Origin of the sequence: Cloacibacterium sp. Arc13 (assembly GCF_041431305.1) — a bacterium.
GTDB lineage: Bacteria > Bacteroidota > Bacteroidia > Flavobacteriales > Weeksellaceae > Cloacibacterium > Cloacibacterium caeni_B.
The window spans coordinates 1-53,917 of the sequence record NZ_JASMRM010000016.1 but is presented as its reverse complement, the minus strand read 5'-3'; the positions used below and the strand labels follow the sequence as shown (position 1 = coordinate 53,917).

Here is a 53,917-nt window from a genome sequence, read left to right as displayed (position 1 = left end):
GGTGTATTTAACTACGAAGGTGGTTGCTACGCAAAAGTAATTGACCTTACTGAAGAAAAAGAACCAGACATTTTCAGAGCGATTAAGAGAGATGCTTTATTAGAAAACGTAGTGGTAAATGAATATGGCGAAATAGACTATAAAGATAATTCTATCACAGAAAACACTAGAGTTTCTTACCCAATCTACCATATTAATAAAATTGTACTTCCTTCTAAAGCTGGTCACGCTAAAAAAATCGTTTATTTATCAGCAGATGCTTTCGGTGTATTGCCTCCAGTATCAATTTTAAATGAAGATCAAGCGCAATATCACTTCTTATGTGGATATACCTCTAAATTAGCAGGAACAGAGAGAGGAATTACTTCTCCAGAGCCTTCATTCTCTCCAGCTTTCGGTGAAGCTTTCCTTACATTACACCCAACAATGTATTCTAAAACATTAATTGGTAAAATGAAAGAACACGGAGCGAAAGCTTATTTAGTAAATACAGGTTGGAATGGTACTGGAAAGAGAATTTCTCTTAAAGATACTAGAGCAATTATTGACTCAATCATTGATGGTTCAATAGAATCTGCACCTAAAACTGTAGTTCCAATTATGAATTTAGAAATTCCTACTTCTTTACCAAATGTAACTGAAGGAATTCTAGATCCAAGAAACACTTATGCTGATGCTAGCGAATGGGAAGCAAAAGCTAGAGATTTAGGAGCTAGATATATTAAAAACTTCGAACAATATTGTGATACAGAAGAAGGTAAAAGATTAGTTGCGGCAGGTCCTCAATTATAAAAATAAGAGAAATACCTAAATTTAAAATCCTCAGTTTACGCTGAGGATTTTTTTATTGTATTGTAGAAATTAAATGAATAATTGCTAATCTGTAACCTTCTGTACCAAAGCCAGAGAGAACAGCATCTGTATAAGCTGCGGTAACTGATTTCTGCCTGAATTCTTCACGTTGATAAATATTGCTAATGTGAACCTCTATTTTGGGTTTCCTAAGGTTTTTAAGCGCATCTGCGATGGCATAGGAATAATGAGTGAAAGCACCAGGATTAATGATAAGCGCATCAAAATCATTTTCTTGAATTTTCCCGATGATTTCCCCTTCAAAATTAGACTGGAAATATTCAATTGTATGTTGAGAATACTCAGATTGTAAATGCGTTAAAACATCATCCATTGAAGTACTTCCGTAGATGTCTGGCTCACGAGTTCCTAGAAGATTGAGATTGGCTCCGTTTAATATTAGAATTTTCATATTCTCAAAGGTATGAAATTTTTAAAACAAAAAAATCCTCAGAAATTTTCTGAGGATTTTGGTAGCCCGTAGGGGAATCGAACCCCTCTTGCAAGAATGAAAATCTTGAGTCCTAACCGATAGACGAACGGGCCAGAAATTTATTCTTAAGCTAACTTGTTAACGTGTTTAGTTAACTTGCTTTTTAAGTTAGCAGCTTTGTTTTTGTGAATAATATTCTTCTTTACTAATTTGTCTAATAAAGAGATTACTTTCGGCAATTGCTCTGAAGCAGCTGCTTTGTTTTCTTCATTTCTTAATACTTTCACAGCTGTTCTAGCAGTTTTGTGATAGTATCTGTTTCTCAATCTTCTTTTCTCAGATTGTCTGATTCTCTTAAGTGCTGATTTATGATTTGCCATAATTGTTTCTGAAATGTGGGTGCAAAGATAAAAACTATTTTTTAATTTGCAAATTATTTTTTAATTTTTTTTAAAATTTGTAGCCTATAGGGGAATCGAACCCCTGTTGCAAGAATGAAAATCTTGAGTCCTAACCACTAGACGAATAGGCCATTCTTTTTTTGTGCGTGCAAAAATAAGAACTTTTTTAGAACTCGCAAAATTTTCTTGATTATTTATAAACTTTTTCTATTGTAGTATTGGTAATACCCTTTTCTTCAAGGTCTTTTTGAAGTTTAGTGGCCGCTTCTAGAGATTTTACATTGCCATAAGTGTAGTAAAATATGCCATTAGCTTTTACTCTTTCTACGTCTTTTAATAGTCTTAATATTGGGGAAGAGCTAGGTAATTTATCTTTTCCGGTGTAGACTTCTAATCTATAGTAGCCAGTGTTCATGTCTTGGTTAGGAATAAAACTTACAGCAGTAGCATTTCTAAATCCAGCATCTTTAGCGGTTTTAAGGTTGTTCTCTTTAATAGAAGCAAAATTAGTTACGCTGTAGTAATATTTGTACAAACCATTTTCTTTGATGGTTAAGATGTAATTAAGTCCTTTGAGAGCAGGATCTCCCACAGCATATTTGTTTGGAGTGCTCATCAAAAGAATTCTGAAATCATTTTTCAGAGGAAGTTCTTTCGGTTCTTCTACTATTTTTTTCTGATTTCTATCGATGCGTTTTTTATAGCTGGTAATGGCGTCGTAAATAGATTCTGCAATTTCATCTTGACCTTTGTCAGAAGCTAAATATGCCGCTTCTTCAGCATTACTGATGAATCCCGTTTCTATTAAAACAGAGGGCATCGCATTTAGACGTAGTACGTGAAGGTTTTTTTGCATCACTCCTCTGGAATATCTTTTATCTTTTTTCACGAAATTTTCTTCTACATAACCTCCGAAAATCAAACTGCTTTCCAGATATTTACTTTGCTGAATTCTTAATGCAATTAAAGATTCTGGGGAAGTTGGATCGTAAGAAGCGAATCTTTCGCGGTCTTTATCATCTAAGAAAATTACGTCATTTTCTCTTTTGGCAACTTCTAAATTGGTTTTGTTTTGGTCTGGACCCTGTACATAAGTTTCGGTTCCGTAAGGTGTAGATTTGGTGCTTGCATTACAATGTACAGAGATAAATAAATCGGCATGACTTCTATTGGCAAGGTCTGTTCTATCTGCTAGAGAAGGATATTCGTCTATTTTTCTGGTGTAGATGATTTTATAATCTTTATTTTTTTCGAGCATTCTGCCTAGCTTCAATACGATGCCTAGTGTAACGTCTTTTTCTTGTACTAATCCTATGTTTTCGTATTTTCTAGTTGCTCCCACATCAGAACCGCCGTGACCGGCATCTAATACAATAACAAACTTCTTTTGTGCGCCTAATTGAGCGAAAATTAAAAATAATACTGTTAAAATTATATTAAATGCGTGTTTATGCGTCTTCATTTTTTAAAAATTATTAATTTTGGAGCCTGAAATTATACACTCCATTGATTAAAAACGGTCTCAAAAATACCTTACAAATTTTAATTATCCTAATTTTTAACAATTTTTTAGCACAAAATAAGCTAGAAAATGCGCCTAAAAATAGTGATAAGGTAACTGCTGTTTCTAAAACAGATACCGTAAAAATAGAAAAAGAACAAATAGATGATATTGTACGTTCTAAAGCGGATAATATTAGAAACGAAGTTCCGAAAAAAATGTCTTATCTCAATCAAAATGCAGAAGTTTCATATCAAGATATGAAGATTAATGCAGATTATATCCAAATAGATTGGGACAAAGGACTGATTTACGCAAGAGGAAAAATAGATTCTACCGGCAAAATGCTAGAACCAGCAATTGCAACTCAAGGTGGTAAAAAATATGAATACGAAAGTTTTAACTACAATTATAAAACCAAACAAGCCATTGCTTACAATGCTAGAACAGAAGAAAGTGAAGGTGTAATAGTAGCGGAAAAAACCAAAAAAGTAAACGATTCTGTTTTTTATCTCAAGAGAGGAAAATATACTACAGACGAATATTTCCTTAAGAAAAAAGATACCATAGCAGATTATTATTTACTCGCGCCAGATATTAAATTGGTAAAGGGAAAAGAGAATTCTAAATTAATTACGGGGCCTATACAGATGTATATAGAGCAAGTTCCTACACCGCTTATTTTACCATTTGCGATTCTTCCGTTTTCTGAAAAAAGAATGGCAGGGATTCTTATTCCGAGTTTTGGGGAAAGACAAGATGTAGGATTTTTCTTGAATAGTTTGGGGTATTATTTGCCAATTGGTGAACATTTTGATGTGAAGACCTACTTTGATTATTATACCAAGGGAAGTTGGAACTTCAGACCAGAAGTTAGTTATCGAAAAAATTATAAGTACAATGGTTCTTTCCGAGGAGAAATAGGAACTACCATCAGAGGAATAAAAGGTCTAGAAAATTATACCAAAAGTAGTGTTTATAATATTGCATGGACACATACTCAAGATACTAAAGCCAATCCGTTTTTTAATTTTTCGGCATCTGTAAATATTACGAGTAACAAATTCTACAATAACACGGTTAATAACTCCCATATTTTTAACCAAAGCGCTCTAAATGCACAACAAAACTCTACGGTGAGCTTTACCAAAAGATTTTTGAATTTACCGATAACTATCACGGGAACAGGTAGTTATTCGCAAAACTTTACTACGGGACTTACCGATATTAGATTGCCACAGTTGAATGTTTCTACCAATCAGTTTTATTTATTTAAACCAAAAACAGGAATTAGAACGGGGATGTTAGAAAACATTACCGTGAATACAGGATTGCAATTCAGTAATTATGTTTCTGGAGTGAAAAGTGGTGATTTATTTACCAAAACTATGTGGGATAATATGCAAACTGGTGCTAAAAATAACATTGCGCTCGCTACGAACACGACTGTTGCTAAGTTTTTTACGTTTTCATTAGGCGCTAATATTGATAACGTAGCAACTACTAAAACGATTAGTAAAAACTACAATCCAGTTACCAATACTTTAGAAAGGAATTTGAATAAAAATTTGACGGGTTATTCTACGTTTTCTACATCTGCAAGTTTGCAAACCGTTTTGTATGGAATGTTGAAATTTGGCGAAAAATCTAAAATTCAAGCCATCAGACACATGGTAACTCCGAGTATTGGGTTTACGTATTCTCCAGATTTTGGAGATCCAAAGTTTGGATATTTCAAAAGTTATTATGACGAAAGAGGCGTTTTAACCACTTATTCTATTTTCGAAGGAGGGATGTTTGGCTCACCTAATCAAGGTTTAACACAGTCTATTGGTTTCAATATCAATAACAACTTAGAGATGAAGGTGAGAAGTAAAACCGATTCTACAGGAACCAAAAAAGTTAAAATTTTTGAAAGTTTAAATATTTCTGGAGGTTATAATTTTGCTGCGGATAAATACAAATGGTCATTGATTTCGATTAGTACACAGACTTCTTTCTTCCAAAATAAATTAAGTGTAAATTCTAATGTTTCGATAGATCCTTATCAAATTGTATTTATTCCAGGTCAAGAAAACGGTATTAGAACTGAGAATTTTGGACATTTTAATATCCAGAGTTTCAGCATGAATTTTTCTTTCCCTCTGAACAATGAAACTTTTGGAAAAAAAGAAGATTTAGCGACTAAGTATAAAACCAAAGGAGAAATACGAAACGAAGTCTATTATTTTGACCAAGATAATTACTCCCGATTTAATCAACCTTGGACTTTGAATCTTAATGCCAATTATGGTTATTCTAAAAACAATACCAGATTTGGGAAAAGTGTAGCTTCACTAGGTTTAGATGGTAGCGTGAAACTTACACCTTATTGGAGTTTAAGCGGGAACACGCATTATGATTTTGTTTCAAAAAGTTTAGCGTACACCAGATTAGGGTTTTCTAGAGACCAAAGAAGTTTCTCTTTTACCTTTAATTGGGTGCCTTTTGGTCAATATAAAGTATATGATTTCTTTATCAGCATAAAAGCAAATATTTTAAAAGACGCCGTAAAATACAAGGAAAGAAGTTTCCAACAAAGTGGCAGTACTTTCTAAAAAACGAAGGAATCTCTGAACACTATTTTTTATTTGTTCAGAAATTTTATCTTTGCATGATAATTTTACAAAAATATGAAGAAGATAGTTTCTACTAACAATGCACCCGCTGCAATTGGTCCGTATTCACAAGCTAACCTTGTTAATGGCGTTCTCTATATTTCTGGTCAAATTCCTATTGATCCGTCTACTGGGAATTTATTGGATGGAATAGAAATAGAAACACACCAAGTGATGAAAAATCTAAAAGCCATTTTAGAAGAAGCAGGAATGGGATTCGGGAATGTAGTAAAATCTACTATTTTCTTAAAAAGTATGGATGATTTCGCAGTGATGAATGAAATCTATGCATCTTATTTCGAAGGAGGGGATTATCCAGCAAGAGAAACAGTAGAGGTTTCTTGTTTGCCAAAAAATGTGAGTGTAGAAATCTCTATGATTGCACATCAGTTCTAAGACATGAATTTTTTAAGAAATACATTGGGCGTTTTATGTGGCTTGGCGATGGCAGGAGTCATTATTTCGCTGGGTGTAAAAATTAATTCATCATGGGTGAATTATGAAGGTTTTTTTCCGTTTGAACATTGGTGGGAATTGTTGAAAAGTGTAGAAAATAAGCCAGGTTTTTTCTGGACTTTACTTCTTTCTTCAGGTTTTGGAGCAACAATTGGCGGAGTTATTACGGCAATTATTGTAAAGTATGCTAAAGTAGCTTATGCGATTCTTATTGGCTTCATTTTGCTATTTATAGCCATGTTAGACATTATTGTTTTCCCTTATCATCCTACATTTTATAAAATTTTAATCTTCATTGTATATTTTCCTTTTGCATGGTTAGGAGGAAAAATAGTAGAAGTAATTTACGAACGAAATAAAAGGAAAGAATTTCCTAAATCTAAATAAAAAAAGCCTTTCAAAATTTTTTGAAAGGCTTTTTCTTTGGAATTTATAAAACTTGATTAAGGCATTTTAAATCCTTTTTGGTAAATTCTTCCGTACTCATCCATAAATTTTATAGAGACTGCACCTTTGTAAGTATTAAGAATTTTTTCTACATCTTTCTGTGAATTTACAGGTTTTCCATTGACTTCTATAATAATGTAATTGTCATAAATCCCTATTTTTTCTAATTCACCACCTTCTACAATATTTCTTGCAATCACCCCACTATCTATTCCAAAACTTACTTTATAGCGATCGCTCAATTCATCAAATTCACCACCAATTTTTTCCGTAACAGATAAATCTGCTTTGCTTCGGAATGAAGTTCCTCCTTTTTGGTCTTTAAGCGTTACAGTTTCAGTATAAGATTTACCATTTCTAATATAAGTTACCATAACTTTATCTCCAGGTCTTTTGCTACCAATTGCTGCCGATAAATCCGCGAAAGTTTCTATGGTAGAATTATCTATTTTTTTGATAATATCTCCTTTTCTTAATCCAGCATCTTCAGCACCGCTATTTTCGGTGATTTCAGTAATCATAATTCCGCTACTTGCTTTGATGTTGGCTTTTTGACTTTGATTATAAGCGGCAACTTGTCTGTCGTCAGAAAGATCTAAACTTACAACTCCTAAGAATCCTCTTTGTACCAAGCCGAATTTTTTAATGTCTTCAACTACTTTTTTAGCTAAGTTAGCAGGAACAGCAAAGCCATAGCCTTCATAATAACCTGTATTAGAAGAAATGGCAGAGTTGATGCCGATTAAGTCTCCGTTTACATTAACCAAAGCACCACCAGAATTTCCTGGATTAATCGCCGCATCAGTTTGAATGAAACTTTCAATAGGAGTTCTAGATTGTTGACTTAGCAAGTCTATGCTTCTTCCTTTAGCTGAAACGATACCTGCTGTAACGGTAGAATTTAAACCCAGAGGATTTCCTACTGCTAAAACCCATTGTCCTACTTCTACTAAATCTGAATTGGCAAAATTAAGATAAGGCAAACCTTTTTCTTCAATTTTTAGAAGAGCGATGTCTGTACTTGGGTCTGTTCCAATAAGATTAGCTACATAACTTTTTTTGTTGCTTAGAATAACTTCTAATTTATTGGCACCTGCAACTACGTGGTTATTAGAAATAATGTAACCGTCTGGTGAAATAATCACACCACTTCCTAATCCAGAAGGGACATCTTTAGGAGGCTGCTGTTGTTTTTGGTTTTGTCTTTGATTTCCAAAAGGATTTCCGAAAAATTGTTCAAATAAGTCTTGTTCTGACATTCTGTTTGAACTTGAACTTCTGGATTGATAATTTTTAATGGTGACCACTGCAGGAACTGTCGTTTTTGCAGCTTTTACAAAGTCATCGCCCACGTTTGCGGAATTTATTCCTGCGAATTTTACATTATCATTTGCAGTATGGAAATAAGAAAAATCGCTGTTATTTTCATTCGTTTTGAAATATTCTATTGCACCAAAAGTTGTGGCACCAGATAATATACCTACAACAGCAAAAGGTAATAATTGTTTTAAACTGTTCTTCATTGTTAATTCTTCTTTTATAGTTTATGTATAACAAATTTAATGCAAAATTAGTGTTCACTAAATTATTAGTGTTACACTTTTAACAAAGTTTAACGAGTTTAAGAAAATTTTAGAATTGTTATTGAATATCATACAATTTACGTATTGAATCCAAAGATAGGTTGAAGTAAATTTGATTATTAGCAAAATCATTAATTTTAGTAATCATGTGGACTACTTTATTTTTTATAGTTCTATTTTTTATAGTCTTATTTTATGTTTTGAGTAAGAAAAAAATAAGATATTAGTATAAATCGAATCTATCTATTATAAGCTTTTTAGAATAATTCTAAAAAACATATCTTTGCAAAAATTTTACATTTTAGAATGACAAAAAGCGGAAGAATAGAATTAATGGCTCCAGCAGGAGATTTTACTTCTTTACAAGCAGCATTAGATAATGGTGCAGATTCAATATATTTCGGTGTAGAGCAGCTCAACATGAGAGCTAGAGCTTCTATGAACTTTACGATTTTAGATTTACCAGAAATTTCTAGAAGATGTAAAGAAAAAGGAGTGAGAACTTATCTTACTCTTAATACCATTATTTACGACCACGATTTATCCATCATCAAAACTTTACTTGACAAAGCAAAAGAAGCAGATCTTACTGCGGTAATTGCAATGGATCAGGCTGTAATTGCTTATGCAAGACAAATAGGCATGGAAGTTCATATTTCTACTCAAATTAATATCACCAATATTGAAACGGTTAAGTTTTATGCACTTTTTGCAGATACGATGGTGATGAGTAGAGAACTTTCTATTACTCAAATCAAAAAAATCTGTTATCAAATTGAAAAAGAGCAAATCAAAGGACCTTCTGGAAATTTAGTAGAAATAGAAATTTTCGGTCATGGTGCACTTTGTATGGCTGTTTCTGGGAAATGTTATTTGAGTCTTCATTCTAATAATTCTTCAGCAAACAGAGGAGCTTGTAAGCAAAATTGTAGAAAAAAATATACAGTTATTGACCAAGAATCTGGCTTCGAAATAGAATTAGATAATGAATACATGATGTCTCCTAAAGATCTTTGTACGATAGGATTTTTAGACCAAATTGTAGATGCTGGTGTAAAAGTTTTAAAAATCGAAGGAAGAGGAAGAGCGCCAGAATATGTAGCAACGGTGACTAAATGTTACAGAGAAGCCATTGATAGCATTGCTGATGGAACTTTTTCTGCAGAGAAAGTAGAAGGTTGGATGAAGCAGCTAGAAACGGTTTACAACAGAGGTTTCTGGAGTGGTTATTATCTTGGTCAAGAATTAGGAGAATGGTCACCAAACTCTGGAAGTAGCGCTACGCAAAAGAAAATTTACATTGGTAAAGGAAGGCATTTCTATCCAAAATCAAATATTGCAGAATTTTTAATTGAAGCCTATGATTTAAATATAGGAGATAGAGTTCTGATTCAAGGTCCTACTACTGGTTCTCAAGAAATGGTAATTGAACATATGATGGTAGATGGTAAAGAAGGGGCTACTAAAGCTTCGAAATTTGATGTGGTTACTTTTAAAACAGAATTTAGAGTTCGCCCATCTGATAAATTATACAAAATTGTAAAAGTAGAAGAGCCTGGTACACAACAGAATAATGTAGATGAAGGAGCTTACTCACACTAATTAAGTTATAATGGTAATTATTACACTACAAAGAGATAAATGCATTGGCTGTAATTACTGTGCGGAGTTTGCGCCAGAATATTTTCGTATGTCTAAGAAAGACGGGAAATCTGTTTTATTGAAATCTGCTGATAAGAAAGGTTTCTTTACGCTTAAAACACCGATTCCTGATGCGTATGAACCATGTGAAAAAGCAGCAAAAGCTTGTCCAGTGAAAATTATATCGGTAAAGGAAATCTAAAATGTTTAAAAAAGATTTACGTAAAAAATATATGGATTTGAGAAAGACCTTGTCGAAAGATGAGGTCTTGTCATTATCTCAGAAAATATTTGAAAATTTCGTTTTACAATTTAATGTAATTGAAAATCAGAGAGTTCATATTTTTTTTCCAATTGAAAAATTGAACGAAATCAATACTAAAATCTTTATCAATTATTTTTTTGAAAGAAATATTCAGGTTTTTGTTCCAAAAATGGTTGGGAATAAGATTATTTCTATTCAGATTAAGCCAGACACTGTTTTTTTGCAAAATTCTTGGGGGATTCTAGAGCCAGAATCTAATGAAAATGAATCTGATGCTTTTCATTATGTAATTACACCATTACTGTATTGTGATGCATTAGGAAATAGAATAGGCTATGGAAAAGGCTTTTACGACCAATTTTTTGCAGGAATTAATCTTGATGCAAAAAAAATCGGCGTGAATTACTTCTCGCCGACTAATTCTATTGATGATGTTTCTTTACACGATGTAAAATTGGATTATTTGGTTACGCCTACAGAAGTGCTGTCTTTTGGTTGTACATCTATTTCTACAAAATAAAATTTGAATTCTTTTTTGAAATTCACAGGTGATTTCAAGAGTTTATATTGAGATTTTTTATTGAATTCGCCAATCATTCTTTGGTCTCTATCTTTATATTCTACTGTGTAATTAGCATAATCTAAGGTGTCTTTTCCATTGATTTCAGTATTGATGCTAAGGTTTTTTACTTTAACCAGTTTTACTTTTAGACTATCCAGTTCTTTTAATAACCCCATTACATTCGCCGAATCTTTTTTTACAAAATAGCCTTGAATTTGCTCATAATTAAGTGAGTCAATTGCTGTATTTTTATTTCCAGAAGAATACAGCGCAGAAATATCGTATAATTCTTGTAGTTTTTGCTGAGTGATACTTGCTATAGCTTGTGCACTGTCTAGTTTTGTGGTAGAATATACATCTTCATTATTACCGTTTCTTAATACATCTATATCACTTATTGTTTGCTCTTTTTTACAAGCAATAATTGTCATTAATGCTAGAAATAAAGTAAAGATTACATTTTTATTTAGTGATTTCATCAGGTTGTATTTTAAATTTAATAAGGATTATTTTTTTAGTTTCTGGACTCACTTTAGTCTCTATCATTTTAAAATTTTTCAATGAAGTAGTTGGTGTCGTGACAAGTCCTATATATTTTTGTTTGTCTAAGGTTTCTACACCATACGTTTCATTATCGAAAACTTGATAAATTAATGCATTGTTGCTGATAATTTTATCTAATTCTTCTCTTTTTTTGCTGATATCATTGGTAGAATAATAGTACAAAGCTTGTGCATAAACATCTGGCTCTAGTTCTATCGTCTCATTAGTTCTTGCAGGATCTAGATTTCTATAAATAGTGTCTTTTCTGTAAAAAGGTGAATTCACTTCCATAGCCAAAGTCTTACTTTGAGTTGGAAATCTAAAAACACCTAATTCATCATCTTCAATATCTTTGCCAGAATTGATAATATATCTTATTGGAGTTTCATTTTCTTTTAAAACTCTTATTTCTATGATGTCCTTTATTTTTGTATTTCTATCAGCATCTATAAATGTGAATTTATAATCTGTTGCAAAAATTCTTTGCCAAAAAACTAAAATCAAGACCATAGTCATTAATACTACAGAAGAAATGAGCCAAAAATATTGTTTGATAAGGCTTATCAAAGGATTTTTGAAAATCCTTTGTGATGATGAAGATGTTGGAACGCTTGTTTTTGTTTCCTCAAGAGATGGTTGAATTTCTGTTGTGGTAGTTTTTTCAATAGTTGGAATAACTTTTTCAGGTGTTGAAAAAACTGTTTCTGCTTGTTTTTCAGTAGAAATTTCTAATTTTTCTTCATCTGCAATAAGAATTTCTGATGGTTTTTCATGTTCGGAAATAATTTCATTAGCAAAAAGATGATTTTTCTTAAAATCATACCAAGATTGATATCCTGCATAGATGGCCAATAAATTAAGCATGTCTATTCTGGGTAATTTGCTAGAAGGAACCGTCTTGAAATAAGTATAGAAAGACTTTTCGCTAATATTTCCCTTTGCTTTTTTTCGTAAATCTTCTTGAAAATAAATAATATCAATTCCTTTCCACTTCGAAATTTCATCGTAGGAAGGATGGTGATTTTTAAGATATTCCGCCTGAACTTCTGCTTTTAATTGCTCGAAATGCAATAAATCTAAATCTGCCAAAATCTTATAAGATTATTTAAGTGTTTGATTATCAGTATTAGTTTTTTGTAAAACTATTTTACAAATATATTACAATTAATTTTCTAAAACAAATTTTTTCTATGACCCTATCTTTGCTGTGTTAAAAGTGAACAAAACAATTTTTAAACAATTTAATTAAATTAATTTATTATGAAAAAATCATTATTCGTAGCTGCTATCGCTGCATTAGCTGTTGTTGCTTGTAAAAAATCTGAAACTACTGAAGCTACTGAGAATGTAGATTCTGCTGCTGCTGTTGTTGACTCTGCTGCTGCTACTGTTGACTCTGCTGCTGCTACTGTAGATTCTGCTGCTGCTGTTGTTGATTCAGCTGCTGCTAAAGTAGAAGAAGTTAAAAAATAATTTTTTCTCAACAGAAAAACTAAAACGTTCCTCTTAGAGGAGCGTTTTTTTTATTATTGCAAATGTAAAATTAAATAGTTAGTCATCTAATTTTTTTTAGATGATTTTTTTGTATTTATAAGTTAGTGAAGTTGAATAGAAATAGGCTTAAAAATATTTAATTTTCTGATTATCAATTTTATTTTTTTTGTAAAATCTCTTTACAAAGATATTTACAATGAATTTTCAAATTTAATTTTCGAAGTAGTTTTACATTTGTATCAACAAAATGAAACAAACAAATTTTTTAAACCCTTAAATTAAATTTATTATTATGAAAAAATCATTATTCGTAGCAGCTGTAGCTGCTTTAGCATTAGTTGCTTGTAACAAAAAAGAAACAACTGAAACAGTAGATTCAGCTGCAAATGCAATGGTAGATTCAGCTGCGGTAACTGTAGACTCTGCTGCTGCTGTAGTAGATTCAGCTGCTGAAAAAGTAGAAGACGTTGCTAAAGATGCAGCTAAAGAAGTGAAAGAAGGAGCAGCTAAAGTAGAAGAAGCTGTGAAAAAATAATTAAGAAATTAATTACAAACAGAACCGCCTCGTGAAAACGAGGCGGTTTTTTTTATTTGGTGAGTTTTTGTCTCAGTATTTCGTAGCAGGAAATAGCCACTGCATTACTTAGATTAAGTGAGTCTATAGTTCCAGACATCGGGATGAGAATGTTTTCACCTTTATGAAGCCAAAAATCACTTAAACCAGAATGTTCCGTTCCGAAAAATAATGCAGATTTTTCATTGAAGTTTTTCTTGTATAAATCTTCGGCGGTTTCATCCATAAAAGTAGTGTATATTTTGAAACGATTTTTTTGTAAAAACGCCAAAGTTTCTTCATTGGTTGCAGAAAATACATTCATCCCAAAAAAACAACCTACGCTGCTTCGTAAAACATTTGGGTTGTAAAAATCTACTCTAGAATCGGTAACAATTAATGCATCTATTCCAAAAGCTTCACAACTTCTCAAAATTGCGCCTAGATTTCCTGGTTTTTCTACAGATTCTACTACAATAACTGAAGCATTGTCTTTTGGTTGATAATTTTTTAAATCAAATTCTTTGGTTTTGTAAATGCCGATAATTCCTTCCGAAGTTCCTCTGTAAGCTAGTTTTTCATATACTTGACTGGAAACAAAATGTATTTTACCATCGGGATGATTGATTCCAAAAATAGATTCGCAAATAAAAAATTCCAAATTTTCGAACCCGAATTGCAATGCGCGTTCGTTTTCTTGTTTCCCTTCTACCACAAAAACTCCAGATTTCTTACGAAACCTATTGTCTGTAATTAATCTGTTGAGATTTTTTATTTTTTCGTTTTGTAAGCTTTCGATAATCATATTTTTGAAACGCAAAGTGCGCAAAGTAAATTTTTATAAATTGAATTTTATTCTTCAGAGAAATCAATTTGGTTTCCCATTTCTTCAGTTAAACTATTCGGTAAATGTTTTTTATTTTTAATCCCTAAAGTTCTTAATTTTTGGGTTTGAATAATCAAATTGTCATTTCCTGTAGAAAGTTGTTTGTAAGCATCTGTATAAGAGTTTTTGGCATTGTCTATATTTTTGCCAATTTTCTCTAGATTTTCTACGAATCCTACAAATTTGTCATACAGTTTTGCTCCACGTTCTGCAATTTCCATAGCATTTCTACTTTGGTATTCGCGTTTCCAAAGGTCTGCAATGAGTTTGAGTGATGTAATTAAATTACTTGGATTTAGTAATAAAATTCTTCTTTCATAAGCAAAATTCCAAAGGTTTTGGTCAGCTTGCATAGCTGCGATGTATGCAGGCTCGCTTGGAATGAACATCATTACAAAATCCAGAGATTTTCCGTAATCGTCGTACGCTTTTTGTGATAACTGATTAATGTGATTTTTAATTGAACTCAAATGTTGGTTGAGTTTCATTGCATAAACTTCTGCATCTGTTTCGTCTACCAATTCTGTGAAAGCGGTGAGCGAAACTTTAGAATCGATGATGACGTTTCTTTCGTCTGGATATTTTACAACAGCATCTGGACGCATTTTTTTACCTGAAAATTCAGAGTAAAGCGCTTTGTTGTTTTCATCCGTTAATTGATGTTCTAAGAAATATTCTCTACCTTTTACCAAGCCAGATTTTTCTAAAATACTCTCCAAAATCATTTCGCCCCAGTTCCCTTGTGTCTTTGCTTCACCTTTTAAAGCTCTGGTTAATTTTTTGGCATCTTCAGAGATTTGCTGGTTCAGTTCTGCCAATTCTTTTACTTTTTCGGCAAGAGAGAAACGCTCTTTATTTTCTTTTTCGTAAGCTTCGTTTACACGATTTTTCAGTTCCGAAATTTTTTCTTGGAACGGCTCCAGAATTGTTTTTAGGTTCTTTTGATTTTGTTCGGTGAACTTTGTGGTCTTCTCTTCTAAAATTTTATTCGCTAAATTCTCAAATTGCAGTTTTGCTTCTTCCTGAATTTTTACAATTTCTTCTTTTTGAGTATCCAGAAGTTTCTGCAAATTCTCATTTTGTGCCGAAAGTTCAGATTTTATAGCGATTAGATTATTTTTTTCTAATTGTAAATCTTTGATTTCTGCGTTTTGCTTTTGATTGAGTTCAGCTTGTTCAGCTATTTTTTGATTTTGAGCTTTGTTTTCAGCAGAAATTTTTGCCAATTCATTTTGAAGTTGATTCAATATTTCAGCTTGAGAAGCATTTGTATTTTTCTCTTCTTTTAATTGCTCAAGGATTTCTAAAATTTTAGATTCAGCATTAGAAAAGTCTGCATCTTTTTTGATGAAGTTTTGTTGCAATTCTTCATAACTTTTTCTAGAAACCGAAGAAGACTTCAATATAAAATACGCTAAGATAGCACCGAAAATAAATGCGAGAATAATGTATAAGATTTCCATTTTTCAAAATTACAAAAAGAAAAAGTTATAATGATTATCTTGTGGAAAACTAAAATTTCTCTTTTCTAAATTCTACAATTTCTTGAATTAAGTCAAAAGGCAAATCTTCTTGCAAAGGAAACTGAACGGTACCTTTAGACGTTTTGTATTTCTTTAATTTTTCAGCGAAGATTTCTATGGCTTCTGAACCAGGATACAAACCAATATGATTTTTGAAACCACCAAAATGAATCGCGTTTTTACCTTTCATTTTAAAAGTTGGAATTCCGTAATTTATACAGAGTTCACTTTCTGGAAGAAGATTTTGAATGAAATTTTTCAGATTTTCTAAAATTTCTTGAGTTTCTTCAGGGTAATCTAAGCAATATTCTTCGTAGGTTTTGGGAGTTTTCATGATTATTCTTTAGAAATCATTTTATGATATTTCAGATGCATTGGTATTGCTGCAGAACCGTACCAAGGAAGAATTTCTACATCGAAAATTCCGTTTTTAATAGTTGGATCTCCTTGAAGCAAAGTTTTTACCTCTTCTTCGGTTTTAGCATCGATTAAGAAAATCCCACGATATTGAAGGTCGTTTTTCGTAGCAAAAGGACCTGCTAATTTCAGTTTTCCTGCTTTTTCCATGGCTTCCATATTAGAAAAATGTCCTTTGAAAAGTTCGGAGCGCTGTATTTTATCTGTAATTTCAGCATCTTTTGGGCCGGTTTTCAGAATCACGAGCATATAAGTTTTCATGCCACGTTCATCTGCGCCGAGAGAATCTGCTAATTTTTTATTTTTTTCCTGAGTGGTTACTATTTCATCAGCATTTTTACCTGATGCTCCCGGTTTTCCATCTTGACCTTTTTGATAAGAGATACAAGAGCTCACTACAATTGAGGCAATGAATAAATAAAGTAAATTTTTCATTTGTGACAAGGTTTTCAACAAATGTAAAAATTTTGAAATTATTTTTTATGATTTATAATAAAATGAGTATTCTCATATAATATTTCTTCATAGGTATTTGAAAAGTAATAATTCACCTAAATAATAATGAGTACCTATATTTATTTCTCTTGTTGGGTAATGTAGCCACTCTTTTGTGCATTGGTTTATTCGTCTCTTGCTTTATCTGTGATTTCTGAAAGATCTCTCTGGATATCAATAATTGTTTAAATAAATAATGTAGAATCTTTTAATAATTTAAAAGAAAAAAAATCAAAATGATAATGCATGTGTATAATGTGATGCAATAGATAAAGAAGTCAGATGTGATTTTTTTGAAAAATATTACAAATAATTCATAATCAATGCTTGTCAGTTTAAAAATAATTCATAATTTTGCACCCTAAAATAAAAAATAATATAAAGCAATCAAATGCCTACTATTCAACAATTAGTTAGAAAAGGAAGAGCCACACTTGCTAAGAAGAGCAAATCGGCTGCTTTGGATTCATGTCCACAAAGAAGAGGCGTATGTACGAGAGTATATACAACTACTCCTAAGAAACCTAACTCAGCACTTAGAAAAGTTGCGAGAGTGAGACTTTCAAACGGAAAAGAAGTTAACGCCTACATCCCGGGAGAAGGACACAACCTCCAAGAGCACTCGATAGTATTAGTACGTGGCGGAAGAGTAAAAGATTTACCGGGAGTTAGATATCACATTGTTCGTGGTGCTTTAGACACTGCCGGAGTAAACGGAAGAACGCAAAGACGTTCTAAATACGGTGCCAAGAGACCAAAACCAGGACAGGCTGCTGCTCCTGCAAAAGGTAAGAAAAAGTAATCATTAAATAAGGAACAAGAACAATGAGAAAAACAAAAGCAAAAAAGAGACCGTTGTTACCAGATCCAAAGTTTAATGATCAATTGGTAACAAGATTTGTAAATAATCTAATGGTAGATGGTAAAAAATCTATCGCTTTCAGAATTTTCTATGATGCATTAGATATCGTAGAAGCTAAAAAAGGAGATAACGAAAAATCTTCTCTTGAAATCTGGAAAGATGCATTAACTAACGTAATGCCTCACGTAGAAGTAAGATCAAGAAGAATTGGTGGTGCAAACTTCCAAATTCCTATGCCAATCAGAGCTGATAGAAAAATTTCTATGGCGATGAAATGGTTAATTAAGTATGCTACTGCTAGAAATGATAAGTCTATGGCTCAGAAATTAGCTGCAGAAGTTATCGCTGCTTCTAGAGAAGAAGGTGCTGCTTTCAAGAAGAAAACTGATACTCACAAAATGGCAGAAGCTAACAAAGCTTTCTCTCACTTTAAATTTTAATTAAGAAATGAGTAGAGATCTTAAATACACAAGAAATATTGGGATTGCTGCGCACATTGATGCCGGTAAAACTACCACTACAGAGCGTATTCTTTTCTATACAGGTAAAACTCACAAAATTGGAGAAGTACACGAAGGTGCTGCTACAATGGACTGGATGGAACAAGAAGCAGAAAGAGGTATTACCATTACTTCTGCTGCTACTACATGTAGCTGGAATTTCCCAACAGATCAAGGGAAAACACTTCCTGAAACTAAACCTTACCACTTCAATATCATTGATACCCCAGGACACGTAGACTTCACGGTAGAAGTAAACAGATCTCTTAGAGTATTAGATGGTCTTGTGTTCTTATTCTCAGCAGTAGACGGAGTAGAGCCTCAGTCAGAAACCAACTGGAGATTGGCTGATAACTACAAAGTTGCGAGAATGGGATTTGTAAACAAAATGGACAGACAAGGAGCTGATTTCTTAAACGTTGTAAAACAAGTTAAAGAAATGTTAGGTTCTAATGCAGTTCCAATCGTTTTACCAATCGGTGCTGAAGAAGATTTCAAAGGTGTAGTAGACTTAATTAAGAACAGAGCTATCATCTGGGATGAAGCAGGACAAGGAGCAACTTTTGATGTAGTTCCAATTCCTGAAGATATGAAAGATGAGGTAATGGAATATAGAGAAAAATTAGTAGAAGCAGTAGCTGATTACGATGAAACTCTAATGGAAAAATTCTTTGAAGATCCAGATTCTATTACTGAAGAAGAAATCAATGCTGCACTTAGAGCTGCAACTATTGATTTATCTATCATTCCTATGACTTGTGGTTCTTCATTCAAAAATAAAGGAGTTCAGTTCATGCTAGATGCAGTTTGTAAATATCTTCCTTCTCCACTAGATAAGGATGATATCAAAGGAACTGACCCTAAAACTGATGCTGAAATCATTAGAAAACCAGACGTAAAAGAGCCTTTCGCTGCATTAGCTTTCAAAATTGCTACAGACCCATTCGTAGGTAGATTAGCATTCTTTAGAGCTTATTCAGGAAGACTAGATGCTGGTTCTTATGTTCTAAATACAAGATCTGGAAATAAGGAAAGAATTTCTAGAATCTACCAAATGCACGCTAACAAGCAAAACCCAGTAGAATATATTGAAGCTGGAGATATCGGTGCAGCAGTAGGTTTCAAAGATATCAAAACGGGAGATACTCTTTCTGATGAAAAAGCACCAATCGTTCTTGAATCTATGATTTTCCCAGATCCAGTAATCGGTATCGCTGTAGAACCTAAAACTAAAGCAGACCAAGATAAAATGGGTAACGCTCTTGCTAAATTAGCAGAAGAAGATCCTACATTTACTGTGAAAACTGATGAAGCTTCAGGTCAAACTATTATTTCAGGGATGGGAGAACTTCACCTTGATATCATCGTTGACCGTATGAGAAGAGAATTTAAAGTAGAGGTTAACCAAGGTCAACCACAAGTAGAATACAAAGAAGCTCTTACACAAGTTGCTAACCATAGAGAAGTTTACAAAAAACAATCAGGTGGTAGAGGTAAGTTCGCAGATATCGTATTCGAAATTGGTCCTGCAGACGAAGGTAAAACTGGTTTAGAATTCATCAACGAAATTAAGGGTGGTAACATTCCTAGAGAATTTATCCCTTCAGTTGAAAAAGGTTTCAAAGAATCTATGAAAAACGGTCCATTAGCTGGTTTCGAAGTAGAATCTATGAAAGTAACCCTTAAAGATGGATCTTTCCACGCAGTAGACTCTGACCAATTATCTTTCGAATTAGCTGCTAAAATGGGTTTCAAAGCTTCTGGTAAAGCTGCTAAAGCGGTAATTATGGAGCCTATTATGAAACTTGAGGTAGTTACACCTGAAGAATATATGGGAGATATCGTAGGAGACCTTAACAGAAGAAGAGGTACTGTAAACGGTATGGATGATAGAAATAACGCTAAAGTGATTAAAGCTTTCGTTCCACTATCTGAAATGTTTGGTTATGTTACTTCGCTTAGAACTTTATCTTCTGGTAGAGCTACTTCTTCTATGGAGTTCGAGAGATACGAACCAGCTCCAACAAATATTGCAGAAGAAGTAATTGCTAAAGCAAGAGGTTAATCTTTAAAAAATTAGAAAATGTCACAAAGAATCAGAATAAAACTTAAGTCTTACGATTACAATTTAGTAGATAAGTCTGCTGAGAAAATCGTGAAAACTGTAAAAGCTACTGGTGCTGTGGTAAACGGACCTATTCCATTGCCAACTCACAAAAGAATCTTTACAGTTCTTAGATCACCACACGTAAACAAGAAAGCAAGAGAACAGTTCCAACTTTCTGCTCACAAGAGATTGATGGATATTTACTCTTCTTCTTCTAAAACTGTAGATGCTCTAATGAAATTAGAGTTACCTTCAGGTGTAGACGTAGAAATCAAAGTGTGATAATTAAGTTAGAAGATGGAAGTCTGAAGACAGAAGTTTTCTCTTAAAAATATCAAAATTTGTTTCCGTGCGCTGAGCGAAGTCGAAGCGTGCTATGATAATAACCTCCCAAACAATTTTGTTTGGGAGTTTTTTTTATATAATAATTTTATAAATTAAAAATTTAATATTTAAAAAGTCATATCCTTATTTTTTGTAAAATTTGTAAAAAAAATATTATGAATAATAATAAAAATCTTTTTGATCAGTTTGCAGATTGGGCAACTGCTTTTACTGGTAGTGCTGGAGCTTTTATAGGTGCCTCTTTATTGGTTTTAATTTGGGCTTTTACTGGACCAATCTTTAAATTTTCAGAAACTTGGCAAATGGTAATCAATACTGGAACTACCATTGTGACTTTTTTGATGGTTTTTTTGATTCAAAAAGCTCAGAATAAAGATTCAAAAGCCATTCAGATAAAACTAAATGAACTTATAGCAGCACACGAAAAAGCCAGTAACAGAATAGTTGATATAGAAGATTTAACAGAAAAAGAATTAGATAAACTTCATAAATATTACGAAAAATTATCAGAATTGGCAGAGCAAGATAACAATATTCATCTATCACATTCCATAGATGCCGCAGAAGATAATCATGAACATAAATTAAGAAATGAAAAAATTCATAAAGAAATTGATAATGAAATGTAATATTAAAAAAAAAATCAGACATTATAGTCTGATTTTTTATATTCACTTTTTTGCCTATTTTACTTTATCAATTCATACGTTTGTTGAGCGATTTCCAGTTCTTCATTGGTAGGAATAATCAGAATTTTCACCTTGCTTTCTGGAGCTTGAATTTCTACAGGAACTTTGGTGTGATTAAATTTCACATTCGCTTCTTCGTCTAGTTTTATTCCAAGCGCTTCTAAATTTTTACAAGACCAACTTCTTACCACCGCATCATTTTCTCCTAAACCAGCCGTGAAAATAATGGTGTCAATTCCATTGAGTGAAGCAAAATAAGAACCGATGTATTTTTTAATTCTATGCGTGTAAAGTTCTAAGGTTAATTTAGCATCAGCATCGCCTTGTTCACATTTTTCGTTGATGTCTCTTGCATCGCTGCTTCCACCTAAACCAAGCATTCCACTTTCTTTATTCAAAATGTTTTTCACCTCTTGTAAAGAAAAGCCTAATTCTTCTACCATGTAAAAAATCACAGAAGGATCTATATCGCCACTTCTGGTTCCCATCACCAATCCACAAAGTGGCCCGAAACCTAAAGTCGTATCTATACTTTCTCCGTTTTCATTTACTGCAGCCATACTTGCGCCGTTTCCTAAGTGAATGGTAATGGCTTTTAAATGGTCATTTTTCAGAATTTTTTTGGCTTCATTGTATACAAATTTGTGGCTTGTTCCATGGAAACCATAAACTCTAATGCTATTATCTGTATAGAATTTTTTAGGAATAGCATATCGGTAAGCGTGTTCAGGAAGTGTAGCGAAAAACGCTGTATCAAAAACTGCTACCTGAACTGCATTTGGAAAGAATTTTTCAGAAGCTTCTATCCCAATTAAGTTTGCCGGATTATGAAGTGGAGCCAATGGAATTAATGTTTTTATCGCTTCTTTCACTTCTGGAGTGATGATTTGCGTTTTTGTGAATTTTTCACCACCGTGAACTACTCTGTGACCAATCGCTTTGATGCTTTCAGGATTTTCGATAACTCCAAAATCTGGATGAGTTAATAAACCCGTAATCGCCTCGAAAGCTGTAGCATGTTCTGGTAGATTTTCTTCTAAAATATATTCGCCAAAACCTTCATTCGTTGCATATTGATGTTTGATTCTACCCCCTTCAATTCCGATTCGTTCTGCTAAACCTTTAGCCAAAACTTTTTGAGAAAGAATATTGATGATTTGATATTTCAGAGATGAGCTTCCTGCATTAATAACTAATATATTCATGTAATAATTTTTTAAAATTTTTAATTTGGGCAGCTTTTCCGCCTTCCGTTCCCGCTTTTTTATTTTTGCCAAAGCTTTTTCCATTCAAAAAAATAAAAAGAGCTCCACTCAAGTCGGGCTGCTAAGACGAGCTGTCTAAATATGAGGTTTAATTGTTAGTAGATTGTATCGCTGTAATAATTACGGTGTTGTAAATATCTTCAATGGTAGCACCACGACTTAAATCGTTAATTGGTTTGTTTAAACCTTGTAACATTGGGCCAACTGCTAATGCGCCAGTTTCTCTTTGAACCGCTTTATAAGTATTGTTCCCAGTATTTAAATCTGGGAAAATAAGAACATTGGCTTGTCCAGCAACTGGTGAGTTTGGCAATTTGCTTTTACCAACGATTGGGTCTACCGCAGCGTCATATTGAATAGGTCCTTCTACTAAAATATCAGGGCGTAGAGATTTTACAATTTCTGTAGCTTTTCTCACTTTTTCTACTTCTTCACCGCTTCCAGATGTTCCAGAAGAATAAGAAAGCATCGCTACTTTAGGTGTTTCTATACCAAATGTTTTGGCAGAATCGGCAGAAGAAATCGCGATTTCCGCTAATTGTTCAGGATTCGGATTGGGTACAATGGCACAATCTCCGTAAACCAAAACTCTGTCATCTAACAGCATGAAAAATACTGAAGAAACGGTTTTGAAACCAGGTTTTGTTTTTACGAATTGTAAAGCTGGTTTAATGGTGTGAGCTGTTGTATTTACCGCGCCAGAAACCATTCCGTCTGCATGACCTTTGTGTACCATCATGGTGCCAAAGTAAGAAGCATCTAGCATTAAATCTTGTGCCGACGTCAATTCTAAACCTTTTGATTTTCTTAATTCATATAAAGTATTGGCGTAGTCTTCGTAAAATTCACTATTGTGAGGGTCTACGATAGAAATTCTACTTTCGTCCCAGTTTAATCCGAGTTGCGCTACTCTAGATTTTACTTTTTCTGGGTCGCCTAAAATGGTAATTTTTGCCACTTTGTCTTCTGCAATTTGAGATGCAGCGGTTAGAATTCTATCGTCATTGCCCTCTGGTAAAACAATGTGCTTTTGAATTTTTTTAGCATTGCTCAAGAGATTGTATTGGAACATTCTCGGGGTGAGACTTTCTGTTTTTACAGAGTTTATTTTGGTATTGAGTTCTTCTACGTCTACAGAACTTTCAAACAAGTCAATACTTAATTTTATTTTTGATTTATTTACGGCGTAAATTTTCGGTTTAATTCTAGAAATTACAGATGCAGCTTCAAAGGTTCCGAGATTAGTGGTGATAATCGGAATAGGTTTTTGATTGTCGAGCATTAATTTGATAATAGATCTTTCTGGCGTGAAACCACCTGTTAATACAATACCTGAAATATTAGGGTATTTCGGTGAAATATTCGCCAAAGAAGTTCCTACAATCAGGTCACTTCTGTCTCCTGGCATAATACAAAGGCTGTCTGGTGTAATTCTAGGCAAGAAATTCGCTAATTGCATTGCTCCAATAACTGTAGTTTTCGCAATGTTGTCTAGTTTTTCTTTCCCGAATAAAACATGACCTCTAATATGATTGATGATTTCGTGGATAGATGGTTTTCCTAATTCTGGATTGTTTGGAATTACGGCTACGAAAATCCCTTTTTTAATTTCTTTTTTGATGAGTTTTTGTACTTCGCTTTGTTCCTTTTCGCAACGATTAACAATTACTCCTATTATATTAACGTCTTTTTCTAAAAATGAATTGACTTCTGCAATCACATTGTTTACCAATTCAGGAACGGTTTCGAAACTGTCTTTTACTACTAATAAAACTGGGATTCCTAAATTCTTGGCAATAGAACCATTAAAATCTATTTCGAAAACAGAACCTTCTTCTGTAAAATCACTTCCTTCTACCAATACAAAATCAAATTCATTTTCTAAATTTTTATATTTCTCGATGATGGTATCATAAACCTCATTGATTTTTCCTTGATTTTGATGTTCGGTAAACTCACTTCTAGAATATGAGTAAGCATCCTCATAATTCATGTTAACATTAAAGTGAGATAAAATAGTATCTATATGATTGTCTACTACATTTTTGTTTTCGATAAGAGGCTTAAAAAACGCCACATTAGGAGTGGTGCGTTTCAGCATTTGCATTAATCCGAGACTTACAATAGATTTTCCGCTTTGTGCAGAAGAGGTAATTACGTATACTGAATGATTCATTTTTAGAAAGGATTAAATTTATTTTGCAAAAATACGGCTTTCAAGACGGTTATGAAAGGGTTTTAATCAATGAAAAACATGCGATTTGACAGCTATTTTAAATTTATAGCAAAAATATAAGCATTAAAAGGACTTCCGTTTCCTAATTACAAACATCATATTTTAGTTAATTTTTATAATAGAATAAATATCAGTTTATGGTTTCACGAGTGGCTGAACATGAATGGATTAAAAAAGAAAATAATTTTAACTTACTGTTTGTCAGTTCAAAAAATATTCTTACATTTGCACACTCATTTTAGGGAAGAAGTATGCCTATTTCAGACGTAGATATTACTAAATTCCTCTAGAATAGGGAGTTATAATAAACAATTTAAGTATAATATATTAATAATGTCAGGTATTATTGGTAAAAAAATCGGTATGACATCTTTGTTTAACGAAGAAGGGAAAAACATCCCTTGTACAGTTATTCAAGCTGGTCCATGCGCGGTTTTACAGGTCAGAACCGAAGAAGTTGACGGTTACAAAGCGGTGCAACTAGGTTTCGATGACAAGAGTGAGAAGAACGTATCTAAAGCGTTAGCTGGTCATTTCAAAAAGGCTGGTTCTACGCCAAAGGCGAAAATCGTGGAATTCAGAAATGAATTCGAGCACGAAGTGAAAGTAGGAGATCAAATAATCGTGGACATGTTCAACGAAGGTGAATATGTAGACGTAACAGGTACTTCTAAAGGTAAAGGTTTCCAAGGGGTTGTTAAAAGACATAACTTTGGTGGTGTAATGCAAGCTACCCACGGTCAGCACAACAGATTAAGAGCTCCGGGTTCAATCGGTGCGGGTTCTGACCCTTCTAGAGTTTTCAAAGGACTTAGAATGGCTGGTAGAATGGGAGGAAAACAGGTGACTGTTCAAAACCTTCAAGTGTTAAAAGTAGATACAGAACAAAATCTTTTAGTAGTAAAAGGTGCTGTTCCGGGAGCTAAAAATTCTTATGTAATTATCAAGAAATGGAACTAGTAGTATTAAATACATCAGGAAAAGAAACCGGAAGAAAAGTGCAACTAGACGAAGCTATCTTCGGAATTGAGCCAAATCAGCACGCGGTTTACTTAGAAGTGAAACAATACCTTGCTGCTCAAAGACAAGGAACTCATAAGTCTAAAGAAAGAAGCGAAATTACTGCTTCTACTAGAAAACTTAAAAAACAAAAAGGATCTGGTTCGGCTAGATATGGTGATATTAAATCTCCAACTTTCAAAGGTGGGGGTAGAGTATTCGGTCCTAAGCCAAGAGATTACAGATTCAAATTAAATAAAGCATTAAAAAGATTAGCTAAGAAATCTGTTCTTTCTCAAAAAATGAGAGAAAACTCTATTAAAGTATTAGAAGAAGTAACATTTGCTGCTCCTAAAACTAAAGATTTCATCAATGTATTTAATGCATTAGGTTTGGAAGGCAAAAAAGCATTATTCGTGCTTGCTGAAACAAACAAGAACGTATATTTATCTTCAAGAAACTTACCGAAAGTAAAAGTTTTAACTTATAATGAGATTTCTTCTTATGACTTAGTTAATGCTGGTGAAGTAGTATTCTTCGAAGGTGCTGTAGAAAAATTTCAAGAAAATTTAAGAAAATAAGTCATGTCAGTTATCATTAAACCAATCATTTCAGAAAAAGCAAACAGCCAATCAGAATTGAGCGGAGTTTATACGTTTTTAGTAGATACTAAAGCTAATAAAATCCAAATCAAACAAGCTGTAGAAGCTGCTTATAGTGTAAAGGTAGAAGACGTAAGAACTATGATTTATGCTCCGAAAGTTTCTGCGAAATACACTAAAAAAGGACTTCAAGTTGGTAAAACCAATAAATTGAAGAAAGCTTTGGTTCAACTTGTAGAAGGCGAAACCATTGATATTTTTGCAACAAATTAATAATTTTATATAATTAATAGTAATGTCTGTTAGAAAATTAAAACCTATCACCCCAGGACAGAGATTCAGAATTGTAAACAATTTTGAAGAAATTACTACCAACAAACCTGAGAAGTCTCTAACTGTAGGACTTTCTAAAAAAGGAGGTAGAAATAACACTGGTAAAATGACCATGCGTTATACCGGAGGTGGACACAAGAAAAAGTACAGAATCATCGATTTCAAAAGAAATAAGTTTGATGTAGCTGCTACTGTTTTATCTGTGGAGTACGATCCAAACAGAACTGCGTTTATCGCTTTAGTAGAATACACTGATGGAGAAAAGAGGTACATCGTTGCTCCAAACGGTATTAAAGTAGGTCAAACTGTAGTTTCTGGAGATAATGTAGAACCTGAAGTAGGAAATGCAATGAAATTGAAAAACATACCATTAGGTACTGTGATCTCTTGCATCGAACTAAGACCAGGACAAGGTGCAATCCTTGCTAGAAGTGCAGGTTCTTCTGCGCAATTAACTTCTAGAGATGGTAAATATGCAATCATTAAATTGCCTTCAGGAGAATCTAGAATGATTTTAGTAGAATGTATGGCTATGATTGGCTCAGTATCTAACTCAGATCACCAACTTACCGTTTCTGGTAAAGCAGGTAGAAGCAGATGGTTAGGTAAGAGACCAAGAACAAGAGCTGTAGCTATGAACCCTGTAGATCACCCAATGGGAGGTGGTGAAGGTAGATCTTCTGGCGGTCACCCAAGATCTAGAAACGGTAAACCAGCTAAAGGTTACAAGACTAGGAAGAAAAACAAAGTGTCTAACCGTTACATCGTATCTAAAAGAAAATAATTATGGCAAGATCACTTAAGAAAGGACCTTTCATCGCACATCATTTAGAAAAGAAGGTTCAGGCAAACATAGAACAAAATAAGAAGACAGTTATCAAAACATGGTCTAGAGCATCAATGATTTCTCCAGACATGGTAGGTCAAACTATCGCAGTACACAACGGGAAATCTTTTATCCCAGTTTATGTAACTGAAAACATGGTAGGACATAAGTTAGGCGAATTTTCTCCAACGAGATCTTTCAGAGGACACTCTGGTAACAAAAATAAAGGTAGCAGATAATCATGGGATCAAGAAAACAAGATAGCGCAATCGCAAGAAAAGAAGCTAACAAAGACGTTGTAAAAGCTTCATTAAACAATTGTCCGTCTTCTCCAAGAAAAATGAGACTCGTTGCTGATATCATCCGTGGAGAAAACGTAGATAAAGCCCTATATATCCTTAAATATTCTAAAAAAGATGCTTCTAACAAGTTAGAAAAACTTTTACTTTCGGCTATTGCTAACTGGCAAACTAAAAACGAAGGTGCTGACATAGAAGCTGCTAATCTTTTTGTAAAAGAAATTTATGTGGATAGTGCAAGACAACTTAAGAGATTAAGACCTGCACCACAAGGTAGAGGTTACAGAATTAGAAAAAGATCTAATCACGTAACATTAGTATTAGGTAACAAACAAGATAATCAATAATCAAAGGTATGGGACAGAAGACAAATCCAATTGGTAATAGATTAGGAATCATCAGAGGATGGGATTCTAACTGGTTTGGTGGAAACGATTATGGAGACAGAATCGCAGAAGACTACAAAATCAGAAGATACCTTGAAGCTAGATTATCTAAAGGTGGTATCTCTAGAATCTACATCGAGAGAACCCTAAAATTAGTAACAGTAACAATCACTACTGCAAGACCAGGTCTTATCATCGGTAAAGGTGGTCAAGAAGTTGATAAACTAAAAGAAGAATTGAAAAAGATTACTGATAAAGACATCCAAATCAATATCTTCGAAATCAAAAGACCAGAACTAGACGCAATTCTAGTTGCAGAAAGTATTGCAAAACAGATTGAAAACAGAATCTCTTACAGAAGAGCTGTTAAAATGGCTATGACCAGCACTATGAGAATGGGTGCAGAAGGTATCAAAGTTCAAATCTCTGGTAGATTAAACGGAGCTGAAATGGCAAGAAGCGAATCTTTCAAAGAAGGAAGAATCCCATTGTCTACTTTCAGAGCAGATATCGATTATCACATTGGTGAAGCACTTACTCAGTACGGTAAGCTAGGAGTGAAAGTTTGGATCATGAAAGGTGAAGTGTACGGCAAGAGAGAATTATCTCCACTTGTTGGTCAACAGAAAAAAGCACCAGCTGGTAAAAAAAGAGACAGAAAATAATTAAAATTTTAGATTGAAATTTTAAGTTTTAAATTACCGTTACTTTTTTAAAATCTAAAATCTAAAATCTGAAATCTAAAATCTAAATTAGAAAACATGTTACAACCAAAAAGAACGAAATTCCGTCGTGTTCATAAAATGAAAATGAAGGGAAATGCGCAAAGAGGATCTCAATTAGCGTATGGAACTTTCGGAATTAAAGCTATAGACGGTGCTTGGATCACTGCAAGACAAATTGAAGCTGCGCGTATCGCTGCTACAAGATATATGAAAAGAGAAGGTCAACTATGGATTAAAATATTCCCAGATAAGCCTATTACTAAAAAACCAGCCGAAGTAAGGATGGGTAAAGGTAAAGGTGCTGTAGAATATTGGGTAGCTGTAGTAAAACCTGGTAAAATTATGTTTGAAGTAGGTGGAGTTCCTTATGAAATAGCTAAAGAGGCGTTAAGACTTGCAGCTCAGAAACTTCCAATAGTTACCAAATTTGTAGTAGCTAACGATTTTGTTCAACCTCAATAATCTTTGAAAAATGAAAAAAGCTGACATCAAAAATCTAAGCGCAGGAGATATTAAAAATCAATTAGCTGCTCTTAAAGCTGATTACACTAAAATGAAATTAGCGCACAGAATTAGCCCGATTGAAAATCCTATTCAAATCAGAGATTTAAGAAGAACAATCGCAAGACTTGAAACTGAGTTAACTAACAAACAATAATTTCATTTTATCATGGAAAGAAATTTAAGAAAAGAAAGAATCGGAATCGTTTCTAGCAATAAAATGGAAAAAACCATTGTAGTTAGTGAAACGATGAGAATGAAACATCCAATGTACGGTAAATTCGTATTAAAAACGAAAAAATATACCGCTCACGATGAAAACAATGAGTGCAACGAAGGGGATAAAGTTTTAATCCAAGAAACTAGACCTTTGAGTAAAAATAAAAGATGGAGATTAGTAAGTATAATTGAAAGAGCTAAGTAATGTTACAAACCGAATCAAGATTAAAAGTTGCTGATAACACTGGTGCAAAAGAAGTACTAGTAATCAGAGTTCTAGGTGGAACTAGAAGAAGATATGCTTCTGTAGGTGATAAAATCGTAGTTACTATCAAAGATTCTACTCCATCAGGAAATGCAAAAAAAGGACAAGTATCTAAAGCAGTTATCGTAAGAACTAAAAAAGCAGTTAGAAGAAAAGATGGTTCATACATCAAATTTGATGACAACGCTTGCGTTCTTCTAAACGCTGCTGGAGAAATGAGAGGAACTCGTGTTTTCGGACCAGTTGCTCGTGAATTGAGAGACAAAGAATATATGAAAATCATTTCATTAGCTCCTGAAGTATTATAATTTTAAAAATTTTAAAAAAAATGGCAAAAGTTAAAATAAAAAGAGGAGATAACGTAATCGTTACTACTGGTAAAAACAAAGGTAGTAAAGGTGAAGTTCTAGAAGTGATTAAGAAAGAAAACGCTGATGCTAGAGTTATCGTAGCAGGTGTAAACGTTGTTAAAAAACACGTAAAACCATCTGCATCTAATCCTCAAGGCGGAATCGTAGAAAAAGAAGCATCTATCAATATTTCTAACGTATCTCTAGTAGATGCAAACGGAAAAGCTACAAAAGTAGCGTATAAAGTAGAAGGTGATAAAAAAGTAAGAATTGCTAAAACAACAGGTAAAGAAATCTAATTATGGAATACGTAGCAAGACCCAAAAAATTATATACAGAAAAAATTGTTCCAGCAATGATGGAAGAATTTGGGTACAAATCTATCATGCAAGTACCTAAATTAGAAAAAATTGTTGTGTCTCAAGGTTTAGGTGCTGCAACTGCAGACAAAAAAATCGTAGACTATGCAGTAGAAGAACTTACAGCTATCACTGGTCAAAAAGCAGTAGGAACTTTATCTAAAAAAGACGAGGCAGCTTTCAAATTAAGAAAAGGTATGCCAGTTGGTGCAAGAGTAACGCTTAGAGCAGAAAAAATGTACGAATTTTTAGATAGACTTACGTCATCTGCTTTACCAAGAATTAGAGATTTTAACGGTATCAAAGCCGATGGTTTCGATGGTAGAGGTAATTACAACTTAGGGATTACTGAGCAAATTATCTTCCCAGAAATCGTGATCGACAAAGTGAAAAAAATCCAAGGGATGGACATCACTTTCGTTACTACTGCTAAAACTGACAAAGAAGCAAAAGCATTATTAACTCATTTCGGTTTACCGTTTAAAAAGAACTAAGAAATGGCAAAAGAATCAATGAAAGCGCGTGAGCGCAAAAGAGAAGCACTAGTTGCTAAATATGCTGCTAAAAGAGCTGCCCTAAAAGAAGCAGGTGATTATGAAGCACTTCAGAAATTACCTAAAAACGCTTCACCTGTAAGATTACACAACAGATGTAAATTAACAGGAAGACCAAGAGGTTACATGAGAACTTTCGGTATTTCGAGAGTTACTTTCAGAGAAATGGCTAACAATGGTCTTATCCCGGGAGTTAAAAAAGCAAGTTGGTAACAATTAGTTTTTAATCAAGATATTTAAGTTGCTTATGGCTTTTAGCCTCAAAATTAAAAGCCATCTGCAATACTGAATATCATTCACCAATAATAATTTAAAATAAAAAAATGGTAACAGATCCAATTTCAGATTTCCTAACTAGAGTAAGGAACGCACAAAGCGCAGGCCACAAAGTGGTGGAAATTCCTGCATCAAAAATCAAAAAGGAGATTACGAAAATCTTATTTGATCAAGGTTACATCTTAAACTACAAGTTTGAAGATAACGCTGTTCAAGGGACTATCAAAATCGCTTTGAAATATGATAAGCAAACTAACAAACCGGCTATTAAGTCTATCCAAAGAGCTTCTAGACCAGGTTTGAGAAAATACGCTGGTACAGAAGAATTACCAAGAGTATTAAACGGTTTAGGTGTAGCTATCATCTCTACTTCTAAGGGAGTAATGACTGATAAGAAAGCCAGAGAAGAAAAAGTAGGTGGCGAAGTAATCTGCTATGTTTATTAATTGTAAAAATTAGGAAGAAATGTCAAGAATTGGTAAATCAATTATAGAAATTCCTGCAGGTGTTACAGTTACTGTAAACGATAATGTAGTAACTGTGAAAGGTCCTAAAGGAGAACTTTCTCAAGAAATTACAGGCGGAATTACTCTTGAGCAAGAAGATGGTAAAATCACTGTAAGCAGACCATCTGAAGCTAAAAATCATAAAGCATTACACGGTCTTTATAGAGCGTTAATCAATAATATGGTGGTGGGAACCTCTGAAGGTTTCACAAAAAAATTAGAATTAGTAGGGGTAGGTTATAGAGCATCTCACTCTGGTCAAAAACTAGAATTAGCTCTAGGTTTCTCTCACGGTATCGTATTAGAACTTCCAAGTGAAATTACAATCGATACTTTAACAGAAAAAGGTAAAAACCCAATCATCACTTTGTCATCTTATGACAAACAATTATTGGGAATGGTGGCTGCTAAAATTCGCTCATTTAGAAAACCAGAACCATACAAAGGTAAAGGTGTGAAATTCGTTGGTGAAATAATTAGACGTAAAGCTGGTAAATCTGCTTAAAAATTAAGACAATGGCATTAACAAAAGTACAAAAAAGAGATAGAATTAAAAGAAGAGTAAGAGGCAAAATCTCTGGAACTTCTTCAGCGCCAAGACTTTCTGTTTACAAGAGTAACAAAGAAATCTACGCTCAATTAATTGACGATAAAGAAGGTAAAACTTTAGTAGCTGCTTCTTCTAGAGAGAAAGGAGTAGATGCTTATGGAACTAAAACTGAAGTTGCAACTGCAGTAGGTAAGAAAATTGCTGAAAAAGCTTTAGCTGCTGGATTTGAAAAAGTAGTTTTTGATAGAAACGGTTTCGTATATCACGGTAGAGTAAAAGCTCTTGCAGACGGTGCTAGAGAAGGTGGTTTGAAATTTTAAAAATTAAAAAATTATGTTAGGATTAGATAATATAGAAAGAGTAAAACCAGGTGGTCTAGAGCTTAAAGATCGTCTAGTTGCCGTAAACAGAGTAACTAAAGTAACCAAAGGAGGTAGAGCTTTCGGATTTTCTGCAATCGTAGTAGTAGGTAATGAAGACGGTGTAATCGGTTTCGGTTTAGGTAAATCTAAAGAAGTTGCTTCTGCTATTGCTAAAGCAGTAGAAGATGCTAAGAAAAATTTAGTGAAAGTTCCTGTAATGAATCATACAATCCCTCACCAAACTTCTGCTAGATACGGTGGTGCTGATATCTTCTTAAGACCAGCTTCTCACGGTACAGGATTAATCGCAGGTGGTGCGGTAAGAGCGGTACTAGAATCTGCAGGAGTACATGATGTACTTTCAAAATCTAAAGGTTCTTCTAACCCTCACAATGTGGTAAAGGCAACTTTCAAAGCATTGTTAGATATCAGAAGACCAGAAGAAATTGCAAGAATGAGAGGAATTTCTTTAACTAAAGTGTTTAACGGTTAATTTTTTATATCATGGCAACAATTAAAATCAAACAAGTAAGAAGTGCTATCAAAAGACCTAAAGTACAAAAAGATACTTTAGTAGCTCTTGGTCTTAAAAAATTAAACCAAGTTGTAGAACACGAAGCTACTCCATCTATCTTAGGTATGGTAGCAGCAGTGAGACATTTAGTAGAAGTACAGGAAAACTAATTAAATTTTAACAAAATGAATTTAAATAATATTCAACCAGCATCTGGAGCTACTCATAATTCAAAAAGAGTAGGTAGAGGACAAGGTAGTGGCAAAGGTGGTACATCTACAAAAGGTCACAAAGGTCAAAAATCAAGAGCTGGTTACTCACAGAAAATAGGTTTTGAAGGTGGTCAGATGCCTTTACAAAGAAGATTACCAAAATTCGGATTTAATAACATTAACAGAAAAGAATACAGAGCTATTAATCTTGATACTATTCAAGCATTAGTAGACGCTAAAAATCTTTCTGAAGTTACTAAAGAAGTATTGGTGGAAAATGGTTTATCTTCTAAAAATGAATTAGTGAAAATTATGGGTAGAGGAGAACTTAAATCTTCTGTTTCTATTTCTGCTAACAAATTCACTAAATCTGCTGAAGAGGCAATCTCTAAAGCAGGAGGTAAAGCGATCACTCTTTAATAAAAACAAATGAAAGGTTTTATTCAAACACTTAAAAACATCTGGAGTTTACAAGAATTGAGGGACAAGATTATTGTCACTCTTTCTTTGATTCTAGTATATAGATTTGCTTCTTATATTTCTCTACCAGCTATTAACATGGCAGAAGTAGGAAATTTATTAGATCATTTTCAGAAACAAGGTGGCGGTAAACAAGCTGCAGGTCTATTAGGTCTATTATCATCATTTACTGGAGGAGCTTTCAGTCATGCTTCAATCATGGCTTTAGGAATCATGCCGTACATTTCTGCATCTATTATTGTGCAGCTTATGGGAATGGCAATTCCTTATTTACAGAAACTTCAGAAAGATGGTGAAAGTGGTAGAAAAACCTTAAATCAAATTACAAGATGGTTAACAATAGGTGTTTGTCTCGTACAAGCACCATTTTACCTAGGTACTATTACACAGGTTTTTTTACCTTACGAACAGTTTAGATCTGCGTATTATATTGATCCGCAATCTATTGCATTTTATGTTCCAAGTGTAGTGATATTAGTTGCAGGTTCTATCTTTGCAATGTGGTTAGGAGAAAAAATTACAGATAAAGGCATTGGTAACGGGATTTCTATCTTAATCATGGTAGGGATTCTAGCTGGTTTACCAACTGCATTTTTACAAGAATTTACTACTCAAACAGGAAACGGAGGTTTAGGAAGCATTATGATCCTAATCGAAGTTTTATTCTGGTTGGTAGTAATCTTATTAGCAATTGTACTTTCAGTTGCGGTAAGAAAAATTCCTATTCAGTATGTAAGTAGAGCTCACGCAACAGGTGGTGCAAACAGAAATTTATTACAAGGAGCAAGACAATGGATTCCTCTAAAAGTAAATGCATCTGGAGTTATGCCACTAATTTTCGCACAAGCATTAATGTTTGTTCCTGGTTTGTTAACTAAATTCGATGATACCAATACTTTCTTAGCAGGATTCAAAAATCCATTCAGCTGGCAGTATAATGTATTATTAGTAATTTTAATTATCATCTTCTCTTATTTCTACACAGCCATCACTATTCCAGTGAATCAAATGGCAGATGACTTAAAGAGAAATGGAGGTTTAATACCGAAAGTAAGACCAGGACAAGAGACTGCAAATTACTTAGATGATATTTTATCTAAAATAACCTTGCCAGGTGCGTTTTTTTTATCTATCTTTGCAATCCTTCCAGCTTTAGTGCATGGAGGCTTTGTTCAGACTGAAGGATTCTCCCATTTTTTCGGAGGAACTTCTTTATTGATCATGGTAGGAGTAATTTTAGATACAGTTCAGCAAATCAATACGTATTTGTTGAACCATCACTATGATGGATTGATGCAATCTAAATTATCTAGAACATCAAACTTATAAAAAACATCTATGGCAAAACAAAAACATATAGAACAAGATGGCGTTATAGTGGAAGCACTATCTAACGCCATGTTCCGTGTGGAACTGGAAAATGGGCATGTTCTCATCGCTCATATTTCAGGGAAAATGAGAATGCATTACATAAAACTTTTACCAGGAGATAAGGTAAAATTAGAACTCTCTCCTTATGATTTATCAAAAGGAAGAATAACATTTAGATATTAAATTAAATACTAATGAAAGTTAGAGCATCAATTAAAAAAAGAAGTGCAGATTGCAAAATCGTAAGAAGAAAAGGCAGATTGTACATTATTAACAAGAAGAACCCAAAATTTAAACAAAGACAAGGCTAAAATTAAATTATGGCGAGAATTTCAGGTATTGATTTACCAAAAAACAAAAGAGGCGTTATCGGTTTAACTTACATTTACGGAATTGGTAGAAGCACAGCTTCTGAAATCCTTAAAAATGCCGGTATCAGCGAAGACAAGAAAGTCAACGAATGGAATGACGATGAATTGGCTGCAATCAGAAATTACATCACTGAAAACATTAAAGTAGAAGGTGAATTACGTTCTGAAGTGCAATTGAACATCAAGAGATTGATGGACATAGGTTGCCAACGAGGAATACGTCACAGACTGGGATTACCTTTAAGAGGCCAAAGAACGAAAAACAATTCTAGAACCCGTAAAGGAAAGAGAAAAACAGTTGCTAACAAGAAAAAAGCAAGTAAATAATCTTTAGATTAGAATTATGGCAAAACAAACTAAAGTAGTTAAAAAAAGAAAAGTAAAAGTAGAAGCTATTGGTGAAGCACATATCCAAGCTTCTTTCAATAATATTATTATTTCTTTGACAAACAAAAACGGAGAAGTAATTTCTTGGTCTTCTGCCGGTAAAATGGGATTCAGAGGTTCTAAAAAGAATACTCCATTCGCAGCTCAAATGGCTGCAGAAAATTGCTCTTCAGTAGCTTATGAAGCTGGTTTAAGAAGAGTAAAGGTGTTTGTGAAAGGTCCAGGTGCAGGTAGAGAATCTGCAATCAGATCTATTCACAATTCAGGAATTGAAGTTTCAGAAATCATTGACGTGACTCCTATGCCACACAATGGATGTAGACCACCTAAAAGAAGAAGAGTTTAATTTTTAGAAATTTAACCTATGGCAAGATATATTGGACCAAAAACTAAAATTGCACGTAAATTTGGTGCTGCAATTTACGGAGACGATAAAAGTTTCGAAAAAAGAAAAAATCAACCACCAGGACAACACGGACCTAACAAAAGAAGAGGTGCTAAAAAATCTGAATATGCTGTACAGTTAGCTGAAAAACAAAAAGCTAAATATACTTACGGTATCTTAGAAAGACAATTTGCTAACCTTTTCGATAAAGCGCACAGAAGCAAAGGCGTTACAGGTGAGGTTCTTTTACAATTATGTGAATCTAGATTAGATAACGTAGTATACAGATTAGGTTTTTCTAAAACCAGAGCTGGTGCTAGACAGTTAGTTTCTCACAGACACGTAACAGTAAACGGAGAAATTGTAAACATCCCTTCATATTTATTAAAAGCAGGTGACGTAATCGCTATTAGAGAAAAATCTAAATCTCTAGAAGTAATTGCTGATTCATTAGCTTCTAAATCATCTTATGAATGGTTACAATTTAACGACGAAAAGAAAGAAGGTACTTTTATCTCAGCTCCTGAAAGAATTCAGATCCCTGAAGATATCAAAGAACAGCTAATCGTCGAATTATACTCTAAATAATTTTAATCAAATTTTTGCTCAACCCAATATTATGGCAATTTTACAATTCATAAAACCCGACAAAGTAATTCTACTTAATTCTACGGATTTCAAAGGTCAATTCGAATTTAGACCATTAGAGCCAGGATTCGGACTTACTATCGGTAATGCTTTGAGAAGAGTTTTACTTTCTTCTCTAGAAGGATATGCTATCACATCTATCAAAATAGAAGGAGTAGAGCACGAATTTTCAACAATTCCAGGTGTAATAGAAGATGTTACGGAAATCATCCTTAACCTTAAGCAATTAAGACTTAAAGCAAAAGTAGAAAACGCATCAGCAGAACAAGTAAGTGTGAAAATTTCTGGTAAAGAAGTAATCACTGCAGGTGATTTTGCTAGCTCGATGAATAACTTCGAGGTACTTAATCCAGACTTAGTAATCTGCAACTTGACAAAAGAGGTGTCTTTCGAAATGAATTTCAACATCGACAAAGGAAGAGGTTATGTTCCTTCAGAACAAAACAAATCTAACAATGCACCTATAGGAACGATTGCAATTGACTCTATCTTTACTCCTATTAAGAAAGTTCAATATAGCATTGAAAACTATCGTGTAGAGCAAAAAACAGACTACGAAAAACTAGTATTAGACATTGAGACGGATGGTTCTATCACCCCTCAAAATGCTTTAACTGAAGCTTCTAAGATATTAATTTATCATTTCATGTTATTCTCTGATGAGAGAATTACTCTAGAAACTGAAGCTGTAAAAGCATCAATCCAATACGATGAAGAAACCCTTCACACAAGACAATTACTTAAGTCTAAATTAGCAGATATGGATCTTTCTGTGAGAGCTCTTAACTGTCTAAAAGCAGCTGAAGTAGAAACTCTAGGTGAATTAGTTTCTTATAGTAAGTCTGATTTGATGAAATTCAGAAATTTCGGTAAGAAATCATTGACAGAACTTGAAGAACTTGTTCACTCAAAAGGACTAAACTTCGGGTTTGATGTTGCAAAATATAAGTTAGACGCTGATAAATAATCCTTAACAATGAGACACGGAAAAAAATTCAATCACTTAGGTAGAACAGCCTCTCACAGAAGCGCTTTGCTTTCTAACATGGCATGCTCACTAATTGAACATAAAAGAATAAATACTACTGTTGCTAAAGCTAAAGCTTTAAGAGTATACGTAGAACCTATCTTAACTAAAGCTAAAGAAGATACTACGCACAACAGAAGAATTGCTTTCTCTTACTTACAAAGTAAAGAAGCAGTTGCAGAACTTTTCAGAACTGTAGCTCCTAAAATTGCTACCAGAAATGGTGGTTATACTAGAATCATCAAGACTGGTTTCAGACCTGGTGATGCTGCAGACACTGCATTAATAGAGCTTGTAGATTTCAATGAACTTTACAATCCTAATGCAGAAGAGAAAAAAGCAACTAGAAGAAGCAGAAGATCTACTAAGAAAGAAGCTGCTGTAGTAGCTGCTCCAGTGGTAGAAGAAACTGCTGTAGTAGAAGAGCCAAAAGCTGAAGCTACAGAAGAAAAAACTGAAGAATAATTCTCAGAATTTCTATAAATAAAAAACCATTCAGATTTCTGAATGGTTTTTTTATGCTTATTTTTTACGACTTAACTCGAAAATTTGTCCGTTTTGGGTAATGGTTAGTAAATCGCCTTTAGATATTGCCTTTATACCATCTTTTTCATAAATATCACTTTCGATCTCGGGTAATTCTATCTTGAGTTTGTTTCTTTCGATAAGGATGAAGTTACCTTCCTTAATTCCCGTAGTAAAAGTTACACTCGCTTCCGTACCGTCAAAAGCATGATAAACGTACTCCTTTTTTTCAATTTTATTTTCGGTTTTGGTAATCTTGCCCTCTAAATTGGTATTTTCTAAAATTATAGAATCTGTTTTGCTTACTCCATTAGCATCTATTATTTTGATTACTTTTACTTCCTTTTCTATTACTGTTTTGTTTTTATTATCACAGCTGATAACGCCGATGATGCCTAATATTAAGATATAGTTAAAAGATTTTTTCATTGCAATTTTTTAAAAATTAATAAGTATCTTTAAATAAAATTTGAAGGATTTTATGTTTTAAAAATACAAAAAATACCCTACAAAAATCATAAACTTACATTGCTAAATTATGCGTAAATTTGCAATGCAAAAAATAAGAAAAGAGCTGGTCTTCATTTTTTTTGAAAGATTAGCCCTACAATAGAAACTTTAAAATAGAATAATATGAGTTACATTTCATTTATTGAAGCAAGACAAATTTTGGATTCTAGAGGAAATCCAACTGTAGAAGTTGATGTATTTACCGAAAGCGGTGCAATGGGACGTGCAGCTGTTCCTTCTGGTGCTTCTACCGGAGAACACGAAGCAGTAGAATTGCGCGATGGAGGTTCAGAATATATGGGGAAAGGCGTATTGAAGGCCGTAGAAAATGTAAAAGAAGTAATCGCTCCAGAATTAGTAGGACTTCCAGTTTTTGACCAAAATCTTATCGATCAAATTATGATTGACTTAGATGGTACAAACAACAAAGGAAACTTAGGTGCTAATGCTATTTTAGGAGTTTCTTTAGCTGCTGCTAAAGCTGCTGCTGCTGAATTAAGACAGCCTCTTTACAAATATATTGGTGGTGTAAATTCTAATACACTTCCCGTTCCGATGATGAATGTAATCAATGGTGGTTCTCACTCAGATGCGCCAATTGCATTCCAAGAATTTATGATTATGCCAGTAAAAGCAGATTCTTTCTCTCACGCTTTGAGAAAAGGGACTGAAATTTTCCATAATCTTAAATCTATTCTTCATGACAGAGGTTTATCTACTGCTGTAGGGGACGAAGGTGGTTTTGCGCCAACTTTCAAAGGAACTGAAGACGCTTTAGATACATTACTTAAAGCAATCGAAAAAGCAGGTTACAAACCAGGTGATGATGTAATGATTGCCTTAGACTGTGCTTCTTCAGAATTCTACAAAGATGGAATCTACGATTATAGAAAATTCCAAACTCCAGATTCTGCACAATTTACAAGCAGCGAACAAGTTTCTTACTTAGCAGAATTGGTAAACAAATATCCAATTATCTCTATTGAAGATGGTATGCAAGAAAATGACTGGGAAGGTTGGAAAATGTTAACTGATAAAATCGGTGATAGAGTACAATTAGTAGGAGACGATTTATTTGTAACAAACGTAGAAAGACTTTCTAGAGGTGTTAAAGAAAATATTGCTAATTCTATCTTGGTTAAAGTAAACCAAATCGGTTCATTATCTGAAACTTTAGCAGCGGTACAAATGGCTCAGCATAATAAGTATACTTCTGTAATGTCTCACAGATCTGGTGAAACTGAAGATGCTACAATTGCAGATTTAGCGGTAGCTTGCAACTGTGGTCAGATTAAAACAGGTTCTGCTTCTCGTTCTGATAGAATGGCGAAGTATAACCAATTATTAAGAATCGAGGAAGCTCTAGGAGAAAATGCAATTTTCCCAGGATTAGATGCTTTTAAAATTAAAAGATAATTTATTTACATAAATCTGAAAAACCTCCTACTTCAGGAGGTTTTTTTGTGGATTCTTCATAGTAATTTTATTTTTAAAAACAGCAACTATATCAATTTAGCAAGTTTATTACAGATATAGTAAAAATAAATAGGTTTGCATAATAGAAAGTTTTCGGTAAAATTCTTTTTTTTGTATTTTTACTGAAAATATATTCTAAAACATGTCAGATAATAAAGTTATACTCAATTACGACGGAAATTCTTATGAGTATCCTATCGTAGAAAGCACAATTGGTGATAGAGGTATTGATATTTCTAAATTGAGAGATCAAACCGGACTTATTACTTTAGACCTAGGCTATAAAAATACAGGAGCCACTTTAAGTGATATTACTTACTTAGATGGTGATTTGGGAGAACTTTTCTACAGAGGTTATCCTATTGAGCAAATTGCTGAGAAATCTAATTTTTCTGAAGTAATGTACTTATTGCTTCACGGTGAATTACCAAACGCTTCTCAGTTTACTCAATTCGAGAATAACATTAAGAATTACAACTTCGTAGCCGAAGAAATGAAAAAAATTCTTGATGCTTTCCCTCGTTCTGCGCATCCAATGGGTGTACTTTCTGCTCTTACTTCTGCTCTTACAGCATTTAACCCAAAAGCTGTAGACGTAAAATCTAAAGAAGAAATGGACCATGCTGCAGAATTATTATTGGCTAAATTCGCTCATCTTTGTGCTTGGACTTACAGAAAAACCAATGGTTTCCCGCTTAACCACGGAGATAACAGTCTAAATTATGTAGAGAATTTCTACAAAATGACTTTCAGAAAACCATACGAAGAGTTCGAAATTGATCCAGTAGTGGTAGCTGCGCTAGATAAATTATTAATTCTACACGCAGACCACGAACAAAACTGTTCTACTTCTACAGTAAGAATGGTAGGTTCTGCTCACACAGGTTTATTTGCATCTATTTCTGCGGGAGTTTCTGCATTATGGGGACCACTTCATGGTGGTGCAAACCAAGCAGTAATCGAAATGTTAGAAATGATTGAAAAAGACGGTGGAGATGTTGCTAAATATGTAGAAAAGGCAAAAGATAAAGAAGACAGCTTCAGATTAATGGGATTCGGGCATAGAGTTTATAAAAACTTTGACCCAAGAGCTAAAATCATCAAAAAAGCTGCAGACGATATCTTAAACAAACTAGGAGTTCACGACAAAGCTCTAGACATTGCAATGCAACTAGAAAGAGTAGCACTAGAAGATGATTACTTCGTAGAAAGAAAACTATATCCAAACGTAGATTTCTACTCTGGTATTATCTACAGAGCATTAGGAATTCCTACAGAAATGTTTACAGTAATGTTCGCATTAGGACGTTTACCAGGATGGATTTCTCAATGGAAAGAAATGCGTCTTCACGGTGACCCAATTGGTAGACCAAGACAAGTGTATCAAGGTGCTCCAAAACGTGATTACGTTCCTATGGAAAACAGATAATTTTAACAAATTTATAAAATGGAAACCTCTCAAATTTTGAGAGGTTTTTGTTTTTTATAGAGAAGTGAATTTGAAAATGGTTCTATGCATGATTTATTGCCGTTTTTTGGAAACCGATGTGCATGTTGCACAACTCAAATATATAAAAATTAGTATTTCAATAGGATATTTTATAAATTTATTCATGCAAGGAAAGAAGAATAAAACCAAGTGTTTTAGCCCAAGTTATTGCCTTAAAACAAGGGAAGAACTTTGCTTTTGTAAATCAGTCTTCCCAAGCATCAATAACTCAATTTTAAGCACCCCAATTTTAAGCATTTTGACCGTTAACTAAAAAATAAACCTCGCTTAAAAGTACTTAAACGAGGTCAAAATTTTATGTTTTTGAAAACTATTTTCTAAAAAAAGGAGTTGTGCAACAGTTACCCGTGTTAGCAGAAGTTTTTTATTTCTCGAATTTTACATATTCAATTGCTTCGTCTATGTTATTTTTATAATTTTCAATTGAATATTTTATTGGAATATCTGGAATTAGCGGACCAAAATAACCTTTCCAATTTTCCCAAAATTTCGTTGAATAACCAACAATTATCTTTGAATTTGGAAGATAAAAGCCTCTTGTTTCTCCATAATGATTAACATTTCCGCTTGTTGACTCTCCTATTAGAATTGAGTTGTAATTTCTTTTCAAATCAATAGCATTCATTAAAGAAGAAGAAAAAGTTTTCTTGCCAATTAAAACGTATAGAGAACCTTTTTTGTTAATGTAGCTTGTTCTTAATTTTTCTAAAAATGGTTTTAATATTGCTGAATTTCCGCCACTGTTATTTCGTAAATCTATAATAAGTTTTTCAGGCTTTTGAGTTTCAATGATATTGAATAATTCTTTGTTAAAAGTTTCAAACAGTTTTCCGTTTTGTTCGGAACAATCCTGATAATTAAAGTATAATATTTTATTGTTCTCTAAAAATTCATACCAATAATTGTCCTTGGTTTTGAATCTTAAAAGATGAGAATTTAAAGTGTTAGAAGAAGTTCTTTTATTTTCTGCTGAAAGTATTATTTCCTGTTTGTCTAAGACGAATTTAGCACTTGAATCTGATTGTGTAATATTCAAGCCTTTTAATATTTTCGGATTATTCACAAAGTTTAGAAAGTAATTTACAAAGTAAGATTTATTATCATCTTTAATAATTGTTTTATATTTTTTGATTACGTTTTTTACCGAAATTTTTTCGATTCCGTTAAGTTTTTTGAAAAGCAAACTTGAATTGATAGAATCAGTTTCTGTCACAAAAATGCCTTCTTTAAAGAAATCAAAATGTATGGGAAAAATTGTTGGATATTTTGGTTCTATTCTAGTGTGTTCGTCACCAATTTCTTTGATTAATTTGTAAAGTTCAATTTCAAAAGTTTCTTCATTTAGATTTTTGCTTTTACTTTCGATTTCTAAAATTTTTAGATTGAATTCTTTTTCAGAGATTTTTGCAAACAAATTTTTATGTCTTTGAGGTAATTCGGTTTTAAGAAATTCTAAATCTTCAACGAATTGCTTTTCTGTTAAATTTTGCGCATAAATTTTATGAGTTGCAAATATAAATAGGAAAGATGTGAATAAAAATTTCCTACGAAATTTAGTTAAAGTTAAATTTTCCATTTTTTAGTTTTCTCCTTTAAAGACAATTTATAACTGTATTTTGTTACAAAATTTCTGCTAACGGTTCGGGGCTTGGCGATGGTGGCACTTTTAGCACGAAAGTTTGATAGATGTACTAACTTTCAATTTTGCAGAAATGTTCAATCGAAGCCGTTTTCTGCCACTATCGCCAAACCCTTGTTGTGTGCCGTTTTTATTTGATATATTTTTCAAACGGTTTTACAAATTTCGTAATCATATCGTCTGCACGTTTTTTGGCTTGTGTTACGAAATGTTTCAAGTAAGATTTCGCCCAACTTTCCATAGTTCCGTTAAATGATTGGTCTAAGTCCCGAACGTGAAACTGAATTTGCATAGCTGCTGCCCAATTAATGTATAAGTCGCTCGGTTGTGCTTTGAACAAACAAGCAAAATGTGTGTCGTGGCAAACTAATTTATCGTTGTCCAACAGCCAATCAATTTCAAAATAGTTGATTGTAAAATCGTCAAATTCTTTATTATCAAGCATTTTAGCACAAACTTGTGCTAACTTAAATGCAGAAATAATGTTTGGCGGTTGTGCCGATTTTGAAACATTACGAGTTTTAATGTCAATGATTTCGTAAAAATCGTCTTTAACTACTAAAATGTCGGCTGTGTCGTTTTGTTTTTCGTCAAACGGATTCTCAATACTCCATTTGTCTGTTGCATTTTTTCCACGACTTAGCAAAAACAAAACGGTTGGCGAATTGAACAATGCCTGTCTTGCTTGAAACCCGATTACGTTCGGATTTTTGCTAAACAAATCGTTCAAATATTCGTATTGACGAAACGTATTTTTCGGGAATTGTTTTTTGATTTCAGCGTAAACGTGTTTGTCAAACGGTTCTCCTGCTGCGTGTCCCGATAATGTTCCCGAAAGTGGTTTCGGAACGGAAGTCCCTTTTAAATTCTTTGCTAACTTGGTGTAATTTACGTTCATTTAATTTCAAAAAGTTGGTTAAACAATGGATTGATTTTTGAAAACAACTTTTCGTCTTTGTTAGTCAAAAATTGTTGAGTAATATCGGTAATAGAATTGTGTAATGAAACTTCATCTTCGTTGTTCCAATCAATTTTTCTGAATGGAATACTTGCAATCGGTTTTTCCGAAAACTCAACAATATTTCCTTTTACAATACCGTTGCATTTCAGCCAATCAAAAATTATCGGTTGATTGAGATAAGCCAAAATGTATTCAATACTTTCTTTGGTTTCGGACTTTTTGAAAATTGCAGTAACGTCTTGCGTGGGGAAAGTGCCACTTTCAACGAGTGCAAAACGGAAATAATTTTTATTGGAAATTCTTTCTTTGCAAGGTACAAAAATTCGTTTGTCGGCTTTGCTAAACAAATTGAAATTTCGTAGAAAAACCCACTCCCAATAATTGATTTTGCGATTGTATTGATAGCGTTTTTCTAAATCTGTTTTGTATTTCTGAAAGTGCAAATAAAAATTAGGATATGTTTTTTGAAATTCGGTTTCTTCTAAATTCTCATTGATAAAAATGTATTTCGTGATGCTTTCAGCAAAAAACGGTGTCAAATCTTTGGCTTTAACTACGTTAATAGTTGCTGATTTTTCGGCACTATTTAGTTCGTGTCCGTTTACTTGAAATGCTTTATCAAGCCCACTAACAAGCCCGTTGCCGATGTCGCAAATTTCGCCAATCGTGTGAAACTCCGTTTTTCCTTCGTCAAAAAAACTAAGTAAAGATGTCGGAGCGTGTTTTTGGCAAACGGTTTCTAATATCTGTAATTCTTTCCGAACTTCATCACTTTGCAACAACCAACGTTCATTGGTCTTAAATTGTGAAACTTGCAAATATTCTGCGTCTTTAAACGGAATTTGATTTTTCAGATTTTCAAGCGTTTCGGAAGTCAGTTTTTGATTAGCGTAAAATTTTGCAACCTTAATTTTGTCTGATTTTCCTTTGCTTTTTACAAACTTAAAAATAACGATTGAAACCGTTACTTTGTCAAAAATCGGTGTTTCGTTGAAATGATAAATTTCTTCAAAATAGCCGTGTTGCACCATATAATTGCGAAGCGTAACGGAATGAGTTGTATTCATCCAATACTCTGGGCAAATAAAAATTAGTTGTCCGTTTTCATTCAAAAGTTCAATAGATTTGAGAATGAAAATATAAAGATAATCGCAAAGCGAATTAAAATATTTATTCCAAATCGGATTGAGTGAAAGCTCCTGTTTTAGCTCGTCTTCCAAATTTTTCCAACGTATGTAAGGCGGATTTCCGATGATTAAATCAAACTTGTCGTCAATATTTGCAGACACAAAACTTTCGTAGCGAACACAAGAAAATTCTGTCGCCAAGTCTTGGTCAATTTCGTAAGCTGTTAGATTTTTATAGCCTTTCTGTTGCAGGATTTCTAAAAAAACACCTTCGCCACAAGAGGGTTCTAAAATTTTTGAATTAGTGGAAATGTCAGCCAAACCAAGCATAAAATCCGCCACTACTTTTGGTGTAAAGTATTGTCCGAATTTATTTTTGCTACTCTGTTTTACTACTGTTTTCATTCAAAGTCAAATTGATTTCTTTATTTTTACAAAGATACAATAATTGTTTGTTAGGGGATTAAGTCAAGTTGAAATTTTTGCTCAACTTTTCTGTCGGAGTACGGTCGTCCTAAAATGGCACACAACGGGAAAGGGCTTTGCGAGGTGCGGGCTACTGCAACCGGAAGTGGAGAGGATAACCGAACGCTAGCAAAAACTTTTTCCATTTTTTAAAATTACGAAAAAACTAAAAAATGGAAAAGTTGTTTGCGGGTATTTTCTACAAATTTTCTGAGATTTACTTCAACCCCGCATCTTGCAAAACCCATGTTATCTGCAGGCATTTTTTAGTGTGTTGAAGATTTAGAGAAAAAGTTCATAACAAAAACACCTGCAACAATCAAAATAATTCCAATAATTGCTGGTAAATCCAAAGATTGTTTAAAGATAATTACTGAAATCAATGCAGTTAAGACAATTCCTAAACCTCCCCAAATCGCATAAGCAATTCCTAAAGGTATTGATTTTAATGCTTGAGAAAGGAAGAAAAAGCAAGCAATATATGCTATTATTGTTATTGTCGTGGGTAAAAGTTTTGAAAATCCGTCAGATGCTTTCATAAAACTTGAACCTAAAACTTCAAGAACAATCGCTAATGCTAAATATAAATATTTCATTGTTTGTTATTACTTTTTGTTAAGATAAAATTACTATAATTTAAATTCTTAGATAGTTTTTTTGTGAAATTCCTTCTATGAAATGGGTTTGGATATGCTTGCAGATAACGGTTCTCGGATTGGCGATGTGGCGGATAAGGAAACTAAAACTTTCTATAATCACTGAACTTCAACGGAAGCAAAAATCTTCGATTAAGCACTAAACCCGCCATATTGCCAAACCGATGTTATCTGCGGTTATTTTAGGTAATCAAATGTATTTTCTACAATATATTTCGGACTTCTTTTCAAAAAATCCATAAAGAGTGCAGTATGAGTTCCGCCCATTAAAATAAAAATCCTATCGTTCTTTGTAACCGGTATTTGATTAAGATTTGAAAACATTACAAGATTTCGGTGATAAAATTTTCCTGCTTCATCTGCACCCTCGGATTTTCCTTTACTTGAACTAAAGGTCAAAACATCTGCATTCATTATGATTAAACTTTCTAGATATTGTGGGTGATTATTTAGTTTAAATAATTCATAAAAAGGGATGCCTTCTTCTGGATTTTCCTTTTCATTTTCATCGAGCATTTTCCAATATTTATTTGCGGTATTTTTGTCAACCACGTTAGTAAGTTCATTTGCTATGTAGTAGTTATAACCTTCTTTGAAATCAATTCCGTAAATTTTCTTTGCCTCACTTAATCTTCCAACTTCATAAGCGAGTAATTCTATTTCAGTAGGTTTTTTATATTTTGTAGCAGGATTTTTTACATAATTCAAATAATCAGCATTTCTTAAACTATCATTCTTGGACAAATCTTCAATGACAATAATTGTTGGTTTGAATTCCGCTAATAGTTTCGCGACCTTTCTTACCTCAGTTTGATTTTTTTTATTGTTCTCATCGAATTTCGTTGAAGATGCGTCAGAGGTTTCTCCAAAATGAAATGTCGCAACATTTAATACGGGGATTGCATCGTTAAATTTAGTTTTATAAATATTTAGTTTTTCGTAAGGCACATTTTGTGCAAAAAGATTTATTGTCGTCACAAAAAATAAGAATGTCAAAAGTTGTTTCATTTTTATGCAGGTTTGGTTTATAATCGCAGATAACGGTCGAGTGTATGTGCCGTAAGGGATTGCGGAGTAGTTCCCTGTCCACCGACACGAAAGTTTGAGCGGGCTACAATGCTTGAATACCCACTGAAACCCTTATGGCATATACACTTTGTTGTGCGTTCGGCTTTTATTTATTTCATTTTCTTATTGTAAATTGAAGCAAAGTTACTAATTTTGCATTCCACCTGTAAGAAGTCATAATGAATAAAAATAAATTGCCTGTAAGATTTACAGGTCAGCACTTTACAATTGACAAAGTGCTAATTGAAGATGCAATAAAACAATCAAGAATTAATCAAAACGATACGGTCTTAGATATTGGTGCAGGAAAAGGATTTCTAACTGTACATCTACTACAAAAGGCAAAATTAGTCATTGCGATTGAGAATGATTTTGAGTTAATAACGCATCTAAAACACAAATTTAAACAAACTCAAAACATTCAAGTTTTTGGATGTGATTTCAGGAATTATAAAATTCCTAATTTTTCGTTTAAGGTTGTTTCTAACATACCATTTGGTATAACATCAGAAATTTTAAAAATATTGATGTTTGAAAATATGGAAAGTTTTCAGGGCGGTTCAATTTTCCTGCAATTAGAACCTGCTAAAAAGTTATTTGTAGACAAAATCTTTAATCCTTACACTATCCTATATCATACATTTTATAGTTTGAAGATAGTTTACGAAATAAATCCTAATAGTTTTATACCTCCTCCAACTGTTAAGTCTGCTTTTCTTAAAATTGAACGAAAACCTTTACATATTGATTTTAATCAGAAAGTCAAATATTTAAATTTTCTATCCTTTCTGTTACAAAAACCTAATTTACCTGTCAGAACGGCTTTAAAATTAATATTCAGAAAAAGTCAGGTTAATGAGATTTCCGAAAAATTTGGAATTAATTTGAACTTAAAAATCGTGAATCTATCTCCAAGTCAATGGGAAGATTGTTTTATTGAAATGCTGAAAGTTGTCCCTGAAAAGTTCCACCCTTCATAATCACTTCTTTTATATTAAGGTGGTATTTCCATTATCGGGGTCTTGTCTTTTAAGCTGACGCACAACGGAAAAAGTATTGGCGAAGTGCGGGCTTTCGAAGAACGAAAAGTTCAAGAAACACCAACGTAGCGAATGCTTTTTCAATACTGCTAACTTACAAAAAATTGCAGAATTGAAAAGCATGAGCGGATTATTTTTTCTGCTTTTCAATTTTGCACTTCACCCCGCATTTTGCCAATACTATGTTAGCTGCAGTGTTTTTTAGATATTCATTAGCAAGAAATACCAATTTTCTTTATTCGTCCAATTAAATTCAATGTCACGTTTAAAAATAATTGATTTATCTCTTTTAATTTTCCATTCGTCTTTCCAACCTGGAACAATTTCTGTCTCGGCAAGATATTTGGTTCCATTCATTATTGAAACTGATTTTGCTTTCCCTTTTTGGACTGTTTCTGCATAATATTTGTGGTCAGTCAAACAAATAAATTTTGTCAAATCAAATCCATCGAAATTTTGAAGTCTTTCGATATCAATCAAAGCATCATAACAGTCAATATCTTTTGCTCTATTACTATTTTTCATAAAACATTTTAATTCGATTGCGCATTTTACTTCTTCAGTGTTGTCACGCAAAATGCAAACAATATCAATACTTTTCTTTTCATATTTTGTTTCCATTTCTATTTCAAAATCTTCGTTTGGAAAAATACAGTATAAATTTCCCAAATCAAAAATTGTCTTTGATAAATGTAGTTGAAGACTAGATTCTTTATTAATGGTTAATTTTTTTGAAATTATTTTCTGAAAAATTATTTCCCAAGCAAGTTCAATTATTTGACTTAATCTTTCTTTTTTGTTTAGTTCTATCACGGCGTTTTTTTAACATTGCAGCTAACGGGAAAAGTATTGCCGAAGAAGCGGGCTTTTTATAACCGAGATTTCAAAAGAAACACTTCCCGAAGCAAAAATTTTTCCCTTTTTCAAACTTACAAATTTTCTTTGGAAAAGGGGAAAATTTTTGCGACTATTTTCACTAAACGCTCAAAGAATTCCTTCAACCCCGCTTTTTTGGCAATACTATGTTGGCAGAAGTTTTTTTTAATTCACTATAATACTTGTAGTTACTTGTGTATTTTTTTTGATTGAAATTTCAGGATGAATTGTGCTTACCCAAACCAAATTATTTCCTTGCTGTCTGAACGCTTCAAAATAGTAAGTTGTTGGAATGTCGCTTGTAATATATGTTGATAAATCAAAATTTGCTAAACCATTGCTGTCAGAAGTTACTTGTTTTTCTATGGCTGGAAGATTTGCCGAACTTGTTACTTTGCTTTTAAACATCATAACAATGACGTTTGATTGCGGAACATTTTGAGCGTTAACTACATTCATTTTTATAGAAGTAGTAGTTGTTTGAGTATTTGTTGTTGAAGATGAAGAGGAAGAAGAGTTTTCATCTCTACTACAAGATAGAAAAAATAAAGTAATGGTTGTTAATAAGAATATTTTTTTCATTTTTTGTTAATTTATTTGTTAGTTTTTGTTACTTCATCAAATTTTAGTTCAGTCTTTTTGCCTTTCCCATATTCTACAATCAAGACATTTGAGTTAATTCCAATAATTTTTCCGTCAATAATATCTCCTTTTCTTTTAAAAACCACAGAGTCACCAACTTCAAGTTTAATTTCTGCATTGGCAGAAGTATTCACAGAAACCATTGCATTTTGAATTCCCCAAACATCACCTACAACTTTTACTTTTTTACCGTTGTCACGAACAAAAATTTTCGCATTCCGAATAAATTCACCTTCATATTTTTTGGTCAAGTTGTCAATAGCATTTTCCAACGCATCTGTATCTGCGTCTGCAATTCCTTCGACTTCTCGATTCAAGAGGACATATTTTTTACTATCATCCAAATTTCTGTTACTGATAGAAGTTAAATCTCCAATTCTCACCCAAGAACCACAGGAGATAAGTGTAGAGCAAGTAAATGCTACAAGAAATAAATTTGTGTTTTTCATAAAAACTTTAGATGTTAAAATGCTTACTTTCAGACATTTTAAAGTCGCTGTTTCGGCTATTCCGACTATTGTAAGAATTCCCGAGTTTTCTTTTTATGACGGGTTTTTATAAAATTTCTGCCAACACTCAAATAAATGTAATTCGTTTGCAAGGTGCTTTAAATAGGGCTTTATAGTTAATTTATTGGCGGTAAAGTACAACATAAGTACAACAAATTAAAAATGTTCTATAAAACTGTAAATACCTTTCTTTTGCTTTTGGGCTTGGAAACAAATATACTGAAAATAAGGTAAATGAGTGCAAAAATATGAATTTGCTGCTTTTGCCCAACCGTTTACAAGCAATAATTCATTCAGACATTCGCCGGAAGGCAGAATGATATACGCCAAATCTCTCAGCCAAAAATCTGTGCGGTTATCCAGTTCTGTTAAAACTGTGATCCGTGTGCCGGGTGGACAAACACTCAAAACATAATCTAAACTTTGTAATCCATACTGAAGCAGTAAACTGGCAGGAATACCGCTTTTCGCTTCATCCTCCCGCATCTTTCTGGAAAAATGAACTTCCGGTGCATCCAAACCGTAAAGTCTTATTTCACGCCTTTCCTGTGTGAATTCCTGTTTTATTTTTAGACTGTCGCCGTCCAAAACTTCTTCCACAATCCAAAACGGTTGGACATGGATGTTTTTAATCTGAAAATATTTTGCGGACGGATTTCCTGTTGTGCTGTCTTCCATTTCGTTAAGGTTTGCACTAATTTCGTTGTATTTCATTGATTTACAGTATTTTAACTATTGTTTTTTCAAAGTTAATAAATGAAATTTGTATCTGTCTAGACAACAGTGTTTTTCTCTCTTTTCTAATTTTTAAAATTTAAAACAATGGCAAGACAAAAAGGTCTTATGAAATACGTCGGAACGATTGGCGACGTGAGACACTTCAAAATCAAAGGTCAGGAAGGCTTCTTCGCAGGTATGGTCGGCGGTCCAACTGCTGAACAGGTGAACAACGCCCCTGAGTTCGAAAGAACGCGCGAAAATATGAACGAATTTGGCGGATGCGCCAAAGTCGGCAAATCGTTAAGAACGGCGCTTTCCGCTCTTATGGGAAAATTTACGGATCCACAGGTAACTGGAAGATTGACTTCGATCATGAAGAAAATCAACCTTGAGGACGGAACCGAAGCGAGAGGTTACAGAAAGGTTGAAGTTTCCACACAGAAGAATTATCTGCTTGGATTTGAATTTAACAAAAACCTTTCAATCTCAGGCATCTTCAATGCTCCGTATGACATTGAGCCGGACGCTGCGAGAACTTCTTCAGATTTCATCGTGGCTGCTTTTAATCCTGCTGATCTAATCTCTGCTCCTTCAGGTGCAACCCATTTCAGACTGATTAATGCTTTGGCGGTTCTTTCTGATTTTTCCTACAACCCGACCACAGGAAGTTATGAGCCTGACGATATGGTGAATAACGAGTTGACTAACATCGCTTATTCTCCATACATTCCTTTGAATGCGGCTTATGCAGGTTCAACCATTACAGCAACACTTCCGGGAGCTCCTGTGTTGGACAATAAAGTTTCGGTGGTTCAGTGTATCGGCATTGAGTTCTTTCAGGAAGTTAACGGAAATTATTATCCGTTTGCGAGCGGAAACTGTCTCAAAATAGAGGAAGTATTTTAGGATAAAATCTTCAAAGGGCTTCCCAAATCGGGAAGCCCTTTTTATTTCAATTATTTAATTCACAAATACCTAATCAGTTATGAAAACAAAAATCATCAGAGTAGCACAAGGCAAGGAAAGCACTCTTTCCCATCTCTATATTGACGGCATTTTCCAATGCTTTCTCTTGGAAGATAAAATACGCGATAAGAAAATCATGCATAAAACAGCCATTCCCGAAGGTATTTTCAAACTGCGTTTAAATACTTGGGGCGGAATGAACAAAACGTATTTCCCTAAATATGGACCAATCCACAAAGGCATGATTGAGATTGCCGAGCTTCCAACATTTAGTTCCGTATACATTCATATCGGAAACACGATTGAACAGACTGCAGGTTGTCCACTTGTCGGACTTTCCTACATCAAAAAGGACGGCGATTTTCAGGTTCTGCAGAGCGTGGATGCTTACAAGCAGGTTTACAAAAAACTCTATGAAGCCGCTACAGGAAAAGATAATCAGATTGAGATTAAAAATATTTTTCAATTCTAAAAGCCTATTATTATGCAAACAGAAATCACGCTCAATGTTTTGTTCGGTTCTCTTTCTTCCGTTCTCCTTGCGATTGTGGCGTATTTTATTCGCCAATTACACAGCGATTTCAAGAGCATGGAAAAGGACATTTCAGAAGTCAAGACCATGGCTTTACTTATCAAGACAGAGTTTAAAAACAGTTATGACCTTCTCAATCAGAAAGTGGATTTTCTGGAACAGAGAGTTTCCAAATTAGAGTTTAACCAATTAAAAAATCAGGATCATGAAACAGAGAAATCTTAACCTAGTTAGCAGAATTCAGGAACCAACGCCAAAATGGTTCAGAATTGTTAGAAATCTTGGATTGGCTTTATCAGCAGTTGGCGGTGTTCTTGTGGCAGCTCCGGTTGCACTTCCTGCAACTGTTGTTGCGTTCGGTGGGTATTTGCTTTTGGGCGGTTCTATCATCGGGGCGGTCTGTCTTGTCCTAAAATAGCTTTACACAAAAAAGTGTAAAAGAATGAACAAACGACAAATTATTTTAGGATTAAAA

General features: G+C 33.5%; 71 protein-coding genes and 2 tRNA genes (1 of these 73 cut by a window edge). 49 read left to right on the top strand and 24 right to left on the bottom strand.

Translation table 11 applies throughout. The features are described 5' to 3' along the window. A protein-coding gene (gene pckA / locus QO190_RS11345) for a phosphoenolpyruvate carboxykinase (ATP) (RefSeq protein ID WP_371462917.1) crosses the window boundary here: on the top strand, nt 1–792 show its 3' portion. It extends 813 nt beyond the left edge of the window; 792 of the gene's 1,605 nt are visible here — the last part of the coding sequence; the start codon falls outside the window, past its left edge; its stop codon occupies nt 790–792. Nucleotides 793–844: 52 nt separating this feature from the next. On the opposite strand, the gene aroQ is transcribed toward pckA, so the two are convergent. The 5 genes from aroQ to QO190_RS11320 all read right to left on the bottom strand — a co-directional run bounded on the left by aroQ (nt 845) and on the right by QO190_RS11320 (nt 3,148). Then, on the bottom strand, nt 845–1,264 hold the full coding sequence (aroQ, locus tag QO190_RS11340; protein ID WP_371462915.1) for a type II 3-dehydroquinate dehydratase: 420 nt from the start codon (nt 1,262–1,264) through the stop codon (nt 845–847). Nucleotides 1,265–1,323: 59 nt separating this feature from the next. Then, nucleotides 1,324–1,398 (bottom strand) — tRNA-Glu (locus tag QO190_RS11335). Between the two features lie 12 nt (nt 1,399–1,410). After that, nucleotides 1,411–1,665 (bottom strand): 30S ribosomal protein S20, encoded by a 255-nt coding sequence (rpsT, locus tag QO190_RS11330; RefSeq protein ID WP_069800821.1) that lies wholly within the window; start codon nt 1,663–1,665, stop codon nt 1,411–1,413. Nucleotides 1,666–1,745: 80 nt separating this feature from the next. Beyond that, nucleotides 1,746–1,817, bottom strand: a tRNA-Glu gene (locus tag QO190_RS11325). A 59-nt stretch (nt 1,818–1,876) separates the two neighbouring features. Beyond that, complete coding sequence (locus QO190_RS11320) at nt 1,877–3,148, bottom strand: N-acetylmuramoyl-L-alanine amidase (RefSeq protein ID WP_371462913.1); 1,272 nt, start codon at nt 3,146–3,148, stop codon at nt 1,877–1,879. Between the two features lie 44 nt (nt 3,149–3,192). Here QO190_RS11320 and QO190_RS11315 point away from each other — a divergent pair, with 44 nt between their 5' ends. The 3 genes from QO190_RS11315 (at nt 3,193) to QO190_RS11305 (ending at nt 6,687) form a co-directional block, all read left to right on the top strand. Further along, on the top strand, nt 3,193–5,784 hold the full coding sequence (locus QO190_RS11315) for a putative LPS assembly protein LptD (RefSeq protein ID WP_371462912.1): 2,592 nt from the start codon (nt 3,193–3,195) through the stop codon (nt 5,782–5,784). Between the two features lie 75 nt (nt 5,785–5,859). Next, entirely contained in the window at nt 5,860–6,240 is a 381-nt protein-coding gene (locus tag QO190_RS11310) for a RidA family protein (protein ID WP_371462910.1), read from the top strand. A gap of 3 nt (nt 6,241–6,243) precedes the next feature. Continuing rightward, complete coding sequence (locus QO190_RS11305; protein WP_371462909.1) at nt 6,244–6,687, top strand: hypothetical protein; 444 nt, start codon at nt 6,244–6,246, stop codon at nt 6,685–6,687. Between the two features lie 56 nt (nt 6,688–6,743). Here QO190_RS11305 and QO190_RS11300 read toward each other — a convergent pair whose 3' ends face one another. After that, nucleotides 6,744–8,270 carry a trypsin-like peptidase domain-containing protein gene (locus tag QO190_RS11300; RefSeq protein WP_371462907.1) on the bottom strand — a complete coding sequence of 509 codons (1,527 nt, stop codon included), beginning with the start codon at nt 8,268–8,270 and terminating at the stop codon, nt 6,744–6,746. 366 nt (nt 8,271–8,636) lie between these two features. Between QO190_RS11300 and QO190_RS11295 the strand changes: the two genes are divergently transcribed. Genes QO190_RS11295 through QO190_RS11285 form a run of 3 tightly spaced genes read left to right on the top strand, consistent with a single transcriptional unit; the run spans nt 8,637 to nt 10,756 of the window. Beyond that, the gene (locus tag QO190_RS11295; protein ID WP_371462905.1) at nt 8,637–9,932 is read left to right on the top strand and encodes a peptidase U32 family protein; all 1,296 of its coding nucleotides are present in this window, start codon (nt 8,637–8,639) and stop codon (nt 9,930–9,932) included. 10 nt (nt 9,933–9,942) lie between these two features. Continuing rightward, nucleotides 9,943–10,173: a ferredoxin gene (locus tag QO190_RS11290; RefSeq protein ID WP_069800836.1), complete on the top strand. Its 231-nt coding sequence runs from the start codon at nt 9,943–9,945 to the stop codon at nt 10,171–10,173. 31 nt (nt 10,174–10,204) lie between these two features. Further along, nucleotides 10,205–10,756: a 5-formyltetrahydrofolate cyclo-ligase gene (locus QO190_RS11285; protein ID WP_371481331.1), complete on the top strand. Its 552-nt coding sequence runs from the start codon at nt 10,205–10,207 to the stop codon at nt 10,754–10,756. Here the strand turns inward: QO190_RS11285 and QO190_RS11280 are convergent. Then, nucleotides 10,696–11,277, bottom strand: coding sequence for a hypothetical protein (locus QO190_RS11280; RefSeq protein WP_213190036.1), 582 nt, complete (start codon nt 11,275–11,277; stop codon nt 10,696–10,698). The genes QO190_RS11285 and QO190_RS11280 overlap by 61 nt on opposite strands. Continuing rightward, nucleotides 11,261–12,430: a hypothetical protein gene (locus tag QO190_RS11275; protein ID WP_371462901.1), complete on the bottom strand. Its 1,170-nt coding sequence runs from the start codon at nt 12,428–12,430 to the stop codon at nt 11,261–11,263. Before QO190_RS11275 ends, QO190_RS11280 begins: the two co-directional genes overlap by 17 nt. A 171-nt stretch (nt 12,431–12,601) precedes the next feature. Here QO190_RS11275 and QO190_RS11270 point away from each other — a divergent pair, with 171 nt between their 5' ends. Continuing rightward, on the top strand, nt 12,602–12,814 hold the full coding sequence (locus QO190_RS11270) for a hypothetical protein (RefSeq protein ID WP_371462899.1): 213 nt from the start codon (nt 12,602–12,604) through the stop codon (nt 12,812–12,814). Nucleotides 12,815–13,127: 313 nt separating this feature from the next. Continuing rightward, complete coding sequence (locus tag QO190_RS11265) at nt 13,128–13,370, top strand: hypothetical protein (protein WP_371462897.1); 243 nt, start codon at nt 13,128–13,130, stop codon at nt 13,368–13,370. A 52-nt stretch (nt 13,371–13,422) separates the two neighbouring features. Here the strand turns inward: QO190_RS11265 and QO190_RS11260 are convergent, their stop codons facing one another. Genes QO190_RS11260 through QO190_RS11245 form a run of 4 tightly spaced genes read right to left on the bottom strand, consistent with a single transcriptional unit; the run spans nt 13,423 to nt 16,649 of the window. Then, nucleotides 13,423–14,193, bottom strand: a complete 771-nt coding sequence (locus tag QO190_RS11260) for a TrmH family RNA methyltransferase (protein ID WP_371462895.1) — start codon at nt 14,191–14,193, stop codon at nt 13,423–13,425. Between the two features lie 47 nt (nt 14,194–14,240). Further along, nucleotides 14,241–15,737, bottom strand: a complete 1,497-nt coding sequence (gene rmuC, locus QO190_RS11255; protein ID WP_371462893.1) for a DNA recombination protein RmuC — start codon at nt 15,735–15,737, stop codon at nt 14,241–14,243. 49 nt (nt 15,738–15,786) lie between these two features. Next, nucleotides 15,787–16,131: an iron chaperone gene (locus QO190_RS11250; RefSeq protein ID WP_371462891.1), complete on the bottom strand. Its 345-nt coding sequence runs from the start codon at nt 16,129–16,131 to the stop codon at nt 15,787–15,789. Nucleotides 16,132–16,133: 2 nt separating this feature from the next. Continuing rightward, complete coding sequence (locus tag QO190_RS11245) at nt 16,134–16,649, bottom strand: YciI family protein (protein ID WP_371462889.1); 516 nt, start codon at nt 16,647–16,649, stop codon at nt 16,134–16,136. A gap of 451 nt (nt 16,650–17,100) precedes the next feature. Between QO190_RS11245 and rpsL the strand changes: the two genes are divergently transcribed. The 5 genes from rpsL (at nt 17,101) to QO190_RS11220 (ending at nt 21,152) form a co-directional block, all read left to right on the top strand. Then, nucleotides 17,101–17,511: a 30S ribosomal protein S12 gene (rpsL, locus tag QO190_RS11240; protein WP_069800866.1), complete on the top strand. Its 411-nt coding sequence runs from the start codon at nt 17,101–17,103 to the stop codon at nt 17,509–17,511. Between the two features lie 23 nt (nt 17,512–17,534). Then, nucleotides 17,535–18,011, top strand: coding sequence for a 30S ribosomal protein S7 (gene rpsG / locus QO190_RS11235; RefSeq protein ID WP_069800868.1), 477 nt, complete (start codon nt 17,535–17,537; stop codon nt 18,009–18,011). A 7-nt stretch (nt 18,012–18,018) separates the two neighbouring features. Further along, a complete protein-coding gene (fusA, locus tag QO190_RS11230; RefSeq protein WP_213196898.1) occupies nt 18,019–20,136 on the top strand; it encodes an elongation factor G in 2,118 nt (705 codons plus the stop codon). Nucleotides 20,137–20,154: 18 nt separating this feature from the next. After that, complete coding sequence (gene rpsJ / locus QO190_RS11225; protein ID WP_069800872.1) at nt 20,155–20,460, top strand: 30S ribosomal protein S10; 306 nt, start codon at nt 20,155–20,157, stop codon at nt 20,458–20,460. A 218-nt stretch (nt 20,461–20,678) separates the two neighbouring features. Beyond that, nucleotides 20,679–21,152: a low affinity iron permease family protein gene (locus QO190_RS11220; protein ID WP_069800874.1), complete on the top strand. Its 474-nt coding sequence runs from the start codon at nt 20,679–20,681 to the stop codon at nt 21,150–21,152. 59 nt (nt 21,153–21,211) lie between these two features. Here the strand turns inward: QO190_RS11220 and QO190_RS11215 are convergent, their stop codons facing one another. Beyond that, nucleotides 21,212–22,417 (bottom strand): acetate/propionate family kinase, encoded by a 1,206-nt coding sequence (locus tag QO190_RS11215; protein WP_371462886.1) that lies wholly within the window; start codon nt 22,415–22,417, stop codon nt 21,212–21,214. Nucleotides 22,418–22,565: 148 nt separating this feature from the next. Continuing rightward, nucleotides 22,566–24,653, bottom strand: coding sequence for a phosphate acetyltransferase (gene pta / locus QO190_RS11210; protein ID WP_371462885.1), 2,088 nt, complete (start codon nt 24,651–24,653; stop codon nt 22,566–22,568). A gap of 393 nt (nt 24,654–25,046) precedes the next feature. Between pta and rplC the strand changes: the two genes are divergently transcribed. From rplC to rplQ, 28 genes are all read left to right on the top strand, one after another. Further along, nucleotides 25,047–25,673, top strand: coding sequence for a 50S ribosomal protein L3 (gene rplC / locus QO190_RS11205; protein ID WP_104793859.1), 627 nt, complete (start codon nt 25,047–25,049; stop codon nt 25,671–25,673). Then, nucleotides 25,664–26,293 (top strand): 50S ribosomal protein L4, encoded by a 630-nt coding sequence (gene rplD, locus QO190_RS11200; protein WP_069800882.1) that lies wholly within the window; start codon nt 25,664–25,666, stop codon nt 26,291–26,293. Before rplC ends, rplD begins: the two co-directional genes overlap by 10 nt. 3 nt (nt 26,294–26,296) lie before the next feature. Continuing rightward, nucleotides 26,297–26,587, top strand: a complete 291-nt coding sequence (gene rplW / locus QO190_RS11195; RefSeq protein WP_274780522.1) for a 50S ribosomal protein L23 — start codon at nt 26,297–26,299, stop codon at nt 26,585–26,587. A gap of 22 nt (nt 26,588–26,609) precedes the next feature. Beyond that, nucleotides 26,610–27,431 carry a 50S ribosomal protein L2 gene (rplB, locus tag QO190_RS11190; RefSeq protein ID WP_069800887.1) on the top strand — a complete coding sequence of 274 codons (822 nt, stop codon included), beginning with the start codon at nt 26,610–26,612 and terminating at the stop codon, nt 27,429–27,431. Nucleotides 27,432–27,433: 2 nt separating this feature from the next. Beyond that, nucleotides 27,434–27,712: a 30S ribosomal protein S19 gene (rpsS, locus tag QO190_RS11185; protein WP_069800889.1), complete on the top strand. Its 279-nt coding sequence runs from the start codon at nt 27,434–27,436 to the stop codon at nt 27,710–27,712. Between the two features lie 2 nt (nt 27,713–27,714). Next, on the top strand, nt 27,715–28,119 hold the full coding sequence (gene rplV / locus QO190_RS11180; protein WP_069800891.1) for a 50S ribosomal protein L22: 405 nt from the start codon (nt 27,715–27,717) through the stop codon (nt 28,117–28,119). An 8-nt stretch (nt 28,120–28,127) separates the two neighbouring features. Next, a complete protein-coding gene (gene rpsC / locus QO190_RS11175; RefSeq protein WP_069800893.1) occupies nt 28,128–28,823 on the top strand; it encodes a 30S ribosomal protein S3 in 696 nt (231 codons plus the stop codon). Nucleotides 28,824–28,919: 96 nt separating this feature from the next. Further along, complete coding sequence (gene rplP / locus QO190_RS11170) at nt 28,920–29,345, top strand: 50S ribosomal protein L16 (protein WP_069800895.1); 426 nt, start codon at nt 28,920–28,922, stop codon at nt 29,343–29,345. Nucleotides 29,346–29,355: 10 nt separating this feature from the next. Then, on the top strand, nt 29,356–29,541 hold the full coding sequence (gene rpmC, locus QO190_RS11165) for a 50S ribosomal protein L29 (RefSeq protein ID WP_069800897.1): 186 nt from the start codon (nt 29,356–29,358) through the stop codon (nt 29,539–29,541). Between the two features lie 9 nt (nt 29,542–29,550). Next, nucleotides 29,551–29,808 carry a 30S ribosomal protein S17 gene (rpsQ, locus tag QO190_RS11160; protein WP_104793860.1) on the top strand — a complete coding sequence of 86 codons (258 nt, stop codon included), beginning with the start codon at nt 29,551–29,553 and terminating at the stop codon, nt 29,806–29,808. Then, on the top strand, nt 29,808–30,176 hold the full coding sequence (gene rplN / locus QO190_RS11155; RefSeq protein WP_069800901.1) for a 50S ribosomal protein L14: 369 nt from the start codon (nt 29,808–29,810) through the stop codon (nt 30,174–30,176). Before rpsQ ends, rplN begins: the two co-directional genes overlap by 1 nt. Nucleotides 30,177–30,196: 20 nt before the next feature. Next, nucleotides 30,197–30,517 (top strand): 50S ribosomal protein L24, encoded by a 321-nt coding sequence (rplX, locus tag QO190_RS11150; RefSeq protein WP_104793861.1) that lies wholly within the window; start codon nt 30,197–30,199, stop codon nt 30,515–30,517. A 2-nt stretch (nt 30,518–30,519) separates the two neighbouring features. After that, nucleotides 30,520–31,071 (top strand): 50S ribosomal protein L5, encoded by a 552-nt coding sequence (rplE, locus tag QO190_RS11145; RefSeq protein ID WP_069800905.1) that lies wholly within the window; start codon nt 30,520–30,522, stop codon nt 31,069–31,071. Nucleotides 31,072–31,074: 3 nt separating this feature from the next. Next, complete coding sequence (rpsN, locus tag QO190_RS11140) at nt 31,075–31,344, top strand: 30S ribosomal protein S14 (protein WP_069800908.1); 270 nt, start codon at nt 31,075–31,077, stop codon at nt 31,342–31,344. Between the two features lie 110 nt (nt 31,345–31,454). Then, the gene (rpsH, locus tag QO190_RS11135; RefSeq protein WP_069800910.1) at nt 31,455–31,853 is read left to right on the top strand and encodes a 30S ribosomal protein S8; all 399 of its coding nucleotides are present in this window, start codon (nt 31,455–31,457) and stop codon (nt 31,851–31,853) included. A 19-nt stretch (nt 31,854–31,872) separates the two neighbouring features. After that, nucleotides 31,873–32,418: a 50S ribosomal protein L6 gene (gene rplF, locus QO190_RS11130; protein WP_104793862.1), complete on the top strand. Its 546-nt coding sequence runs from the start codon at nt 31,873–31,875 to the stop codon at nt 32,416–32,418. An 11-nt stretch (nt 32,419–32,429) separates the two neighbouring features. Further along, a complete protein-coding gene (gene rplR / locus QO190_RS11125) occupies nt 32,430–32,783 on the top strand; it encodes a 50S ribosomal protein L18 (RefSeq protein WP_371462877.1) in 354 nt (117 codons plus the stop codon). A gap of 13 nt (nt 32,784–32,796) precedes the next feature. Then, a complete protein-coding gene (gene rpsE, locus QO190_RS11120) occupies nt 32,797–33,318 on the top strand; it encodes a 30S ribosomal protein S5 (RefSeq protein WP_069800916.1) in 522 nt (173 codons plus the stop codon). An 11-nt stretch (nt 33,319–33,329) separates the two neighbouring features. Continuing rightward, on the top strand, nt 33,330–33,509 hold the full coding sequence (gene rpmD / locus QO190_RS11115) for a 50S ribosomal protein L30 (RefSeq protein ID WP_069800918.1): 180 nt from the start codon (nt 33,330–33,332) through the stop codon (nt 33,507–33,509). Nucleotides 33,510–33,524: 15 nt separating this feature from the next. Beyond that, the gene (rplO, locus tag QO190_RS11110; protein WP_213190004.1) at nt 33,525–33,971 is read left to right on the top strand and encodes a 50S ribosomal protein L15; all 447 of its coding nucleotides are present in this window, start codon (nt 33,525–33,527) and stop codon (nt 33,969–33,971) included. Nucleotides 33,972–33,980: 9 nt separating this feature from the next. After that, a complete protein-coding gene (gene secY, locus QO190_RS11105; protein WP_104793864.1) occupies nt 33,981–35,360 on the top strand; it encodes a preprotein translocase subunit SecY in 1,380 nt (459 codons plus the stop codon). A 9-nt stretch (nt 35,361–35,369) separates the two neighbouring features. Continuing rightward, entirely contained in the window at nt 35,370–35,585 is a 216-nt protein-coding gene (gene infA, locus QO190_RS11100) for a translation initiation factor IF-1 (protein ID WP_004917349.1), read from the top strand. A gap of 11 nt (nt 35,586–35,596) precedes the next feature. Beyond that, a complete protein-coding gene (gene ykgO, locus QO190_RS11095; RefSeq protein WP_004917354.1) occupies nt 35,597–35,713 on the top strand; it encodes a type B 50S ribosomal protein L36 in 117 nt (38 codons plus the stop codon). Nucleotides 35,714–35,722: 9 nt separating this feature from the next. Continuing rightward, entirely contained in the window at nt 35,723–36,100 is a 378-nt protein-coding gene (gene rpsM, locus QO190_RS11090) for a 30S ribosomal protein S13 (protein ID WP_069800924.1), read from the top strand. Between the two features lie 16 nt (nt 36,101–36,116). Beyond that, on the top strand, nt 36,117–36,506 hold the full coding sequence (gene rpsK / locus QO190_RS11085; RefSeq protein ID WP_069800926.1) for a 30S ribosomal protein S11: 390 nt from the start codon (nt 36,117–36,119) through the stop codon (nt 36,504–36,506). 18 nt (nt 36,507–36,524) lie between these two features. Next, nucleotides 36,525–37,133, top strand: coding sequence for a 30S ribosomal protein S4 (gene rpsD, locus QO190_RS11080; RefSeq protein WP_213190001.1), 609 nt, complete (start codon nt 36,525–36,527; stop codon nt 37,131–37,133). Between the two features lie 31 nt (nt 37,134–37,164). Further along, a complete protein-coding gene (locus QO190_RS11075; RefSeq protein ID WP_213196882.1) occupies nt 37,165–38,160 on the top strand; it encodes a DNA-directed RNA polymerase subunit alpha in 996 nt (331 codons plus the stop codon). Between the two features lie 9 nt (nt 38,161–38,169). Next, nucleotides 38,170–38,685, top strand: coding sequence for a 50S ribosomal protein L17 (rplQ, locus tag QO190_RS11070; protein WP_371462871.1), 516 nt, complete (start codon nt 38,170–38,172; stop codon nt 38,683–38,685). A 57-nt stretch (nt 38,686–38,742) separates the two neighbouring features. Here the strand turns inward: rplQ and QO190_RS11065 are convergent, their stop codons facing one another. Continuing rightward, on the bottom strand, nt 38,743–39,174 hold the full coding sequence (locus QO190_RS11065; RefSeq protein WP_371462869.1) for a hypothetical protein: 432 nt from the start codon (nt 39,172–39,174) through the stop codon (nt 38,743–38,745). Nucleotides 39,175–39,378: 204 nt separating this feature from the next. On the opposite strand from QO190_RS11065, the gene eno reads away from it, so the two are divergent. Further along, nucleotides 39,379–40,671: a phosphopyruvate hydratase gene (gene eno / locus QO190_RS11060; RefSeq protein ID WP_371462867.1), complete on the top strand. Its 1,293-nt coding sequence runs from the start codon at nt 39,379–39,381 to the stop codon at nt 40,669–40,671. 202 nt (nt 40,672–40,873) lie between these two features. Then, a complete protein-coding gene (locus QO190_RS11055) occupies nt 40,874–42,160 on the top strand; it encodes a citrate synthase (RefSeq protein WP_371462865.1) in 1,287 nt (428 codons plus the stop codon). 445 nt (nt 42,161–42,605) lie between these two features. On the opposite strand, the gene QO190_RS11050 is transcribed toward QO190_RS11055, so the two are convergent. The 5 genes from QO190_RS11050 to QO190_RS11030 form a co-directional block, all read right to left on the bottom strand. Beyond that, a complete protein-coding gene (locus tag QO190_RS11050; protein WP_371462863.1) occupies nt 42,606–43,817 on the bottom strand; it encodes a S41 family peptidase in 1,212 nt (403 codons plus the stop codon). Nucleotides 43,818–44,010: 193 nt separating this feature from the next. Further along, entirely contained in the window at nt 44,011–44,778 is a 768-nt protein-coding gene (locus QO190_RS11045) for a HincII family type II restriction endonuclease (protein ID WP_371462861.1), read from the bottom strand. Further along, entirely contained in the window at nt 44,775–46,373 is a 1,599-nt protein-coding gene (locus QO190_RS11040) for an Eco57I restriction-modification methylase domain-containing protein (RefSeq protein ID WP_371462859.1), read from the bottom strand. Before QO190_RS11040 ends, QO190_RS11045 begins: the two co-directional genes overlap by 4 nt. Before the next feature lie 326 nt (nt 46,374–46,699). Beyond that, nucleotides 46,700–47,029 (bottom strand): multidrug efflux SMR transporter, encoded by a 330-nt coding sequence (locus QO190_RS11035; RefSeq protein WP_024565581.1) that lies wholly within the window; start codon nt 47,027–47,029, stop codon nt 46,700–46,702. Nucleotides 47,030–47,266: 237 nt separating this feature from the next. Beyond that, complete coding sequence (locus tag QO190_RS11030; RefSeq protein WP_371462857.1) at nt 47,267–48,097, bottom strand: DUF5694 domain-containing protein; 831 nt, start codon at nt 48,095–48,097, stop codon at nt 47,267–47,269. Nucleotides 48,098–48,336: 239 nt separating this feature from the next. Here QO190_RS11030 and erm point away from each other — a divergent pair, with 239 nt between their 5' ends. Beyond that, on the top strand, nt 48,337–49,137 hold the full coding sequence (gene erm / locus QO190_RS11025; RefSeq protein ID WP_371462855.1) for a 23S ribosomal RNA methyltransferase Erm: 801 nt from the start codon (nt 48,337–48,339) through the stop codon (nt 49,135–49,137). Nucleotides 49,138–49,398: 261 nt separating this feature from the next. On the opposite strand, the gene QO190_RS11020 is transcribed toward erm, so the two are convergent. From QO190_RS11020 to QO190_RS11005, 4 genes are all read right to left on the bottom strand, one after another. Next, on the bottom strand, nt 49,399–50,010 hold the full coding sequence (locus QO190_RS11020; RefSeq protein ID WP_371462853.1) for a hypothetical protein: 612 nt from the start codon (nt 50,008–50,010) through the stop codon (nt 49,399–49,401). Nucleotides 50,011–50,238: 228 nt separating this feature from the next. Beyond that, entirely contained in the window at nt 50,239–50,655 is a 417-nt protein-coding gene (locus QO190_RS11015) for a hypothetical protein (RefSeq protein WP_371462851.1), read from the bottom strand. A gap of 11 nt (nt 50,656–50,666) precedes the next feature. Further along, nucleotides 50,667–51,164 (bottom strand): hypothetical protein, encoded by a 498-nt coding sequence (locus QO190_RS11010; RefSeq protein WP_371462850.1) that lies wholly within the window; start codon nt 51,162–51,164, stop codon nt 50,667–50,669. 216 nt (nt 51,165–51,380) lie between these two features. Continuing rightward, nucleotides 51,381–51,938, bottom strand: a complete 558-nt coding sequence (locus QO190_RS11005) for a thermonuclease family protein (RefSeq protein ID WP_371463734.1) — start codon at nt 51,936–51,938, stop codon at nt 51,381–51,383. A gap of 108 nt (nt 51,939–52,046) precedes the next feature. Here QO190_RS11005 and QO190_RS11000 point away from each other — a divergent pair, with 108 nt between their 5' ends. From QO190_RS11000 to QO190_RS10985, 4 genes are all read left to right on the top strand, one after another. Then, on the top strand, nt 52,047–52,850 hold the full coding sequence (locus QO190_RS11000; RefSeq protein ID WP_371463732.1) for a hypothetical protein: 804 nt from the start codon (nt 52,047–52,049) through the stop codon (nt 52,848–52,850). A gap of 79 nt (nt 52,851–52,929) precedes the next feature. Continuing rightward, on the top strand, nt 52,930–53,382 hold the full coding sequence (locus QO190_RS10995; RefSeq protein ID WP_371463730.1) for a DUF5675 family protein: 453 nt from the start codon (nt 52,930–52,932) through the stop codon (nt 53,380–53,382). Between the two features lie 12 nt (nt 53,383–53,394). Continuing rightward, complete coding sequence (locus QO190_RS10990) at nt 53,395–53,667, top strand: hypothetical protein (RefSeq protein WP_371463728.1); 273 nt, start codon at nt 53,395–53,397, stop codon at nt 53,665–53,667. Continuing rightward, complete coding sequence (locus tag QO190_RS10985) at nt 53,648–53,860, top strand: hypothetical protein (protein ID WP_371463726.1); 213 nt, start codon at nt 53,648–53,650, stop codon at nt 53,858–53,860. Before QO190_RS10990 ends, QO190_RS10985 begins: the two co-directional genes overlap by 20 nt. The last annotated feature ends 57 nt before the right edge of the window (nt 53,861–53,917 follow it).

What these genes read in the sequence shown, in the direction of transcription:
- aroQ (WP_371462915.1), bottom strand. Translation starts at nt 1,264, where the DNA reads ATGAAAATTCTAATATTAAACGGAGCCAATCTCAATCTTCTAGGAACT.
- rpsT (WP_069800821.1), bottom strand. Translation starts at nt 1,665, where the DNA reads ATGGCAAATCATAAATCAGCACTTAAGAGAATCAGACAATCTGAGAAA.
- QO190_RS11320 (WP_371462913.1), bottom strand. Translation starts at nt 3,148, where the DNA reads ATGAAGACGCATAAACACGCATTTAATATAATTTTAACAGTATTATTT.
- QO190_RS11310 (WP_371462910.1), top strand. Translation starts at nt 5,860, where the DNA reads ATGAAGAAGATAGTTTCTACTAACAATGCACCCGCTGCAATTGGTCCG.
- QO190_RS11305 (WP_371462909.1), top strand. Translation starts at nt 6,244, where the DNA reads ATGAATTTTTTAAGAAATACATTGGGCGTTTTATGTGGCTTGGCGATG.
- QO190_RS11300 (WP_371462907.1), bottom strand. Translation starts at nt 8,270, where the DNA reads ATGAAGAACAGTTTAAAACAATTATTACCTTTTGCTGTTGTAGGTATA.
- QO190_RS11295 (WP_371462905.1), top strand. Translation starts at nt 8,637, where the DNA reads ATGACAAAAAGCGGAAGAATAGAATTAATGGCTCCAGCAGGAGATTTT.
- QO190_RS11290 (WP_069800836.1), top strand. Translation starts at nt 9,943, where the DNA reads ATGGTAATTATTACACTACAAAGAGATAAATGCATTGGCTGTAATTAC.
- QO190_RS11285 (WP_371481331.1), top strand. Translation starts at nt 10,205, where the DNA reads ATGGATTTGAGAAAGACCTTGTCGAAAGATGAGGTCTTGTCATTATCT.
- QO190_RS11280 (WP_213190036.1), bottom strand. Translation starts at nt 11,277, where the DNA reads ATGAAATCACTAAATAAAAATGTAATCTTTACTTTATTTCTAGCATTA.
- QO190_RS11270 (WP_371462899.1), top strand. Translation starts at nt 12,602, where the DNA reads ATGAAAAAATCATTATTCGTAGCTGCTATCGCTGCATTAGCTGTTGTT.
- QO190_RS11265 (WP_371462897.1), top strand. Translation starts at nt 13,128, where the DNA reads ATGAAAAAATCATTATTCGTAGCAGCTGTAGCTGCTTTAGCATTAGTT.
- QO190_RS11260 (WP_371462895.1), bottom strand. Translation starts at nt 14,193, where the DNA reads ATGATTATCGAAAGCTTACAAAACGAAAAAATAAAAAATCTCAACAGA.
- rmuC (WP_371462893.1), bottom strand. Translation starts at nt 15,737, where the DNA reads ATGGAAATCTTATACATTATTCTCGCATTTATTTTCGGTGCTATCTTA.
- QO190_RS11250 (WP_371462891.1), bottom strand. Translation starts at nt 16,131, where the DNA reads ATGAAAACTCCCAAAACCTACGAAGAATATTGCTTAGATTACCCTGAA.
- QO190_RS11245 (WP_371462889.1), bottom strand. Translation starts at nt 16,649, where the DNA reads ATGAAAAATTTACTTTATTTATTCATTGCCTCAATTGTAGTGAGCTCT.
- rpsL (WP_069800866.1), top strand. Translation starts at nt 17,101, where the DNA reads ATGCCTACTATTCAACAATTAGTTAGAAAAGGAAGAGCCACACTTGCT.
- rpsG (WP_069800868.1), top strand. Translation starts at nt 17,535, where the DNA reads ATGAGAAAAACAAAAGCAAAAAAGAGACCGTTGTTACCAGATCCAAAG.
- fusA (WP_213196898.1), top strand. Translation starts at nt 18,019, where the DNA reads ATGAGTAGAGATCTTAAATACACAAGAAATATTGGGATTGCTGCGCAC.
- rpsJ (WP_069800872.1), top strand. Translation starts at nt 20,155, where the DNA reads ATGTCACAAAGAATCAGAATAAAACTTAAGTCTTACGATTACAATTTA.
- QO190_RS11220 (WP_069800874.1), top strand. Translation starts at nt 20,679, where the DNA reads ATGAATAATAATAAAAATCTTTTTGATCAGTTTGCAGATTGGGCAACT.
- QO190_RS11215 (WP_371462886.1), bottom strand. Translation starts at nt 22,417, where the DNA reads ATGAATATATTAGTTATTAATGCAGGAAGCTCATCTCTGAAATATCAA.
- pta (WP_371462885.1), bottom strand. Translation starts at nt 24,653, where the DNA reads ATGAATCATTCAGTATACGTAATTACCTCTTCTGCACAAAGCGGAAAA.
- rplC (WP_104793859.1), top strand. Translation starts at nt 25,047, where the DNA reads ATGTCAGGTATTATTGGTAAAAAAATCGGTATGACATCTTTGTTTAAC.
- rplD (WP_069800882.1), top strand. Translation starts at nt 25,664, where the DNA reads ATGGAACTAGTAGTATTAAATACATCAGGAAAAGAAACCGGAAGAAAA.
- rplW (WP_274780522.1), top strand. Translation starts at nt 26,297, where the DNA reads ATGTCAGTTATCATTAAACCAATCATTTCAGAAAAAGCAAACAGCCAA.
- rplB (WP_069800887.1), top strand. Translation starts at nt 26,610, where the DNA reads ATGTCTGTTAGAAAATTAAAACCTATCACCCCAGGACAGAGATTCAGA.
- rpsS (WP_069800889.1), top strand. Translation starts at nt 27,434, where the DNA reads ATGGCAAGATCACTTAAGAAAGGACCTTTCATCGCACATCATTTAGAA.
- rplV (WP_069800891.1), top strand. Translation starts at nt 27,715, where the DNA reads ATGGGATCAAGAAAACAAGATAGCGCAATCGCAAGAAAAGAAGCTAAC.
- rpsC (WP_069800893.1), top strand. Translation starts at nt 28,128, where the DNA reads ATGGGACAGAAGACAAATCCAATTGGTAATAGATTAGGAATCATCAGA.
- rplP (WP_069800895.1), top strand. Translation starts at nt 28,920, where the DNA reads ATGTTACAACCAAAAAGAACGAAATTCCGTCGTGTTCATAAAATGAAA.
- rpmC (WP_069800897.1), top strand. Translation starts at nt 29,356, where the DNA reads ATGAAAAAAGCTGACATCAAAAATCTAAGCGCAGGAGATATTAAAAAT.
- rplN (WP_069800901.1), top strand. Translation starts at nt 29,808, where the DNA reads ATGTTACAAACCGAATCAAGATTAAAAGTTGCTGATAACACTGGTGCA.
- rplX (WP_104793861.1), top strand. Translation starts at nt 30,197, where the DNA reads ATGGCAAAAGTTAAAATAAAAAGAGGAGATAACGTAATCGTTACTACT.
- rplE (WP_069800905.1), top strand. Translation starts at nt 30,520, where the DNA reads ATGGAATACGTAGCAAGACCCAAAAAATTATATACAGAAAAAATTGTT.
- rpsN (WP_069800908.1), top strand. Translation starts at nt 31,075, where the DNA reads ATGGCAAAAGAATCAATGAAAGCGCGTGAGCGCAAAAGAGAAGCACTA.
- rpsH (WP_069800910.1), top strand. Translation starts at nt 31,455, where the DNA reads ATGGTAACAGATCCAATTTCAGATTTCCTAACTAGAGTAAGGAACGCA.
- rplF (WP_104793862.1), top strand. Translation starts at nt 31,873, where the DNA reads ATGTCAAGAATTGGTAAATCAATTATAGAAATTCCTGCAGGTGTTACA.
- rplR (WP_371462877.1), top strand. Translation starts at nt 32,430, where the DNA reads ATGGCATTAACAAAAGTACAAAAAAGAGATAGAATTAAAAGAAGAGTA.
- rpsE (WP_069800916.1), top strand. Translation starts at nt 32,797, where the DNA reads ATGTTAGGATTAGATAATATAGAAAGAGTAAAACCAGGTGGTCTAGAG.
- rpmD (WP_069800918.1), top strand. Translation starts at nt 33,330, where the DNA reads ATGGCAACAATTAAAATCAAACAAGTAAGAAGTGCTATCAAAAGACCT.
- rplO (WP_213190004.1), top strand. Translation starts at nt 33,525, where the DNA reads ATGAATTTAAATAATATTCAACCAGCATCTGGAGCTACTCATAATTCA.
- secY (WP_104793864.1), top strand. Translation starts at nt 33,981, where the DNA reads ATGAAAGGTTTTATTCAAACACTTAAAAACATCTGGAGTTTACAAGAA.
- infA (WP_004917349.1), top strand. Translation starts at nt 35,370, where the DNA reads ATGGCAAAACAAAAACATATAGAACAAGATGGCGTTATAGTGGAAGCA.
- ykgO (WP_004917354.1), top strand. Translation starts at nt 35,597, where the DNA reads ATGAAAGTTAGAGCATCAATTAAAAAAAGAAGTGCAGATTGCAAAATC.
- rpsM (WP_069800924.1), top strand. Translation starts at nt 35,723, where the DNA reads ATGGCGAGAATTTCAGGTATTGATTTACCAAAAAACAAAAGAGGCGTT.
- rpsK (WP_069800926.1), top strand. Translation starts at nt 36,117, where the DNA reads ATGGCAAAACAAACTAAAGTAGTTAAAAAAAGAAAAGTAAAAGTAGAA.
- rpsD (WP_213190001.1), top strand. Translation starts at nt 36,525, where the DNA reads ATGGCAAGATATATTGGACCAAAAACTAAAATTGCACGTAAATTTGGT.
- QO190_RS11075 (WP_213196882.1), top strand. Translation starts at nt 37,165, where the DNA reads ATGGCAATTTTACAATTCATAAAACCCGACAAAGTAATTCTACTTAAT.
- rplQ (WP_371462871.1), top strand. Translation starts at nt 38,170, where the DNA reads ATGAGACACGGAAAAAAATTCAATCACTTAGGTAGAACAGCCTCTCAC.
- QO190_RS11065 (WP_371462869.1), bottom strand. Translation starts at nt 39,174, where the DNA reads ATGAAAAAATCTTTTAACTATATCTTAATATTAGGCATCATCGGCGTT.
- eno (WP_371462867.1), top strand. Translation starts at nt 39,379, where the DNA reads ATGAGTTACATTTCATTTATTGAAGCAAGACAAATTTTGGATTCTAGA.
- QO190_RS11055 (WP_371462865.1), top strand. Translation starts at nt 40,874, where the DNA reads ATGTCAGATAATAAAGTTATACTCAATTACGACGGAAATTCTTATGAG.
- QO190_RS11050 (WP_371462863.1), bottom strand. Translation starts at nt 43,817, where the DNA reads ATGGAAAATTTAACTTTAACTAAATTTCGTAGGAAATTTTTATTCACA.
- QO190_RS11045 (WP_371462861.1), bottom strand. Translation starts at nt 44,778, where the DNA reads ATGAACGTAAATTACACCAAGTTAGCAAAGAATTTAAAAGGGACTTCC.
- QO190_RS11040 (WP_371462859.1), bottom strand. Translation starts at nt 46,373, where the DNA reads ATGAAAACAGTAGTAAAACAGAGTAGCAAAAATAAATTCGGACAATAC.
- QO190_RS11035 (WP_024565581.1), bottom strand. Translation starts at nt 47,029, where the DNA reads ATGAAATATTTATATTTAGCATTAGCGATTGTTCTTGAAGTTTTAGGT.
- QO190_RS11030 (WP_371462857.1), bottom strand. Translation starts at nt 48,097, where the DNA reads ATGAAACAACTTTTGACATTCTTATTTTTTGTGACGACAATAAATCTT.
- erm (WP_371462855.1), top strand. Translation starts at nt 48,337, where the DNA reads ATGAATAAAAATAAATTGCCTGTAAGATTTACAGGTCAGCACTTTACA.
- QO190_RS11015 (WP_371462851.1), bottom strand. Translation starts at nt 50,655, where the DNA reads ATGAAAAAAATATTCTTATTAACAACCATTACTTTATTTTTTCTATCT.
- QO190_RS11010 (WP_371462850.1), bottom strand. Translation starts at nt 51,164, where the DNA reads ATGAAAAACACAAATTTATTTCTTGTAGCATTTACTTGCTCTACACTT.
- QO190_RS11005 (WP_371463734.1), bottom strand. Translation starts at nt 51,938, where the DNA reads ATGAAATACAACGAAATTAGTGCAAACCTTAACGAAATGGAAGACAGC.
- QO190_RS11000 (WP_371463732.1), top strand. Translation starts at nt 52,047, where the DNA reads ATGGCAAGACAAAAAGGTCTTATGAAATACGTCGGAACGATTGGCGAC.
- QO190_RS10995 (WP_371463730.1), top strand. Translation starts at nt 52,930, where the DNA reads ATGAAAACAAAAATCATCAGAGTAGCACAAGGCAAGGAAAGCACTCTT.
- QO190_RS10990 (WP_371463728.1), top strand. Translation starts at nt 53,395, where the DNA reads ATGCAAACAGAAATCACGCTCAATGTTTTGTTCGGTTCTCTTTCTTCC.
- QO190_RS10985 (WP_371463726.1), top strand. Translation starts at nt 53,648, where the DNA reads ATGAAACAGAGAAATCTTAACCTAGTTAGCAGAATTCAGGAACCAACG.